This is a genomic window from Neisseria sp. P0008.S002, from assembly GCF_051962805.1.
Classification (GTDB): domain Bacteria; phylum Pseudomonadota; class Gammaproteobacteria; order Burkholderiales; family Neisseriaceae; genus Neisseria; species Neisseria perflava.
The window spans coordinates 1-57,671 of the sequence record NZ_JBQCUY010000008.1; the positions used below are offsets into that span (position 1 = coordinate 1).

At 48.2% G+C, this 57,671-nt stretch carries 44 protein-coding genes and 3 pseudogenes; 18 read left to right on the top strand and 29 right to left on the bottom strand.

Annotated elements, in window-relative coordinates; translation table 11 throughout:
• Nucleotides 1-75: 75 nt before the first annotated feature.
• Nucleotides 76-924, bottom strand: a pseudogene (locus tag ACTHSA_RS09165) (TonB-dependent receptor plug domain-containing protein); the annotation flags it as partial.
• Between the two features lie 395 nt (nucleotides 925-1,319).
• On the opposite strand from ACTHSA_RS09165, the gene ACTHSA_RS09170 reads away from it, so the two are divergent.
• The gene (locus ACTHSA_RS09170) at nucleotides 1,320-1,940 is read left to right on the top strand and encodes a TetR/AcrR family transcriptional regulator (protein WP_004519720.1); all 621 of its coding nucleotides are present in this window, start codon (nucleotides 1,320-1,322) and stop codon (nucleotides 1,938-1,940) included.
• 91 nt (nucleotides 1,941-2,031) lie between these two features.
• Here ACTHSA_RS09170 and ttcA read toward each other — a convergent pair whose 3' ends face one another.
• Together ttcA and ACTHSA_RS09180 are read right to left on the bottom strand one after the other, a co-directional pair.
• Complete coding sequence (ttcA, locus tag ACTHSA_RS09175) at nucleotides 2,032-2,991, bottom strand: tRNA 2-thiocytidine(32) synthetase TtcA (RefSeq protein WP_004519719.1); 960 nt, start codon at nucleotides 2,989-2,991, stop codon at nucleotides 2,032-2,034.
• A 128-nt stretch (nucleotides 2,992-3,119) separates the two neighbouring features.
• Nucleotides 3,120-3,473 (bottom strand): RidA family protein, encoded by a 354-nt coding sequence (locus ACTHSA_RS09180; protein WP_004519717.1) that lies wholly within the window; start codon nucleotides 3,471-3,473, stop codon nucleotides 3,120-3,122.
• A 99-nt stretch (nucleotides 3,474-3,572) separates the two neighbouring features.
• On the opposite strand from ACTHSA_RS09180, the gene ybaK reads away from it, so the two are divergent.
• The 5 genes from ybaK to hemB all read left to right on the top strand — a co-directional run bounded on the left by ybaK (nucleotide 3,573) and on the right by hemB (nucleotide 7,442).
• Nucleotides 3,573-4,058 carry a Cys-tRNA(Pro) deacylase gene (ybaK, locus tag ACTHSA_RS09185; RefSeq protein ID WP_004519716.1) on the top strand — a complete coding sequence of 162 codons (486 nt, stop codon included), beginning with the start codon at nucleotides 3,573-3,575 and terminating at the stop codon, nucleotides 4,056-4,058.
• A 15-nt stretch (nucleotides 4,059-4,073) separates the two neighbouring features.
• The gene (locus ACTHSA_RS09190) at nucleotides 4,074-4,661 is read left to right on the top strand and encodes a DnaJ domain-containing protein (RefSeq protein ID WP_004519715.1); all 588 of its coding nucleotides are present in this window, start codon (nucleotides 4,074-4,076) and stop codon (nucleotides 4,659-4,661) included.
• A gap of 3 nt (nucleotides 4,662-4,664) precedes the next feature.
• Nucleotides 4,665-5,537, top strand: coding sequence for a DMT family transporter (locus ACTHSA_RS09195; protein WP_049344792.1), 873 nt, complete (start codon nucleotides 4,665-4,667; stop codon nucleotides 5,535-5,537).
• Between the two features lie 160 nt (nucleotides 5,538-5,697).
• Nucleotides 5,698-6,408 (top strand): DUF6973 domain-containing protein, encoded by a 711-nt coding sequence (locus ACTHSA_RS09200; protein ID WP_004519713.1) that lies wholly within the window; start codon nucleotides 5,698-5,700, stop codon nucleotides 6,406-6,408.
• 32 nt (nucleotides 6,409-6,440) lie between these two features.
• Nucleotides 6,441-7,442: a porphobilinogen synthase gene (gene hemB, locus ACTHSA_RS09205; protein ID WP_003683488.1), complete on the top strand. Its 1,002-nt coding sequence runs from the start codon at nucleotides 6,441-6,443 to the stop codon at nucleotides 7,440-7,442.
• Between the two features lie 191 nt (nucleotides 7,443-7,633).
• Here the strand turns inward: hemB and lipA are convergent, their stop codons facing one another.
• From lipA to ACTHSA_RS09220, 3 genes are all read right to left on the bottom strand, one after another.
• Nucleotides 7,634-8,617 carry a lipoyl synthase gene (gene lipA / locus ACTHSA_RS09210; protein ID WP_003683323.1) on the bottom strand — a complete coding sequence of 328 codons (984 nt, stop codon included), beginning with the start codon at nucleotides 8,615-8,617 and terminating at the stop codon, nucleotides 7,634-7,636.
• A 129-nt stretch (nucleotides 8,618-8,746) separates the two neighbouring features.
• Nucleotides 8,747-9,349, bottom strand: a complete 603-nt coding sequence (lipB, locus tag ACTHSA_RS09215; protein WP_004519711.1) for a lipoyl(octanoyl) transferase LipB — start codon at nucleotides 9,347-9,349, stop codon at nucleotides 8,747-8,749.
• The gene (locus ACTHSA_RS09220; protein WP_004519710.1) at nucleotides 9,349-9,624 is read right to left on the bottom strand and encodes an HP0495 family protein; all 276 of its coding nucleotides are present in this window, start codon (nucleotides 9,622-9,624) and stop codon (nucleotides 9,349-9,351) included. The genes lipB and ACTHSA_RS09220 overlap by 1 nt, the downstream gene beginning before the upstream one ends.
• Nucleotides 9,625-9,837: 213 nt before the next feature.
• On the opposite strand from ACTHSA_RS09220, the gene lon reads away from it, so the two are divergent.
• From lon to ACTHSA_RS09245, 5 genes are all read left to right on the top strand, one after another.
• The gene (lon, locus tag ACTHSA_RS09225; protein WP_440367463.1) at nucleotides 9,838-12,297 is read left to right on the top strand and encodes an endopeptidase La; all 2,460 of its coding nucleotides are present in this window, start codon (nucleotides 9,838-9,840) and stop codon (nucleotides 12,295-12,297) included.
• A gap of 185 nt (nucleotides 12,298-12,482) precedes the next feature.
• The gene (locus ACTHSA_RS09230) at nucleotides 12,483-12,752 is read left to right on the top strand and encodes an HU family DNA-binding protein (RefSeq protein ID WP_003683413.1); all 270 of its coding nucleotides are present in this window, start codon (nucleotides 12,483-12,485) and stop codon (nucleotides 12,750-12,752) included.
• Between the two features lie 350 nt (nucleotides 12,753-13,102).
• On the top strand, nucleotides 13,103-13,372 hold the full coding sequence (locus ACTHSA_RS09235; RefSeq protein WP_049344802.1) for a FeoA family protein: 270 nt from the start codon (nucleotides 13,103-13,105) through the stop codon (nucleotides 13,370-13,372).
• Between the two features lie 27 nt (nucleotides 13,373-13,399).
• On the top strand, nucleotides 13,400-15,268 hold the full coding sequence (gene feoB / locus ACTHSA_RS09240; protein WP_063069033.1) for a ferrous iron transporter B: 1,869 nt from the start codon (nucleotides 13,400-13,402) through the stop codon (nucleotides 15,266-15,268).
• Nucleotides 15,265-15,393, top strand: a complete 129-nt coding sequence (locus ACTHSA_RS09245; protein WP_003683546.1) for a FeoB-associated Cys-rich membrane protein — start codon at nucleotides 15,265-15,267, stop codon at nucleotides 15,391-15,393. Before feoB ends, ACTHSA_RS09245 begins: the two co-directional genes overlap by 4 nt.
• A gap of 112 nt (nucleotides 15,394-15,505) precedes the next feature.
• On the opposite strand, the gene ACTHSA_RS09250 is transcribed toward ACTHSA_RS09245, so the two are convergent.
• From ACTHSA_RS09250 to yhbY, 8 genes are all read right to left on the bottom strand, one after another.
• Nucleotides 15,506-16,159 carry a DUF1287 domain-containing protein gene (locus ACTHSA_RS09250; RefSeq protein ID WP_049333815.1) on the bottom strand — a complete coding sequence of 218 codons (654 nt, stop codon included), beginning with the start codon at nucleotides 16,157-16,159 and terminating at the stop codon, nucleotides 15,506-15,508.
• 222 nt (nucleotides 16,160-16,381) lie between these two features.
• On the bottom strand, nucleotides 16,382-17,758 hold the full coding sequence (gene mpl / locus ACTHSA_RS09255; protein ID WP_049344804.1) for a UDP-N-acetylmuramate:L-alanyl-gamma-D-glutamyl-meso-diaminopimelate ligase: 1,377 nt from the start codon (nucleotides 17,756-17,758) through the stop codon (nucleotides 16,382-16,384).
• A 404-nt stretch (nucleotides 17,759-18,162) separates the two neighbouring features.
• Nucleotides 18,163-18,501 carry a P-II family nitrogen regulator gene (locus ACTHSA_RS09260; RefSeq protein WP_003683576.1) on the bottom strand — a complete coding sequence of 113 codons (339 nt, stop codon included), beginning with the start codon at nucleotides 18,499-18,501 and terminating at the stop codon, nucleotides 18,163-18,165.
• Nucleotides 18,502-18,590: 89 nt separating this feature from the next.
• Nucleotides 18,591-20,375, bottom strand: coding sequence for a dihydrolipoyl dehydrogenase (lpdA, locus tag ACTHSA_RS09265; RefSeq protein WP_049344805.1), 1,785 nt, complete (start codon nucleotides 20,373-20,375; stop codon nucleotides 18,591-18,593).
• A 77-nt stretch (nucleotides 20,376-20,452) separates the two neighbouring features.
• Nucleotides 20,453-22,051: a dihydrolipoyllysine-residue acetyltransferase gene (gene aceF, locus ACTHSA_RS09270; protein ID WP_070504889.1), complete on the bottom strand. Its 1,599-nt coding sequence runs from the start codon at nucleotides 22,049-22,051 to the stop codon at nucleotides 20,453-20,455.
• 137 nt (nucleotides 22,052-22,188) lie between these two features.
• Nucleotides 22,189-24,852 (bottom strand): pyruvate dehydrogenase (acetyl-transferring), homodimeric type, encoded by a 2,664-nt coding sequence (gene aceE / locus ACTHSA_RS09275; protein WP_070625328.1) that lies wholly within the window; start codon nucleotides 24,850-24,852, stop codon nucleotides 22,189-22,191.
• A 621-nt stretch (nucleotides 24,853-25,473) separates the two neighbouring features.
• Nucleotides 25,474-26,901 (bottom strand): tetratricopeptide repeat protein, encoded by a 1,428-nt coding sequence (locus ACTHSA_RS09280; protein WP_070625326.1) that lies wholly within the window; start codon nucleotides 26,899-26,901, stop codon nucleotides 25,474-25,476.
• A gap of 219 nt (nucleotides 26,902-27,120) precedes the next feature.
• Nucleotides 27,121-27,408, bottom strand: a complete 288-nt coding sequence (gene yhbY / locus ACTHSA_RS09285; RefSeq protein ID WP_049323205.1) for a ribosome assembly RNA-binding protein YhbY — start codon at nucleotides 27,406-27,408, stop codon at nucleotides 27,121-27,123.
• 112 nt (nucleotides 27,409-27,520) lie between these two features.
• Between yhbY and rlmE the strand changes: the two genes are divergently transcribed.
• Entirely contained in the window at nucleotides 27,521-28,141 is a 621-nt protein-coding gene (gene rlmE / locus ACTHSA_RS09290; RefSeq protein WP_070625324.1) for a 23S rRNA (uridine(2552)-2'-O)-methyltransferase RlmE, read from the top strand.
• A 70-nt stretch (nucleotides 28,142-28,211) separates the two neighbouring features.
• Nucleotides 28,212-30,173 carry an ATP-dependent zinc metalloprotease FtsH gene (gene ftsH, locus ACTHSA_RS09295; protein ID WP_070625323.1) on the top strand — a complete coding sequence of 654 codons (1,962 nt, stop codon included), beginning with the start codon at nucleotides 28,212-28,214 and terminating at the stop codon, nucleotides 30,171-30,173.
• Nucleotides 30,174-30,275: 102 nt separating this feature from the next.
• Here the strand turns inward: ftsH and tpx are convergent, their stop codons facing one another.
• The 3 genes from tpx to trpS form a co-directional block, all read right to left on the bottom strand.
• The gene (gene tpx, locus ACTHSA_RS09300; RefSeq protein ID WP_003679194.1) at nucleotides 30,276-30,770 is read right to left on the bottom strand and encodes a thiol peroxidase; all 495 of its coding nucleotides are present in this window, start codon (nucleotides 30,768-30,770) and stop codon (nucleotides 30,276-30,278) included.
• A gap of 42 nt (nucleotides 30,771-30,812) precedes the next feature.
• Entirely contained in the window at nucleotides 30,813-31,352 is a 540-nt protein-coding gene (locus ACTHSA_RS09305) for a hypothetical protein (protein ID WP_070625321.1), read from the bottom strand.
• 84 nt (nucleotides 31,353-31,436) lie between these two features.
• Nucleotides 31,437-32,447, bottom strand: coding sequence for a tryptophan--tRNA ligase (trpS, locus tag ACTHSA_RS09310; RefSeq protein WP_070625314.1), 1,011 nt, complete (start codon nucleotides 32,445-32,447; stop codon nucleotides 31,437-31,439).
• Between the two features lie 259 nt (nucleotides 32,448-32,706).
• On the opposite strand from trpS, the gene clpB reads away from it, so the two are divergent.
• Entirely contained in the window at nucleotides 32,707-35,280 is a 2,574-nt protein-coding gene (clpB, locus tag ACTHSA_RS09315; RefSeq protein WP_070625313.1) for an ATP-dependent chaperone ClpB, read from the top strand.
• Between the two features lie 229 nt (nucleotides 35,281-35,509).
• The gene (locus ACTHSA_RS09320; RefSeq protein WP_049349801.1) at nucleotides 35,510-37,495 is read left to right on the top strand and encodes a site-specific recombinase; all 1,986 of its coding nucleotides are present in this window, start codon (nucleotides 35,510-35,512) and stop codon (nucleotides 37,493-37,495) included.
• 62 nt (nucleotides 37,496-37,557) lie between these two features.
• On the opposite strand, the gene clpP is transcribed toward ACTHSA_RS09320, so the two are convergent.
• From clpP to ACTHSA_RS09375, 11 genes and pseudogenes are all read right to left on the bottom strand, one after another.
• Nucleotides 37,558-38,178, bottom strand: coding sequence for an ATP-dependent Clp endopeptidase proteolytic subunit ClpP (gene clpP, locus ACTHSA_RS09325; protein WP_049349799.1), 621 nt, complete (start codon nucleotides 38,176-38,178; stop codon nucleotides 37,558-37,560).
• Between the two features lie 90 nt (nucleotides 38,179-38,268).
• Nucleotides 38,269-39,579, bottom strand: coding sequence for a trigger factor (gene tig, locus ACTHSA_RS09330; RefSeq protein WP_070625311.1), 1,311 nt, complete (start codon nucleotides 39,577-39,579; stop codon nucleotides 38,269-38,271).
• A 192-nt stretch (nucleotides 39,580-39,771) separates the two neighbouring features.
• Nucleotides 39,772-41,412 (bottom strand): annotated as a pseudogene (locus ACTHSA_RS09335) (DNA translocase FtsK); the annotation flags it as partial.
• 101 nt (nucleotides 41,413-41,513) lie between these two features.
• Nucleotides 41,514-42,216 (bottom strand): annotated as a pseudogene (locus tag ACTHSA_RS09340) (DNA translocase FtsK 4TM domain-containing protein); the annotation flags it as partial.
• A gap of 191 nt (nucleotides 42,217-42,407) precedes the next feature.
• A complete protein-coding gene (locus tag ACTHSA_RS09345; RefSeq protein WP_036490789.1) occupies nucleotides 42,408-42,959 on the bottom strand; it encodes a hypothetical protein in 552 nt (183 codons plus the stop codon).
• Between the two features lie 36 nt (nucleotides 42,960-42,995).
• The gene (locus ACTHSA_RS09350; protein ID WP_070625307.1) at nucleotides 42,996-43,349 is read right to left on the bottom strand and encodes a nucleolar protein; all 354 of its coding nucleotides are present in this window, start codon (nucleotides 43,347-43,349) and stop codon (nucleotides 42,996-42,998) included.
• Nucleotides 43,350-43,396: 47 nt separating this feature from the next.
• Nucleotides 43,397-45,316 (bottom strand): ATP-binding cassette domain-containing protein, encoded by a 1,920-nt coding sequence (locus tag ACTHSA_RS09355; protein WP_070625306.1) that lies wholly within the window; start codon nucleotides 45,314-45,316, stop codon nucleotides 43,397-43,399.
• 171 nt (nucleotides 45,317-45,487) lie between these two features.
• Nucleotides 45,488-46,255: an amino acid ABC transporter ATP-binding protein gene (locus tag ACTHSA_RS09360; RefSeq protein WP_070625305.1), complete on the bottom strand. Its 768-nt coding sequence runs from the start codon at nucleotides 46,253-46,255 to the stop codon at nucleotides 45,488-45,490.
• Nucleotides 46,256-46,264: 9 nt separating this feature from the next.
• Nucleotides 46,265-46,981: an amino acid ABC transporter permease gene (locus tag ACTHSA_RS09365; RefSeq protein ID WP_083307460.1), complete on the bottom strand. Its 717-nt coding sequence runs from the start codon at nucleotides 46,979-46,981 to the stop codon at nucleotides 46,265-46,267.
• The gene (locus ACTHSA_RS09370; RefSeq protein ID WP_440367953.1) at nucleotides 46,971-47,795 is read right to left on the bottom strand and encodes an amino acid ABC transporter substrate-binding protein; all 825 of its coding nucleotides are present in this window, start codon (nucleotides 47,793-47,795) and stop codon (nucleotides 46,971-46,973) included. Before ACTHSA_RS09370 ends, ACTHSA_RS09365 begins: the two co-directional genes overlap by 11 nt.
• Before the next feature lie 154 nt (nucleotides 47,796-47,949).
• Nucleotides 47,950-49,860: an alpha-amylase family protein gene (locus ACTHSA_RS09375; RefSeq protein ID WP_440378874.1), complete on the bottom strand. Its 1,911-nt coding sequence runs from the start codon at nucleotides 49,858-49,860 to the stop codon at nucleotides 47,950-47,952.
• A gap of 667 nt (nucleotides 49,861-50,527) precedes the next feature.
• Between ACTHSA_RS09375 and ACTHSA_RS09380 the strand changes: the two genes are divergently transcribed.
• Genes ACTHSA_RS09380 through ACTHSA_RS09390 form a run of 3 tightly spaced genes read left to right on the top strand, consistent with a single transcriptional unit; the run spans nucleotide 50,528 to nucleotide 53,456 of the window.
• On the top strand, nucleotides 50,528-51,307 hold the full coding sequence (locus tag ACTHSA_RS09380; protein WP_049344813.1) for a (Fe-S)-binding protein: 780 nt from the start codon (nucleotides 50,528-50,530) through the stop codon (nucleotides 51,305-51,307).
• Entirely contained in the window at nucleotides 51,304-52,005 is a 702-nt protein-coding gene (locus ACTHSA_RS09385) for a LutC/YkgG family protein (RefSeq protein WP_049344814.1), read from the top strand. Before ACTHSA_RS09380 ends, ACTHSA_RS09385 begins: the two co-directional genes overlap by 4 nt.
• Complete coding sequence (locus ACTHSA_RS09390; RefSeq protein WP_049344815.1) at nucleotides 52,002-53,456, top strand: LutB/LldF family L-lactate oxidation iron-sulfur protein; 1,455 nt, start codon at nucleotides 52,002-52,004, stop codon at nucleotides 53,454-53,456. The genes ACTHSA_RS09385 and ACTHSA_RS09390 overlap by 4 nt, the downstream gene beginning before the upstream one ends.
• 187 nt (nucleotides 53,457-53,643) lie before the next feature.
• On the opposite strand, the gene ACTHSA_RS09395 is transcribed toward ACTHSA_RS09390, so the two are convergent.
• Entirely contained in the window at nucleotides 53,644-57,477 is a 3,834-nt protein-coding gene (locus ACTHSA_RS09395) for a DUF3683 domain-containing protein (protein ID WP_049336118.1), read from the bottom strand.
• Nucleotides 57,478-57,671: the final 194 nt, after the last annotated feature.

A 57,671-nucleotide genomic window follows, 5' to 3' on the forward strand; every position in this document is an offset into this window, starting at 1 on the left:
CAGATAATCCGATGAGATGCTAGTCTGTCTCACTCTCATGCAAAGGTAAGATCAACCATTTAATCCGCTTACCCCTTTTAAAAAACGGCCGCTGGCGGTGTTGCCCATGATTTCGTTTTGCGGCGCGCGAGAACGGATGTGGTTCAGCGTCAGGCGGCTGTAAAAATCGGGATGGTTTTCGGGCGTGAGTAGGAGTTTGAAGCGCACGTTGGTGTTTTCCACGCGGCGCGGGTTGCCGGTCGGCTCGTAGGACACGAACGGCTCGTAGCTTTCACGCTGCTGCCGTTCCGCGCTCAAGCGGAAGGCAAGGTTGTTTTTCACAATCGGGCCGGACACTACGCCGGCGATGTTGCGCGTTTTCTGGTTGCCCAAACCCAAGCGTAGCGCGCCTTCCCATTCGTCGGTCGGGTCTTTGGAACGCATCACCACCGCGCCCGCCACCGCGTTCTGCCCGCGCACATGGCTTTGCGGCCCGCGCAAGACTTCCACCTGCTGCATGTCCCACAGCGATTGCGTGCCGAAGGCGTATTCGTTGTAAGTGGCGGAGCGGCCGTCTATGGACAGGTTCAGGCGCGGCCGCGTGCCCGCAAAGAACGCTACCGCGCCGACGGCAGGGCCGGAGCCGTCCACGCCTCGCACGGTCGGCAAATCGTTGCCGCTGCCCAAGTCCACCGTGTTCACAGTCTGTTTGATCAGGTCGGTTGCGGAAAGATTGTGGCCGCTGCGGTCGATGTTCGGCGTGGAGAAAACGCGGTTGGACGTGGCGGTTTCAAAGCCGTTGCGGTTGGTGCGTTCGCCGGTGACGACGACTTCTTCCAACTGCACCTGTTCCGCATCTTGCACCGCATCGGTGGCATAAATCCATTCGGAGGCGAAAGCGGCGGCAATCAATAGGGGGAGGCGGCGGAGGGTGTGTTTCTGCATTTCCTTATCCTTTCAGACGGCATACGTCGGGGTGGATTGAACATCAGGTAATCCAATTGCTCCGTCAGTATGCAAATATTTGTATTTACACATTTACATAAAACAAACTATTAATGTAAAGTATAAGAAATAAGAAACAGGAATGCAAGTGTTTATCATTCACTTTACTTCCCTCTTATCTTGTGAATCATCCAAAAAAATCCCTCTCCTATTTTTGGGAGAAGGTTGGAGGAGGCAGATTCTGTAATCTTCATGAATTTGGCCTGCCAAGCATCCGATAGTCCTCATTCGTAGGGCGGAGCGGAAGGATAAGGAAAGAGGCCGTCTGAAAGCCGTTATATTGCCATTGCCGCTGTGGGGAAATATGATGAGTATCCGACTTGCGGATAACTTTAATGAAAAACCTTTATGAACAAAATCAAAATCTTCTTACCGTCATGACTGCCAGCAAACAACAAACCATCGCCGACACCGCCCGCCGCCTATTCCGCGAACATGGCTTTTCCGCCGTATTCGTAGGCAGTATCTGCGCCGAGGCCAGCGTCAGCCGCGTCACTTTTTACAAATATTACAGCGGTAAAAACGCACTCTTGCAGGAAATTGTTACCGAGCAGAAAAACCGCGTCCGTGCCGAATTTGAAAATCTGCTTGAACGGCAATGCAGCCTGCGCGAAGCCGCCGAGGCTGTGTTTGTCTTGCAAAAACAATCGTTTGAAGAACTTTATTCCGCCGCTTTCCTGCGCGACATTGAAGAGAACACCGATTTGGAGCTGGAGCGATTTTTCCACGAATTGAACGAAGAAAAATACGCTTTTATGCGCGGCTTCTTCCATACTCTACAACAACGCCGCCTGATTCAGCCCGATTTGCCGGTGGAGCTCATTGACCTGTTCATCCGTCAGGCAGATATATTGATGCACCATCCGCAACTGACTGCACTTTATACCGCTGCACCACAAAAGCTGCCGCAGGATATATTGGGGTTGCTGCTGCACGGTTTGTCAGGGAAAGAATAGATAAAAAAGAATAGAAAAAATTTCAAATATGAATATTCAGACGGCCTTTCGGTAAATAGCTACCAAAAGGCCGTCTGAAAATTAAATGGAATTATAAACCGCAGGTTTTGGGTTTGTTTGCCAAAATATTGATGACTTTACGTTCAGCTTTTTGCGGCTCGATTTTGATTTCGCTTTCGTCTTCTTCGCTGCCGTCGGAGAAACGTTCCGGCATTTTTTCGCTGTCAAATGCCAAGTCGCCGCCGTGTTTCAGGCTTTGACCGCGTTCCAAGCCGACAAAGTCGAAAAGTTCGGTATCGGCCAAATGTGATGGAACGACGTTTTGTAGCGCGGAGAACATAGACTCAATACGGCCGGGGAAACGTTTGTCCCAATCGCGCAGCATGTCACCGATGACTTGGCGTTGCAGGTTGGGCTGAGAGCCGCAGAGGTTGCATGGAATAATTGGGAATTGCTTCAGCTCGGCGTATTTGATCAAGTCCTTCTCTTTGACATACGCCAGAGGACGGATGACAATGTGTTCGCCGTTGTCGCTGACTAGTTTGGGAGGCATGGCTTTGAGTTTGCCGCCGTAGAACATATTCAGGAACATAGTGGCAAGAATGTCGTCGCGGTGGTGTCCTAAGGCAATTTTGGTGCAGCCCAATTCTTTTGCGGTGCGGTAGAGGATGCCGCGGCGCAGGCGGCTGCACAGCGAACAAGTCGTTTTGCCTTCGTCCAACACGCGTTTGACGGTGGAATAAGTGTCTTCTTCAACGATTTTATAGGGAACGCCGATGCTTTCGAGATAGGTTGGCAATACTTCTTCGGGGAAGCCCGGCTGCTTTTGGTCGAGATTGACGGCGACCAGTTCGAAATCAATCGGCGCGCTGGCTTGAAGCTGGCGCAGAATGTCTAAAAGGGCGTAGCTGTCTTTGCCGCCTGAGAGGCAGACCATGATTTTGTCGCCCGGTTCGATCATGTTGAAATCGTTAATCGCATCGCCGACAGCGTGGCGCAGGCGTTTGCTGAGTTTGTTGTTTTCTAATTCTTGCTTGGTTTTTTTGGACATGGCTGTTTGTGCTTTGAAATAATAGAAAAATTTAAGGGCGGTATTGTACCGCAAAAGAATAAAGGTCGTCTGAAAAACTGCGCCTGCTTGGTTGAAGCGGCGTTTTCAGACGGCCTGATATTTGTGCTTTATTTGATTTGAAGGGCGGTGATTTTGATTTCAACCTTCCAGTCGGGCGAAGCCAGTTTCGCCTCCACGCAGGCGCGGGCCGGAGCGCGTTCGGGCGCTGTCCATGCGTCCCAGGCTTCATTCATAGCGGCGTAGTCGTTCATATCGGGCAGATAGATGGTGGCTTCTAAAATGTGGGCTTTGTTGGATTGGCATTGGGTGAGCCATGAATCGATTTGCGCCAAAACATTTTCAGTTTGCGCTTTGGCATCGGCTTCAGGATTTTCGGGAACCATGCCGGAGAGGAAAACCAAGCCGTTGGCCACGACGGCTTCCGAATAGCGTTTGCTTGTGCCAAGATAGCGGATGTCCATGTTGTCTCCTGATTTCAAAAAGAAGGTATGGTAACATTGCGACTGTTTACGTTCCACATTTAAGAGGGGCTGTCTGAAAAGGATGGCGGAAAACAACCCATGAGTAAAGCAGAATATCCGGTTACGCAGGCAGTACGCTTTTTACGCAGTAAGAAAATCGATTTTGTCCCTTATGTTTACGCATATGAAGAACATGGTGGTACGGCGCGTTTTGCCGAATGTACGGGCAAGCCCGAGCATCAGGTCATCAAAACGATTGTTTTGCAGGATGAGCATAAAAAAGGTTTGGTTGTTTTAATGCACGGTGACAAACATATTTCCACCCGCAATCTGGCGCGCGAACTGGGTTTGAAACACATCGAACCGGCAACGGCAGATCAGGCGGCGAAATGGACAGGATATTTGGTCGGCGGGACGTCGCCGTTCGGTATGAAAACTGCGTTGCCGGTTTATGTGGAAGAAAGTATTTGGGCTTTGGACGAGATTTTTATCAATGGCGGCAAACGTGGGTTTATCGTAGGCATGAAGCCTGAAAACCTGCGGACGCTTAATCCGCAAGATGTTCATGTTGCAGTGGACGCGTAAAGGAGGGGAATACAGATGGAACAAGTGAATTTATACGAAATCTTGGGTGTATCTCAGGATGCGGATATCAACGTTATCCGCGAAGCTTACGGCAAATTGGTGGCCAATCCGGATATTCAGAAAGATGCGGAGCGTTTCAAAGCCATCGGACAGGCGTTTGAAGTATTGTCTCATCCGGAAAAACGTTTGGCTTATGATGCGGCTATGCAGTACGAGCGTCAGGAAGCCAAAGACAACAGCTTCAATAATACGGCGACAAATGTGGTCAACACGCCCAGCTCTGACGTAAAAAACTATGTTTTTATTGCTTATGTTACATATGCTGTGGGCTTATTGATTTTGTTTACCCCCGTTGTCGGTGTGATTATGGCGTATGTTAAACGCGATGAGGCTCAAGGCAGTATTTACGCCAGTCATATCGATTATTTGATTAAGACATTTTGGGTGTCTTTAGTGGGTACGGTTTTGGGAACTTTTACTACACTGATCTTAATTGGTTGGCTGATTTTATTGGTAACTGCCATTTGGTTTATTTACCGTGTAGTCGTCGGACTGATTAAACTGAATGAAGATAAGCCTGTTTCCAATCAAGGATGGTTTTAAAGCATGGCATATTTATTGGCAAGTATCGTTTGCAGCGTGTTGGTGTCTGTCTTGCTGAAAGTGGCGCGCAAGCAAAAAATCAATATCGAGCAGGCGGTGGCGGTGAATTATATCGTTGCCGTCACTTTGACCATGCTGGTGTTAAAACCCGATTTGAGCAATCCGCAGGTATTTTTACCGACGTGGTGGCTTTTTGCGGCCTTGGGCATATTGCTGCCAAGCGTGTTTGTCATTATGGGCAAATCCGTAGATGCGGCAGGTATCGTCAAATCGGACGCGGCACAACGCTTATCGCTGTTTCTGCCGATTGTCGCTTCATTCACGCTTTTCCATGAGCAGTTGACCGAAGGCCGTCTGATCGGTTTGGTATTGGCATTTACGGCACTGTTTTTCTTGCTTTGGAAAAGCGATGGCGGCAAGAAATCCGGCGGCTTCAGCACGCAAGTAATGCTGCTTTTGAGCGTCTGGTGCGGCTACGGCGTCATCGATATTTTGTTCAAACAAGTGGCGAAAAGCGGTACCGCTTTTGCCGGTAATTTGCTGGTGGCGTTTTGTTTGGCCGGTATCTTGATGTTTGGCTACCTGTTTGCCAAAGGAAGCAAATGGACCAAAGAGGGCATAGTGGGCGGTATGATTTTGGGCTGTCTGAACTTTTTGAATATTGTTACCTACATCTCGGCACACCAAATCATGAAGGATAATCCAACCTTGGTCTTTGCCGGTATGAATATTGGCGTGATTGTTTTGGGTACGCTGATCGGTGCGGCAATATTTAAGGAAAAAATCAGCAGCATTAATGCAGCCGGTATCAGTATTGCTATTTGCTCGATAGCCTGCCTGTTTTATTGGCCGCAGATTCGCAGCTTACTGGGTTAAAAATACTCAGGCCGTCTGAAAGTTTTCAGACGGCCTTATTTTTATTATAAAATAGCCATTCATGCGCTGATTTGGCCGTATGGAAATTATTTTGCGCTTACGGGCGTTTCTATGTTAAACAAAGAAGTTGAACTCACACAATAATATCGATAGTTACATCATGAAACATATTAAAAAACACATTCAATGCGCCGTTTTCGGCATGCTGGTATTGTCCGGTTGCCAATCGTATCAGGAAGATCAAAGCCGCCGCAGTAAAATGGCTCAATTCGCGCTTAACCATCCCGTGGCCGCCCAAGTTATCGGGATGGAAGACGAAGGCTTAATCAATATGACCAGTAATGCCACACGCTTTGCCGAGCGTACAGGTTTGGACGACAAAGCAAACGGCGACAGCAGGGGAACACAGGTCAATGCCGTACGCCAAGCATTGTGGCAGGCGGCGATTGCTTCTAAATTCGACAGCATTATTGCAGAAAAAGCAGGTAATGCGCGTCTGACGGATATGGAGTTGCGAGAAGGTAAAGACGACTACTTCAGCCGCTACCTTGCCGACCAGGCAGTCGATCAACGTAATAACCGTATCGGCCGCAGTATCGGCAGTGCCAAACCCGACAGCGATATGAAGACGCTGGCGGCAAGCATTTTGTTCTACTACAACAAAGTAGGCTTATGGACGGCTTCCGAAGTGAACAACCGTTGGCGCATCAAACAGGAAAAACTTTCAGACGGCCAGTATGCCGAGGCATTGAAAAATATCGCCAAATTGGATCAAAACGGTATGACCGAACAGGAACGTAATAGTTATAAAACCGGTACGTTCAGCGAAATCAAACGTTCGGTCAAAGCCATACGTCAAGTCGAAGACTGATTTTAAGACTTCATTATTGAAAGGCAATTGTTATGAATTTCCCTCCGCGTTATGTCTCAAACACCCGTATGCGCCGTATGCGTAAAGATGATTTTTCACGTCGTCTGATGCGCGAGCATACTTTGACGGCAGATGATTTGATCTATCCGGTTTTTGTATTGGAAGGCCAGAATCAGGAAGAGGCAGTCCCATCCATGCCGGGTGTCAAACGCCAAAGTTTGGACAAATTGTTGTTCACTGCTGAAGAAGCACTGAAGCTCGGCATTCCTATGCTGGCTTTGTTTCCCGTGGTAACGCAAAACAAAACCGAGTTTGCGGAGGAAGCTTATAATCCTGAAGGCTTGGTGCCGACAGTAGTACGAACCCTGCGCGAGAAATTCCCAGAGCTGGGTATCATGACCGACGTTGCCTTGGATCCCTACACCATTCACGGTCAAGACGGTTTAACCGATGAAAATGGCTATGTCCTCAACGATGAAACCATTGAAGTTTTGGTAAAACAGGCTTTGTGTCATGCCGATGCAGGCGCACAAGTCATTGCCCCGTCAGACATGATGGACGGACGTATTCTTGCCATCCGTGAAGCCTTAGAAGATGCCGGACATATCCATACGCGCATTATGGCGTATTCGGCAAAATATGCTTCAGCGTTCTATGGCCCGTTCCGCGATGCCGTCGGTAGTTCCGGCAATCTGGGTAAGGCAGACAAGAAAACCTACCAAATGGATCCTGCAAATACTAACGAAGCCTTGCACGAAGTAGCATTGGATATTCAAGAGGGCGCAGACATGGTTATGGTAAAACCGGGTCTGCCGTATCTGGATGTCGTCCGCCGAGTCAAAGACGAATTCGGCGTACCGACGTATGCTTACCAAGTTTCCGGCGAATATGCCATGCTTCAGGCTGCCATTCAAAACGGTTGGCTGGATGGCGAAAAAACCATTTTGGAAAGCTTATTGGCATTCAAACGTGCTGGCGCCGATGGTATTTTGACTTACTACGCGATTGAAGCGGCAAAATTGTTGAAGAAGTAAAATAAAGAAATAAATTAAAAAGCGGCAAACAGTGTTTATCCTGTTTAGCCGCTTTTTTGTATTACTTAAGATTGGCTCAATAGGGCCCGACTAAGGTTTATTTTTTGAAAATCTAAAGAGTTTTGCATAAACAAAGGCCGTCTGAAAAAATAGTCCCCTGATTTTTCAGACGGCCTTATATGATTTAAACCTTAGTGGTGGCTGCAACCGCCGTGGGTTTCACGCAAAGCTTCGGCTGCTTGTTCGTCTGCGTGGTAGCTGGAGCGAACCATTGCGCCGATCGCGGCATTAGTAAAGCCCAATTCGTATGCTTCTTTTTCAAAAACTTTAAATTGGTCAGGCGTTACATAGCGTAGGACGGGCAGGTGGCCGTCTGAAGGTTGCAGATATTGGCCGATGGTAATCATCTCGATATTGTTGGCACGCATATCGCGCATTATTTCGCGTACGTCCTCGTCTGTTTCGCCCAAGCCGACCATGATGCCGGACTTTGTCGGGATATGGGGCATCATTTCTTTGTAACGGCGCAGAAGCTCGAGGGAGTGTTGGTAATTGGCACCCGGACGGGCTTTTTTATACAGGCTTGGATGGGTTTCTAAGTTGTGGTTCATCACGTCGGGCGGTGTTTCTGCCAAGATTTCCAGTGCGATGTCCAAACGGCCGCGGAAATCGGGAACAAGGATTTCGATTTTGGTATTCGGGCTGGTTTCGCGGATGGCTTTGATGCAGTCGGCGAAGTGTTGGGCGCCGCCATCACGCAGGTCGTCACGGTCGACGGAAGTAATCACGACATAGCGCAGGTTCATGGATTTAACGGATTCGGCCAAGTGTTTAGGCTCGTCAGGATCCAGCATATTGGGGCGGCCATGACCAACGTCGCAGAACGGGCAGCGGCGGGTACAAATATCGCCCATGATCATGAATGTGGCCGTACCCTTGGTAAAGCATTCGCTGATATTTGGACAAGATGCTTCTTCGCACACGGTATGCATTTTTTGTTCGCGAAGAATGTTTTTGATTTCAAAGAATTTCTTGCCCGGTAATTTGGCGCGGATCCATTCGGGCTTTTTCAATTTTTGTTCCAATGGAACAACTTTAATCGGAATGCGTGCAGTTTTATCTGCGCCTTTCAGTTTGATGCCGCGTTTTGGGTCGTTTTTTACTTCTTCACTCATGGTGATGTGTTCTTTCTGTCGTTATAAAGGCCGTCTGAAAAGCTTATTGTAGTCTTTATGAACTAAGGGCTTGTGGGTTCAGAGGGGCAGTTAAAAGATGGTGTTGGGGTCGAATATTTTCAGACGGCCTTATGCCAGCTCTTTCTGTAAATGCTTGGTCAGTTTGTCTGAAACTTCTGCCAAGCCGGGTGCCGGAGAGACAAAGTCGGCAATTTGGGTCATTTCCATACCGGCATAACCGCAGGGGTTGATATGGGTAAACGGACTTAAATCCATGTTCACGTTAAGCGCCAAGCCGTGGTAAACGGAGCCGTCTTTGATACGCAGGCCCAGGGAAGCGATTTTACGCTCGCCGACATAAACGCCGGGACGTTTGGGGTCGGCGGCTGCTTCGATGCCGTATTCTGCCAAGGTGGCGATGATGCTGTTTTCAAGTGCGGAAACGATATGGCGCACACTGGTCTTACGGCGTTTGAAATTGATCATCGTATAAACGACCAATTGGCCAGGACCGTGGTAGGTAATTTGACCTCCTCTGTCAATTTGGACAACGGGAATATCGTCGCGGATGAGGAGGTGTTCGGGCTTACCGGCCAAGCCTTGAGTGAATACGGGCGGATGTTCGACCACCCATAATTCGTCTTCGGTATTTTCGTCACGCGAGGCATTAAATGCCTTCATGGCTTCGAAAGTCGGCAGGTAATCGACCAAGCCTTTGTGCACGATTTTCATTACAGCACCACTTTTACCAATTCGTGTGAAGTCAGGTCGCGGTAGATATTGTCGAGCTGCTCTTGATTTTCAACATTTACATGGACAGTCGCGCCGGTATAGTTGCCTTTGCTGCTTGGGCGCGTAGTAATGTGGTGCGGCTCGGTATCGGGAGCGTGTTTGCGCACGGTTTCCAAGATGGCGGATTCAAATTCCGGATGAACCACGCCCATGACTTTTACAGGAAAGGTGCAAGGGAATTCAATTAATGATTTTTTTTCGGTTGAGTCTGTCATGGTTTACTACCTTTTTTGGTTAGCCAGGGCCGTCTGAAAAGTTTTCAGACGGCCCAAAATCCGATATATTTTATCGTAAACGTCCATATCGGGCTATTAAAAATGATGTTTTAGAAAATAGGTGCGGATAAGCTGTTTTCAAGTCTTGAAATGGAGCGCTTCAGCCCAATTTTGAGCTACATTCTGATTTAACAATGATTGAGATTTCTAACTATGCCGACAAAAGACAAATATTTCGAGGAATACAGTGCGCTGGCTACCTTGCCTTTACGCGATGTCGTGGTGTATCCGCATATGGTATTGCCGCTGTTCGTCGGTCGTCCTAAATCGATTGCAGCCCTTGAGGCGGCAATGGCTAATGATGATCCGGTTTTCCTGTTGGCCCAGCTTGACCCTAATACAGAAGACCCTAAAGCTGAAGATTTGCACCAAACTGGTACGGTTGCCCAAGTTTTGCAGGTTTTGAAGCTGCCTGACGGCACCGTTAAAGTGTTGGTAGAAGGTATCCGTCGTGCGCGCGCATTGACGGTTGACGAAACAGGCGGACTGTTTTTATCCCATGTGGAGGCGATTGATGAAAACAGCGACAAGGACAATCCCGAAATTGAAGCCTTGCGCCGTACCTTGCTGACTCAATTTGAGCAATATGCGAAATTGAACAAAAAAATCCCTGCCGAAGTTATCAGTACCATCAGCAGTATCGATGACAACAGCCGTCTTGCCGATACTATTGCCGCGCATTTGCAGCTGAAATTAGAGCAGCGTCAATATGTACTGGAGACTGCCGGCATTGTTGACCGTTTGGAATTTCTGCTGGCGCAGTTGGAAGCCGAACTCGATATCATGCAGGTCGAGAAACGCATCCGTGGCCGTGTGAAACGTCAAATGGAAAAATCCCAACGTGAGTATTACTTGAATGAGCAAGTAAAAGCGATTCAGAAAGAATTGGGCGAAGAAGACGAGCGCGACGAGCTGGATGCGCTGGAAAACAAAATCAAAGAAGCAGGCATGAGCAAAGAGGCTGAAGAAAAATGTCTGTCTGAATTGAAAAAACTGAAAATGATGCCGCCGATGTCTGCGGAATCTACCGTCGTGCGCAACTACATCGATACTTTGCTTGAGTTGCCGTGGAAGAAAAAATCCCGTGTCAGCAAAGATATTGCCAAGGCTGATTTGATTTTGAATGCCGACCACTATGGTTTGGAAAAAGTTAAAGAGCGCATTTTGGAATATTTGGCCGTTCAAAAACGTATGGACAAGCTCAAAGGCCCGATTTTATGTCTGGTTGGCCCTCCGGGGGTGGGTAAAACTTCCTTGGGTGAGTCGATTGCCAAAGCCACAGGCCGTCAATATGTGCGTATGGCGTTGGGCGGCGTGCGTGATGAAAGCGAAATCCGCGGCCACCGCCGTACCTATATCGGCTCTATGCCGGGCAAAATCTTGCAAAATATGGCGAAAGCGGGTGTGAAAAACCCATTGTTCCTGCTTGATGAAATCGACAAGATGGGCAGCGATTTCCGTGGTGATCCTGCCAGTGCTTTGCTTGAGGTGCTGGATCCTGAGCAAAACAACAAGTTCGCTGACCATTATGCCGAAGTCGATTATGATTTGAGCGATGTGATGTTTATTGCCACTTCAAACAGCTTGAATATCCCGACTCCGCTGCTTGACCGTATGGAAATTATCCGTCTGTCCGGTTATACGGAAGATGAAAAAATCAATATCGCCATGCAATACCTTGTGCCGAAACAAATGAAGCGCAATGGTGTGAAAGAGGGTGAGTTGGTGGTTGATGAAAGTGCGGTGCGCGATATTATCCGTTACTACACCCGCGAGGCCGGTGTCCGCTCGTTGGATCGCGAAATTGCCAAAATCTGTCGCAAAGTGGTGATGCAGGTTACTTTGAATGAGGACAAGAAAAAAGCGTCCAAATCCAAAACAGTAAGCAAGGCCAAGCCTAAAGCGATTAAAGTTACTGAGAAAAATCTGCATGACTATCTGGGCGTGCGCCGTTTCGACTATGGTGTGGCCGAAAGCGAAAACCGCATCGGCCAGGTAACCGGTCTGGCTTGGACCGAAGTCGGTGGCGAGTTATTGACCGTAGAGGCGGTTGCCTTGCCGGGTAAAGGTACGATTCAATGCACCGGCCAACTGGGCGACGTGATGAAAGAATCAGTATCGGCCGCATGGTCGGTTGTCCGTTCTCGTGCTGAATCAGTGGGTCTGGCCCCTGATTTTTATGAGAAGAAAGACATTCACGTCCATGTGCCTGAAGGTGCGACGCCAAAAGACGGTCCGAGCGCAGGTATCGCCATGACTTTGGCGATGGTTTCTGCCTTCACCAAAATTCCGGTGCGTGCTGATGTAGCTATGACCGGCGAAATCACTTTGCGTGGCGAAGTCTTGCCGATTGGCGGTTTGAAAGAAAAACTGCTGGCTGCTTTGCGCGGCGGTATCAAGCATGTATTGATTCCAAAAGACAACGTCAAAGATTTGGAAGAAATCCCTGAAAATGTCAAAACCGGTCTGACCATTCATCCGGTCAAATGGATTGATGAAGTGTTGGCTTTGGGCTTGGAAACTCAGCCTGAGCAATGGGCGGCTGAATTGACGGTTGCCGAGACCCCGCAAACTTCTAAGGCGAAGTCAAGGACAAAAGCAACCAAGCATTAAGTTGGCCGTCTGATGTTGCAAAAAATGTGGTTTTGCCCTGAATGCCACAAAAATAGGGCAATTCCACATCTTTTACTTGACATGATAATTTCAGAATTGCTATAAAGTGCGTATGTGCTTTAAAAGTGCTTAAGCCCCGAGTATTCGGGCATTTCATCATTTTTTACGATAGGAAGGGACTAATTGTGAACAAGTCTGAATTGATCGAAGCAATTGCTCAAGAGGCCGGCATTTCCAAATCTGCTGCGCAAAAAGCTTTGGATGCTACTACTAATGCCGTAACCAACGCATTGAAAAACGGCGACACTGTTACTCTGGTCGGTTTCGGTACTTTCTACGTCGGCGAACGCGCCGAACGTCAAGGCCGCAACCCTAAAACTGGCGAGCCTTTGACTATTGCTGCTGCTAAAACTCCTAAATTCCGTGCCGGTAAAGCATTGAAAGACGCTCTGTAATTTAGAGTCTTTCCCTGAATGGGAATAAAAAACCGATTTGATTCGGTTTTTTATTTTGAAGGCCGTCTTAAAGTTTTCAGACGGCCTTTAGTTTGTTGAGTGCATAAAAAGGCTGAAATTCTAATGATAAAAGGATTTCAGCCTTTTTAGTTTATCTTGTTACATTTGATTTTTATATTAAAACGCCTTATAATTAATAGAAACAATAATAGTATTCAAACAAACCGCACTTATCGAAAGAAGGGGCAAATAGCCACTCATAACCAACCTTTCAAATGTGCCACACATTCGTCAGCACTTCTCACATTTCTAATAATCTGATTTTTTAAAACAAATGAAAAGAGAGGCTTATGTCTACCATTCCTTTGTCGCGCCTGAAAAAAGGCGCAGTCGTACATATTGATTCCATCGTTTCCAATCCTGTTTTTGGTGATTTGGATACCTTGGTAACCCGTCGCCTTGCAGATTTGGGTTTTTCCAGCGGAATGCCGTTGCAAGTGATTGCAGTGGGTGGTTTTGGGAGAGGCCCGTTTGCGGTACGTTTGGGTAACCAATCTCAATTTTCCCTGCGTTTGGAAGAGGCCGGGAAGATTATGTGTCGTATCGTTGAGGCCGTTTAAGGCCGTCTGAAAGAATAAGGAAAAATGATGGAACTAAGCTATTTTGCCTTGATTGGCGCGCCAAACTGTGGCAAAACCGTTTTGTTCAACGGTTTGACCGGCTCACATGCCAAGGTTGCCAATTATCCGGGCGTAACTGTCGATAAGCGCGAGGGCGCCTTCCTCGACGACGAGGCCGTCCGCATTATCGACCTGCCGGGCACATACAGCCTACGCACGACCAGCCCCGACGAAGCGGTGGCGAAAGATGTAATGGTAGGCAAGATGGGCATTCCGCCCGATGCCATTATTGCCGTTGCCGACGCGACCAACCTGCGTATGACCCTGCGCATGATTTTGGAACTGAAAACGCTGGGACTGCCTATGGTGGTGTCGCTGAATTTGAGCGACGTGGCCCGCAAAAGGGGCTTGAATATCGACGCGGCCAAACTGAGCGAGTTGTTGGATGCACCTGTTTTGGAAACAGTTGCAGTGAGCGCGTCGGGCGTACAGGCTGTACGCGAAGCCGTGGCGAAGCTGCCGCGCAAACGCTCTTTTCCCGCAAACCCCGCCTCTGCCGAACGCACGCTCGATGCGCTGGATAGCGACAAACTTTATCAAGAAGTCGAATCGATTTTGGCACAAGTGGTACGCACCCAGATGACGCTGCCCGCATGGCACAAAAAACTCGACGACATCGTGCTGCACCCCGTCTGGGGCATGATTATGCTGCTGGTCATCCTGTTTATGGTGTTCCAAGCGGTTTACACATGGGCGGCGCCGATTATGGACGCCATCGAAGGTGGCTTTACCGCGCTGGGCGAATGGATAGGCGCCAACATGGAGCCGGGCATCCTCAGCGACTTGCTCGTCAACGGCGTCATTGCCGGTTTGGGCAGTGTGTTGGTGTTCCTGCCGCAGATTACGATTTTGTTTGCCTTTATCCTGCTATTGGAAGACTCAGGCTATCTGCCGCGTGCAGCCTTCCTGCTGGATAACATCATGGCAAAAAGCGGTTTGTCCGGCCGTTCGTTTATTCCCCTTTTGTCCAGCTTTGCCTGTGCCGTTCCTGCCGTGATGTCGGCGCGTACCATTAACGACCCGCGCGAACGCCTTGTTACCATCGCGGTTGCGCCGTTGCTGACTTGTTCCGCACGTTTGCCAGTGTATGCGCTGATTATCGCCGCTGTTATTCCTGACCGTACAGTGGGTGGGATTTTCAACCTGCAAGGCCTGACATTGTTTATTCTTTATATCGTAGGCATTCTGTCGGCTGCATTGGCGGCGTATATCATGAAACGCTTGGCGCGGATGAAAGGCAATGTGCAACAATTCCCACTTTTGATGGAATTGCCGACTTTCCGTACGCCTAACTTCAAACACATCATGACCAGCTTGTGGGATAGGGTAAAAGCCTTCCTGAAACGCGCGGGTACCATTATTTTTGCATTGGCCGTGGTTCTGTGGGGCTTGGTAAGCTGGCCGCAACCGCCTGAAGGCGCAACCGGTGCCGCCATCGATTACAGCTTGGCAGGTACGCTTGGTCATGCTATTCAGCCGTTTTTTGCACCTTTAGGCTTTACTTGGGAAATGTGTATCGCCATGATTCCGGGTATTGCCGCGCGCGAAGTGGTCGTTGCCGCATTGGGTACCGTTTATGCCGTCAGCGCATCGTCTGAAGATGCCGTACAAAACGCACTGATTCCCATCATACACAACAACTGGGGCTTGCCGACCGCCTTTGCCTTCTTGGCTTGGTATGTGTATGCTCCGATGTGTGCCGCGACTTTGACCGTGATTAGACGCGAAACCAAATCCACGAAAAATATGCTTATGATTACAGGCTATTTGTTCCTGATGGCTTATTTTGCCGCATTCGTGGTTTACCAACTTTCTTCAAGGATACTATCGTCATGACTCAATATATTATCGTCGGCTTGATTATGCTCGCCTGCGTATTCTTCCTCTTGCGAAAATTCGTGTTCAAACCGAAAAAACGCGACTGCAGCAGTGGCTGCGGCAAATGTGGTGGTTGCGGTTAAATAAAGAGGGTTAGGTAAGTAAAAGGCCATCTGAAACTGTTTCAGACGGCCTTTTTTATTGCTCTATGGCTTTTCAGATGCAAAACTAGTATTTAGAGCTTAGCACCAGGATTTATTGAACGGGAAGTCTGAAATGTCCGGTAATGGTGTAGCGGTAGAGGACATCGTCTTCACGGGTTCCTGAACCGATATTATGGATAATCAGGGGCCTGTCTCCGATTTTTCGATCGGAGACGATACCGATATGGGGACGGTTGCCTTTCAGTTCCCAAGTTACAATATCGCCAGCTTGATAGTTTGTATCTTGAACTGCCCAGCCTTGACGCGTGAAATAAGTCATTAGGTTAGGTACGCGGCGGTGGTCAATATTGGTATCAGGTTGTTTCAAACCCCAGCGTTTCGGATAGACGGAAAAGTTGCGGCTCATGTCTTGATGAACAAGATCTTGCAAATCTATATTTTGGTCGCGCAAGGCACGGATAATGACGTCTGTGCAAACGCCTTTTGATATCGGCACATCTCCCATCGGATAAGTGAGCTTCGTGTAAGCTGGGTCGTAACGAAGGGTTTTGCCGATTTGGTTGCGCGCAGATTGTACGATTTTCGGTGATGGTCCTTTGGGTTCGGTAATTTTTTGTTGTAGGAAATCGGTATTAATACTTAGGATAGAATTGTGATGACGAGCAAAAAATACAACTGTTGTAATCAGAAGGATAGAAAGCGCAATACTGAGAACTATGGGCTTAAAGGCTATTTTGTGTTTCATGATATATGCACGGCTTAGATGTTGTCTGCATTATTATCAGATTTTTGAGTGGGTTGGCAATGCATAATGGAAAAATGGTCTTGAGCAAGTATGTACGGGCAAATAATAGATGAGTGTTATTTGGGTATTACCAAAACATTTTTTGTAAATATAGATTTTAAATTGGCATATGATAAAAGGCCGTCTGAAAACTTTTCAGACGGCCTTAGTTATTGGAGAAGGCTATTTCAATGCTTCTAACAGCTTCCCGTGTATTCCACCGAAACCGCCGTTGCTCATGACCAAAATATGATCGCCTGCTTCGGCATTTTTCACAATTTCGGCAACAAAGGCATCGAAGTCTTTGCCTACGTGCAGTTTGTCACCTAAAGGCGCGAGGGCTTCGGCGACGTCCCAGTCCACGCCACCGGCGTAGCAGAACACTTGGTCGGCATTGTTTAAGCTTGCGGGCAGGGCGGCTTTCATGGTACCGAGTTTCATAGTGTTAGAACGTGGCTCGAGGACGGCGAGGATGCGTGCGTTACCGACGTGCTGGCGCAGACCTTCGATAGTGGTTTCGATGGCGGTCGGGTGGTGGGCAAAGTCATCGTAAACAGTGATGCCGTTTACCGTGCCTTTGATTTCCATACGGCGTTTGACGTTTTTAAATGCACTTAAAGCTTCGCAGGCCGTCTGAATATCGACGCCGGCATGACGTGCAGCGGAGATAACGGCGAGGGCGTTCATACGGTTGTGTTCGCCCATCAGTTCCCACGCGACGTGTCCGACTGTTTCGCCGTGATGACGTACGTCGAACGAGCCGTCGGCATGGACGGTACCAACCTGCCAGCCTTGTTCGGTACCAAATTTTTCTACGGGCGTCCAGCAGCCTTTATCCAGAGTATCTTGCAGGCTTTGCTGTTGGCCGTTGCAGACGATGAGGCCTTCAGACGGCACGGTGCGTACCAAATGATGGAATTGGGTTTGAATGGCGCCCAAATCGGCAAAAATGTCGGCGTGGTCGAATTCAAGATTGTTCAAAATGGCGGTACGCGGACGGTAGTGTACGAATTTGGAGCGTTTGTCAAAAAAGGCAGTATCGTATTCGTCGGCTTCGATAACGAAGAATGGGGATTTTGAGTTAGGGTCTTGGCGCGGGGGTTGTGGCAGACGGGCGGAAACGCTGAAGTTTTCCGGTACGCCACCAATCAGGAAGCCCGGAGCGAGACCGGCATATTCCAAGACCCAGGCGAGCATGGAGGCGGTAGTCGTTTTGCCGTGTGTGCCGGCTACACCGAGTACCCAATGATGGTGTAATACGTTTTCAGCAAGCCATTGCGGGCCGGAAATGTAAGGCAGGCCTTTATTCAAAATGGCTTCAATCACATCCATGCCGCGTTTGGCAACATTACCGATAACGTAAATATCGGCTTTAAATTCGTCCAATTGAGCGGCATCAAAACCTTCATGTACGTCTATGCCCAAGGCTTCAAGCTGGGTGCTCATCGGCGGATACATCTTTGCGTCGCAACCGCTGACTTTAAAACCTGCTTCTTTGGCAATAGCCGCTACGCCGCCCATAAATGTGCCGCCGATACCGATAATGTGGATGTGTTTCATGATAAGACTGTCTTTGGATAAATTAATTTTAAAGCCGTCATTATAACGGAGTTTGGATAAAGAAAGGGGTCGTCTGAAAAGTTAGGCAACAACAAGAATAGGAAAAAATGCGAAGAATTGATTTTAAAAGGAGGGCGTTGAGGTTTTGCAAGTATGGGATTGGGGTTAGCCCTGCTTTGGAAAGAGTTATTTGATACGGTAAAGTCGTTCACGAAGGTCAGGTGAAGCATTGCCTCGAACTCCTCCATGCTTGATAGCGTGAAGTTTTCGATAATAGGTTTACTTGGATAGACTTTAGAGAATGGGGGGTATTCAATTAATGCCGTCTGAAAAATAAGTCCTGAGCAAACCACGCTACGACTTATTTTCAGACGGCATTTGTATTCTGTGTTTTGCGATTTCTATTAAAGCGCTGCTTCCGAGCGTTCACCGGTACGGATACGGATAGCTTCTTCAACCGGATAAATGAAGATTTTACCGTCACCGATTTTGCCGGAATGTGCGGTTTCTAAAATGGCATCAACAGCCTGATCGACTTTGTCGTCAGCCAATACCAATTCGATTTTCACTTTAGGCAGGAAATCAACTGCGTATTCTGCGCCGCGATAAATTTCCGTATGGCCTTTTTGGCGGCCGAAACCTTTGACTTCGCTGACGGTCATGCCGGTAATGCCGATTTCAGTCAGGATTTCGCGTACATCGTCGAGTTTGAAAGGTTTGATAATAGCTTCGATTTTTTTCATATTAAGTCTCCTTGTTTGCAAAAAGGCCGTCTGAAACATTCAGACGGCCTTTGTTCCATCAAGTTCGTTCAAATTTTATTTGAGTGAACTTATTTCTTTTTCTGAGCCGGTAGGTCGGTACATACGCCCAATGCCACTTCCGCAGCCATACCGATGGATTCTCCCAGGGTTGGGTGTGGGTGGATGGTTTTACCGATATCGGCGGCATCACAGCCCATTTCAATCGCCAAGCAGACTTCACCGATCATATCGCCGCCGTTAGGACCAACGATACCGCCACCGATGATGCGGCCGGTTTCAGCATCAAAAATCAGCTTGGTGAAACCATTGTCGCAACCGTTGGCAATTGCACGGCCGGAAGCAGCCCATGGGAAGTTGGCTTTGGTAATTTTGCGGCCGGAAGCTTTGGCAGACAACTCGGTTTCGCCAACCCATGCCACTTCAGGAGAAGTGTAAGCAACACCCGGAATAACGCGCGCGTCAAAGTAGGCTTTATGGCCGGCACAGTTTTCCGCAGCAACGTGGCCTTCGTGAACGGCTTTGTGTGCCAACATCGGTTGACCGACGATGTCGCCGATAGCGTAGATGTGCGGCACGTTGGTGCGCATTTGTTTGTCCACTTCGATGAAGCCGCGGTCAGTTACAGCAACGCCTGCTTTTTCGGCGCTGATGAGTTTGCCGTTAGGCGCACGACCGGCAGCCACCAATACGGCATCGTAACGTTGTGGCTCTTTAGGCGCATTTGCACCTTCAAAAGTAACGTAAACGCCGTCTTCTTTAGGCTCAACAGCAACAGTTTTGGTGTTGATCATGATGTTGTCAAAACGGTATTCGTTTTGTTTTTGCCATACTTTAACCAAGTCGCGGTCTGCGCCTTGCATCAGGCCGTCCATCATTTCAACAACATCCAGGCGAGACCCCAAAGTGCTGTAAACCGTACCCATTTCGAGACCGATAATACCACCGCCGATGATCAACAGTTTGCCTGGTACTTCTTTCAGAGCCAGTGCACCGCTGGAATCGATGATGCGTGGATCTTCAGGAATGAAAGGCAGTTTGGTTACGCGGCTACCTGCTGCAATGATACAGTTTTTGAAGGCAACGATTTTTTTCTCGCCGGTAGGAGTCGCTTGCTCGTACACGTCGCCGGTAGTCAGCGACACTTCCAAGTGGTGCGGATCTAAGAATTGGCCGTCGCCTTGGATAACGTCTACTTTACGGCCTTTGGCCATGCCTGCCAAACCGGTAGTCAAACGGGAAACCACGCCGTCTTTGTAAGCACGCAGCATGTCGATATCGAGTTCAGGCTCTGGGTATTTGATACCGTTGGCAGCCAAGTGACGCACTTCATCGATAACGGCAGCATTGTGCAACAGGGCTTTGGAAGGGATACAGCCAACGTTCAAGCAAACGCCGCCCAAAGTTTTGTAACGCTCGACGATGGCAACTTTCAAGCCTTCGTCAGCAGCGGCAAATGCAGCAGAATAACCGCCAGGGCCGCCACCCAATACAACTACGTCGTATTCGGCATCGGCAGAACCGCCGAATTGAGCAGCTTGAGGAGCAGGAGCGGCTGCTTTAGGTGCTTCTTGCGCAGGAGCAGCTGGTGCTTCGGCTTTAGGAGCGGCAGCCGCACCTTCGGCTTCAACGACTGCAATCAAGCCGCCTTCGGAGATTTTATCGCCGACTTTAACTTTAACTTCTTTAACGACACCTGCAACTTCGGCAGGTACGTCCATAGTGGCTTTATCGGTTTCCAAAGTAATCAGGGTATCGTCCACAGCAATGGTGTCGCCTACATTTACTTCAACCGCAATAATATCTACGTTTTCGTGACCGCCAATGTCGGGCACTTTTAATTCAACTAAGCTCATGTCTAATCTTTCTGAATGATGTTCGGACTTCTTTTTTCAGACGGCCTGAGTAAAAAGGCCGTCTGAAAATGCTCGGATTACAGAGTAATGCGGCGGAAGTCTTTCAACAGGTTAGCCAGGAATACGGTAAAGCGCATACCGGCGGCACCGTCGATGACGCGGTGGTCGAAGGACAGGCTCAATGGGCACATCAGGCGAGGAGCGAATTCTTTGCCGTTCCAAACCGGTTTAATTTGGGATTTGCACACGCCCAAGATGGCAACTTCAGGAGCATTCACGATTGGCGTGAAGCCTGTACCGCCGATACCGCCCAAGCTGGAAATGGTAAAGCATGCGCCTTGCATTTCTTGTGGTTTGAGCTTGCCTTCGCGGGCTTTTTTAGACAATTCGGTCAGCTCTTGGCTGATTTGTTTCAAGCCTTTTTGATCCACGTCTTTGATTACTGGAACAACCAAGCCGTTTGGCGTGTCTGCTGCGAAACCGATGTTGAAGTAGTTTTTCAGCACCAAGTTGTCGCCATCCAAAGAGGCGTTGAATTCAGGGAAGGCTTTCAGTGCAGCAACAGAGGCTTTAATGATGAAGGCCAATGGAGACAGTTTCACGCCTTCGCGTTCCCATTCTTTGTTCAGCTGTTTGCGGAATTCTTCCAATTCGGTCATATCCGCTTCCTCGTGTACGGTAACGTGAGGAATCACAACCCAGTTGCGAGACAGGTTTTGACCAGAGATTTTCTTAATGCGAGACAGTTCTTTAACTTCGACGCTGCCGAATTTAGAGAAGTCAACTTTAGGCCATGGCAACAAGTCCAGACCACCGCCCAAAGAGGCAGCGGCAGGTTTGCCTGCACCGCTTTGCATAACGGATTTAACGAAGGCTTTAACGTCTTCGCCCATGATACGGCCTTTCAGACCGGTACCTTTAACTTGACCCAAATCTACACCCAATTCGCGCGCCAGTTTACGTGCGGAAGGACCTGCATGGGCTTTGGCAAAAGCAGCTTCGTCAATTTTGGCAGCTGCAGGTGCAGCTGGAGCAGGCGTAGCGGCTGGTGCGGGAGCAGCAGGAGCCGGAGCAGCGGCTGGTGCAGGTGCGGCAGCTTGAGCGGCAGGAGCAGGAGCAGCTGCGGCGGAACCGGCGGTTTCTACTTCGATAATGGCAGAACCTTCAGATACTTTGTCGCCAACTTTTACAAATACGGCTTTAACAACACCGGCTTCTGTACATGGTACGTCCATAGTGGCTTTGTCGGTTTCCAGAGTAATCAGAGTGTCGTCAACGGCAACAGTGTCGCCAACTTTAATTTCAACGGCAATAATGTCTACATCTGTATGACCGCCAATATCCGGGACAACAACTTTTACAGTTGCCCCGCCTGCAGGGGCTGCGGCAGGAGCGGCAGCGGGAGCTGCAGGAGCCGGGGCTGCATCGGCAGCGGCGGCATCGGTTTCAACGGTCAGAATAACGCCGCCTTCAGAGATTTTATCGCCAACTTTAACTTTAACTTCTTTCACGACACCGGCTGCATCGGCAGGTACGTCCATAGTGGCTTTGTCGGTTTCTAAAGTAATCAGGGTGTCGTCAACGGCTATGGTGTCGCCTGCTTTAACTTCTACAGCGATGATGTCGACGTTTTCATGACCGCCGATATCAGGGACTTTGATTTCTACGATACTCATTTGAGTTCCTTTAATATTTTCAGTTTGATGCCGTCTGAAAACTGTTTCACACGGCATCGGTACAGTTTGTCTGTTCAAACCATTCAAACATTTGGTTTTCAGACGGCCTAATGTTAACAGGCCGTCTGAAACATCAATTAGCGTTTCCAGCTAGGAGCTGCATCGGCTTTAATACCATATTTTTCAATGGCTTGTTGAACGGTTTCTTTGCTGACTTTGCCCTGTTCGGCCAGAGCGCTCAATGCAGCAACGGCAACGTTGTAGCGGTCAACTTCGAAGAAGCTGCGCAGGTTGGCACGGCTGTCGGAACGACCGAAGCCATCGGTACCCAAGACGTGGTAGTCGTTAGGGATGTAGGCACGGATACGGTCAGCATAGCTGCGGATGTAGTCGGTAGCGGCAATAACCGGACCGTCATGACCTTGCAGTTGAGAAGTAACAAACGGTACTTTTGCAGTTTCCAATGGGTTCAGACGATTGAAGCGTTCCACTTCGATGGCATCGCGGTGCAGCTGGTTGAATGATGGGCAAGACCAGATGTCTGCTTCTACGCCGAAGTCGGCTTTCAACAATTCGGCACCGGCAATGACTTCTTGCAGGATGGTACCGGAACCCATCAATTGGACTTTTTTATCGCCTTTGCCGCCGGCTTTCAGCAAGTACATACCTTTCAGGATGTCTTGTTCTACGCCTTCAGGCATGTCCGGATGGGTATAGTTTTCATTCATCAGGGTGATGTAGTAGAACACGTCTTCGTGGTTAACATACATACGGCGCAAGCCATCGTGTACGATAACGGCTACTTCATATTGGAATGTCGGATCGTAAGTTACACAGTTTGGAATCAAATCTGCTTGAATGTGGCTGTGGCCGTCTTCATGTTGCAAACCTTCGCCATTCAGTGTTGTACGGCCGGCTGTACCACCCAGCAGGAAACCGCGTGCATGCATATCGCCTGCTGCCCATGCCAAGTCGCCGACGCGTTGGAAACCGAACATAGAGTAGTAGATGTAGAAAGGAATCATGGCAAAGTCGTTGTTTGCGTAGCTGGTCGCAGCAGCAATCCAGTCAGCCATAGCACCTGGTTCGTTAATACCTTCTTGCAAGATTTGACCGTCAACAGATTCTTTATAGAACATCAGTTGGTCTTTATCTTGAGGAGTGTATTGTTGGCCTTTAGGGTTCCAAATACCGTATTGACGGAACATACCTTCCATACCGAACGTACGGCTTTCATCTGGAACGATAGGCACCACGCGTTTGCCGATTTTTTTGTCTTTCAACAAAGTAGACAGGATGCGGACGAAAGCCATGGTGGTTGAGAATTCACGGTCACCGCTGGATTTCAGTTGAGTCTCAAATGCTGACAGTTCAGGCACTTCCAGAACTTCTTGGGTAGGTTTGCGTTGAGGCAGGTAGCCACCCAAAGCTTCACGGCGTGCATGCAGGTATTTGTATTCTTCGCTGTCGGGAGCAAAAGTCAGGTAAGGCAGGTTGCCACTGTCGATTTGCTCGTCGGTAACAGGAATGTCAAAGCGATCACGGAATTGTTTCAGAGAAGCTTTGTCCATTTTCTTGGCTTGGTGAGCAACGTTTTGACCTTCGCCGGATGCACCCATGCCGTAACCTTTAATGGTTTTAGCCAAAATGACAGTAGGTTTGCCGTCGGCGTGGTTCACTGCGCGGTCGTAAGCGTTGTACACTTTTTGAGGGTCGTGACCACCGCGGTTCAATGCCCAAATTTGTTCATCAGTCATATCGGCGACCAATGCTTTCAGTTCAGGCGTATTGAAGAAGTGTTCGCGAACGTATGCACCGTCTTTGGATTTGTAAGTTTGGTAGTCACCGTCCAGGCACTCTTCCATACGTTTGCGCAGGATGCCATCTTTGTCTTTTGCCAAGAGGCGGTCCCAACGACGACCCCAGATGACTTTCACAACATTCCAGCCGGCGCCGGCAAAGTTGCCTTCCAGCTCTTGAATGATTTTGCCGTTACCGCGTACTGGACCGTCCAAACGTTGCAGGTTACAGTTGATGACGAATACCAGGTTATCCAAGCCTTCGCGTGAAGCCAGAGCAATAGCACCTTGGCTTTCAGGTTCATCCATTTCGCCGTCGCCACAGAATACCCATACTTTACGGCCTTTGGTTTTAGCTAGGCCGCGAGATTCCAAGTATTTCAGGAAACGGGCTTGGTAAATCGCCATCAATGGGCCAAGACCCATAGATACGGTTGGGAATTGCCAGAAGTCAGGCAACAGGTGAGGGTGAGGATAGGAAGGCAGACCATGACCGGCAACTTCTTGACGGAAGTTGTTCAATTGGTCTTCAGTCAGACGGCCTTCAACGAAAGCGCGTGCGTAGATACCAGGGGCAACGTGGCCTTGGAAGAATACCAAATCGCCTTCTTCGCCTTCACCTTTAGCTTTCCAGAAGTGGTTGAAGCCGACTTCGTACATAGTGGCGGCTGATTGGAAAGATGCAATGTGTCCACCCAATTCCAAATCTTTTTTACCTGCGCGCAAAACGATAGCGGCAGCGTTCCAACGAACGAATGCACGGATACGGTGTTCGATGTTTTGGTCGCCGGGAATGCCTTTTTCGTTTTCAACGGAAACAGTATTCAAATATGGAGTAGTGGTGCCGTGAGGCATGCGGATGCCTTTGTCACGGCTGTATTTGACCAAACTTTCCAGCAGGTATTGGGCGCGTTCGCTGCCTTCATATTCTAAAACAGAGCTTAACGCGTCTAACCATTCTTTGGTTTCAATTGGGTCAACATCGTGTAATTGGGTGGACATAATATCTATCCTTGTGTTGAGTGTTTTTCAATGACGGAGTAGTACCCCGATATTTTCGTTTGTGAACAAATACGGCTTATAAACGAAAATTCCAAGAGTCAAATTCGAAAAAATTTTAATTATTTAAATATTTTCAATACGTTATATGTAGAAATGAAAATTCTGAAAAATTAAAATTTTTTGCAAACTGGCTAACCTGCAAATGCTATCAGTAATTGGGCAAACTGGCAAATCGCGCTGTTGATATTAATAAGAAGGGTAGAGGTTGAATTGATGATTTTTTGAGAGTGCCCTTATGATGGTTTTTAAATCGGAATATTAAACAGACACGGTAAAAGTCTCTGTTGTTTTGATGAATAAATTCGGATACGAAAATTAATTTTCAAAATTTGTCTAAAATCGAAAATTAAATTTAGACTTTGAGTTTAAAAAAGAAAATTCAGACCGTGTTATTTTTTACAAGCGAATGGGCCGTCTGAAGATTTTGAAAGAGGTTAAGAAAGAGTGAAATTCTAAGAAGACGATGATTGAGGATGCGAAAATTAAAAAAATGACATGCACAGGCTGGTTGAATAGCTGGGCATGTCATTTATCTAGTAGTCTGAGAATTTCAGACGGCCTTTAAACTGTAGAGGATTTTTGAGCAAATTGCTTCCATTGAGCTAAAAGCTCTTTGAGAACATCTTGCTGCTCATGTCCATGTTGGATGGCTTCTTGCAGCCAAAAACATGCGTTATTGATGTCTTTCTCTACACCCAGGCCGTGGTAATACAGACAGGCAAGATTATATTGAGCCATTGTATCCCTTTGTTTGGCTGCCGCTTCAAACCATTTCGCCGCTTGGGCATAATCGACAGGTACGCCTTGTCCGCTGTAATACATCATGCCAAGATTGGTTTGTGATTTGCTGTGTCCTCGTTCTGCAGACTGAAGGTATAGCTCCAGTGCTTCGGCATAATTTTGTTGGCGTTTTAAACCATAGTGGGCCGCGAATGCCAGTTTGTATAGGCGCTCGGCCTCTTGGCGCTGGAGGGCGATTTCTTTGGTCAGCTCGTAGTTTTGCTGGTTATTCAACGCGCTGTCAGAAAGAAGTTTTTGGTAAGCGACAAGATTGCCTAAGTCGGCTGCGCGTTGATAATACTGACGGGCGGTGTCTGCATCAACTGCTCGTCCCAATCCGTAGCGATGGATATCTCCCAAAAGGCGCAAGCCTTCCGGGTCATTTTGATCCGCAGCAGACTTAGCATGTTGATAGGCCTTTTGAGGGTCTCGTTCGGTGTTTTTTCCCAAAAGATAGATTTCGGCAAGCGCTACATGCGCATTGCTGTCTCCTTGTTCTGCCGCTTTTTCAAACCATTCTAATGCCTCGGCAGGGTTTGAGGCCGATAAGAGTTCTGCAAGAGAAGTTTGAGCCGGAACAATGTCGTAATTGGCGGCAATTCGTAAATGTTCGATTGCTTTTTCAGGATTTTGTGCGACACCTTGCCCCAATTTATATTGAAGACCAAGTTGCCAGTGTGCTGCAATAAATCCCTGTGCGGCAGATTGCTGGTAGAGTTTATGGGAATATTCTAAATCGGGGGTGCTTGAGTATTGGTAGTGTTGGGCTAAGAAATATTGCGCCTGAGGGTTGTGTTGCTCGGCAGCTTTCAATGCCCATTTGACTGCTTGCTGTTCATTGCCGCTATCCGCATATAAACGCATCAGGCGTAGCTGAGCCGGAACCAAGCCTTCTTCGGCAAGTTCTTGATAGGCTGAAATAAGCGTTTCTACTTCTGCGCCGTTATTTTCTTGTAATTGGAGAAGATTGTAACGGGCATAGGGATGACCGGCTCTTGCCGCTTGTTTTAAATATTCAACTGCAATTGCCAAATCTTGTTCGTTTTCGTGGTTTTCGAACAGGCATCCTGCCAGTTGAAATGCAGCCTCGATATGTCCCGCCTCTGCTGCCTCGCAGAGCAATGGAATAGCTTGCACAAAGTCAGGCGGGTCTTGAGTAATTAATTTTTTTGCCAGAAGAAAAGATTCTTCATATTGTTGAGCATTCATCGTTTTTTATATTTATGAAGGATTCAAGGATAAAATAATCGGCCGACAGGATGCGGCCGTTATGATTTTGTAATTTTGGGGTTATTTACAAAAACAGGCAACCGTATTTGTATTTTTATACTTAGAATAATGGAATAAATTGTTTTATGCTGCATAAATACAACAGAAGATGGAATAAAGTGGGTTGAGAAAATACTTCTGCTGTTTGTTCAGTTCGAATTACTCTTCGTCCGGTTTTTTACGCCATAAAACAAGTAATTTACCAATGTGTTGAACCAGTTGGGCACCCAGTGTTTCACACAGGGCATTGCAAATTTCAATACGTTCTGCACGGTCATCGCCAAAAACACGGACTTTAATCAATTCGTGTGCTGTCAATGCGGCGTCGGTTTCTTTAATGACGGAGTCGGTCAAACCTTGTTGGCCAACCATAACAACGGGATGGAGGTGGTGTGCTTGGGCTTTCAAGGCCAAAATTTCTTTGGTGCTTAGTTTGTTGTCGCTCATTTTGATAAGTATCCAATTAAAAAGAATAATGGCTATATTGTACGCGATTTAGAACATTTACGGGGGAAATAACGTACAATACTGGTTTTTAACTTAAGCATTTCAAACCAAGATGGCTGTACGCTCAAAATCTTCAAAAGCATGGCTGCATGAGCATGTCAACGATCATTATGTTCATATGGCACAAAAGGATGGATATCGTGCCCGAGCGGCTTATAAATTATTGGAAATCAATCAGAAAGATAAATTGATCAAGCCGGGTACGGTCTTAGCGGATTTGGGTAGTGCGCCGGGTAGTTGGTCGCAGGTGGCGGCCAAGCTGGTCGGTAAAACAGGGGCAGTGTTTGCTTTGGATATTTTACCGATGGATGCGATTGAAGGCGTGTCGTTTATTCAGGGAGACTTTAGGGAAGATACTGTTTTGGAACAGTTTGAAGCCTTATTGGATAATCGCCCGTTAGACCTTGTAATCTGTGATATGGCACCCAATATGTCAGGCAATGCCGTAACAGACCAGGCACGCAGTTTTTACCTGTGTGAACTGGCTTTGGATTTTGCCTCGCAGCATTTGAAACCCGGAGGCAGTTTTTTGGTGAAGGTGTTTCAAGGCGCGGGCTATCAGGAATATACGGCGGCAATGCGCGAAATTTTTGCCAGTGTGCAAACTCGAAAGCCGGATGCTTCCCGCAATCGTTCCAGTGAGATTTACCTATTAGGCAAAAATAAACGCTGACAATGTAGGGTGGGTGCTTTAAAATTCTTTCCTTTGATTTTATTTATTTTGTAACCATGGAGCCTGTTCAGTGGGGAATACCATTAAAAACATATTAGTCTGGGTAGTGGGTGGTGCTATGCTTTTAGCAGCATTCAATGCACTCAGCGATAAGCAGGAAGATAAACAGCAAATCGAATATTCTCAATTTATTCAGCAAGTTAATAGTGGCGAAGTATCCAATGTCAATATCGAAGGATCTGTTGTCAGCGGCTATCTGATTAAAGGTGAGCGCACCGATAAAACTGCCTTCTATACCAATGCGCCTTTGGATGACAACTTGGTTAAAACACTGTTGGACAACAAAGTACGCGTCAAAGTAACTCCAGAAGAAAAACCAAGCATGCTGGCCAGTCTGTTTTACAGCCTGCTACCTGTTTTGTTGTTGATTGGTGCATGGTTCTACTTCATGCGCATGCAAAGCGGCGGTGGCGGTAAAGGCGGTGCCTTCTCTTTTGGTAAAAGCCGTGCGCGTTTGTTGGATAAAGATTCCAATAAAGTGACTTTTGCCGATGTTGCTGGTTGTGATGAGGCAAAAGAAGAAGTACAAGAAATCGTAGATTATTTAAAAGCCCCCAATCGTTATCAAAGCTTAGGTGGTCGTGTGCCGCGCGGTATTTTGTTGGCAGGCAGCCCCGGTACGGGTAAAACATTGCTGGCCAAAGCGATTGCCGGTGAGGCAGGTGTGCCGTTCTTCAGTATCTCAGGTTCTGACTTTGTGGAAATGTTTGTTGGTGTCGGTGCGAGCCGTGTCCGCGATATGTTCGAGCAGGCCAAGAAAAACGCACCATGCATCATCTTTATTGATGAAATTGATGCGGTCGGCCGTCAGCGCGGTGCCGGTTTGGGCGGTGGTAATGATGAGCGTGAGCAAACATTAAACCAATTATTGGTTGAAATGGATGGTTTTGAAAGTAATCAAACCGTTATTGTGATTGCAGCAACCAACCGTCCTGATGTACTTGACCCTGCGTTGCAACGTCCGGGCCGTTTTGACCGTCAAGTCGTTGTTCCATTGCCTGATATTCGTGGCCGTGAGCAAATCTTGAAAGTCCACGCTAAAAAAGTGCCTTTGGATGCATCTGTAGATTTGACTTCTTTAGCTCGTGGTACACCTGGTTTTTCAGGTGCGGATTTGGCAAACTTGGTCAATGAAGCTGCTTTGTTTGCCGGTCGTCGCAATAAAGTTAAAGTCGATCAAAGCGACTTTGAAGATGCGAAAGACAAAATCTATATGGGTCCTGAACGCCGCAGCATGGTGATGCATGAAGATGAAAAACGTGCGACAGCCTATCATGAGGCAGGCCATGCAATCGTAGCGGAAAGCCTGCCGTTTACCGATCCGGTTCACAAGGTAACCATTATGCCGCGCGGCCGTGCCTTAGGTTTGACTTGGCAACTGCCTGAGCGTGACCGCATCAGCATGTACAAAGACCAAATGTTGAGCCAGATCTCCATTTTGTTCGGCGGCCGTATTGCTGAAGATATTTTTGTCGGCCGTATCTCTACCGGTGCCTCTAACGACTTTGAGCGTGCAACTCAAATGGCACGCGAGATGGTAACGCGTTATGGTATGAGCGACAAAATGGGTGTGATGGTTTATGCTGAGAACGAAGGTGAAGTGTTCTTGGGTCGCAGCGTGACCCGTTCTCAAAATATTTCCGAGAAAACCCAACAAGATATCGATGCGGAAATCCGCCGTATTTTGGATGAGCAATATCAAGTGGCTTACAAAATCTTGGATGAAAATCGCGATAAGATGGAAACCATGTGCAAAGCACTGATGGATTGGGAAACCATCGATCGAGATCAAGTTTTGGAAATTATGGCCGGTAAACAACCTAGCCCGCCTAAAGATTACAGCCACAATGTCCGTGATGACAAAGTAGAAGAGCCTGAAGCACCTGTTGCTGAAGCTGCTGAACATGTTGAGCAAAATGAGGTTCAGAATACTGAGTCAGTAGAAGCAGAAAAAACGGATAAATCTGTATAAGGTTTGTAACAGAAAACGGTAGCTTTTAAGCTGCCGTTTTTATTTCAGGATAAGCTAAAGGCCGTCTGAAAATTTTCAGACGGCCTGATTTTATTTGATCAATTACAAAACAGCCAAAGCTGCTTCGTAGTCAGGCTCGTTCGCAATTTCAGAAACCAGCTCAGCGTGGAGAACTTGGTTTTGCTCGTTCAAAACCACAACTGCGCGGGCAGTCAGGCCGCGCAATGGGCTTTCTGTCAGTGTAACACCGTAATCGTTAGAAAAGCTGCTGCGGAATGTAGAAAGTGTCACCACGTTTTCCAAACCTTCTGCACCGCAGAAGCGGGCTTGTGCAAACGGTAAATCGGCAGAAATGCACAAGACGACGGTATTGTCCAAAGACGAGGCACGTTTGTTGAAAGTGCGGACGGACTGGGCACATACGCCGGTGTCAATGCTAGGGAAAATATTCAGCACTTTGCGTTTGCCTGCAAAGTCAGCCAATGATTTCTCAGATAGGTCTGCTGCTACCAATGTGAAATCAGGTGCAACTTGGCCGATAGCGGGCAAATTGCCGTTTGTAGAAATAGGTGAGCCTTGGAAAGTAACTTGAGCCATGTTTCAGTCCTTATATCAGGGGGAAAATAGGATGGGCAGGATTTAGTAATGACGGCGACGGAAATAGAACATACCTTCGCTGTCAATTTCTAAAATATAGCGGCCGTTTTGGACGGCGGCATAACCGCTTTTGCCTTCGGTATAAGGCTGTAAAGCAGCGTGTGAAATCAGATAGTCGGTCAGTTTGCCGCCGTCTTGGGCAATATTGTCCACCATTTTTGCAAAGGCAGTGTGGCAGACGCCGTTGGCTGACCAGCCGGCTGAAACGCCTTTTTCATTTTTTTCCATGCATTGGCCGCTGATGACTTCTAAGTCGTTAGGGTGCTTGCCAATCAGATTGATGACGCCGCCCTCTATGCCGTTAATCGGATAGGTGCGTTGTTTTTTACCTTCTTTGGTTTCGCCTTCTTGTGCTGTACCCAAATCCAAACCGGCTATGGCTTGTTCATCGATGTATTTGACTTTAAAGGTAGGTTTGGGGGCATTGCCTGAAGCAGCATCATTGGCGGCAGTATCTTCAGACTTGCCGCCGCAGGCAGCCAATGAAAGGCTGAGCAAGATAAGAGGAAAGGTTTTTTTCATATCAGAAACCCTAGAAAAATGATTATATTTCAAATAATAAACGATATTATGGCCGTCTGAAATTTTCAGACGGCCTTACTATTATTATTTCAACGGACGAATACCTACTGCATCGCGGACTTTATCCAACAATTCGCGTGCTTCTTTACGCGCTTTTTGTGCGCCGGCCTGCAAAATATCTTCAATTTGAGAGGGTTTGGCTGTCAACTCATTGTAACGCTCGCGCGGTTCTGCGAGCTCGGTATTGATTTTTGCGCCCAAGAGTTTCTTGGCTTCGCCCCAAGCAAGGCCTTTGGCCAGCATTTGTGTGAACTCGGCAGTTTCAGACGGCGTAGAGAAGGCTTTGTAGATTTCAAACAGAGGACTTTCATCAGGCTGTTTCGGCTCGCCGGGCTCTTTCATGTTGGTGATGATTTTGTTAACCGATTTTTGGGTTTTCTTGTCGTTTTCCCAAAGCGGAATGGTATTGCCGTAGGACTTGGACATTTTGCGTCCGTCCAAGCCGACCAAGAGTTCGACGTTTTCGTCGATTTTTACTTCAGGCAGGGTGAAGAGTTCTTGGAAGCGGTGGTTGAAGCGGCCGGCAATATCGCGCGCCATTTCGACGTGTTGGATTTGGTCGCGACCGACTGGTACTTCATGGGCATTGAACATAAGGATGTCGGCAGTCATGAGGATAGGGTAGCTGTACAGGCCCATTTCCACGCCATGATCCAGATCTTCCTGACCGTTTTCGGTATTTGCCTGCACTGCGGCTTTATAAGCGTGAGCGCGGTTCATCAGGCCTTTTGCAGTGATACAGGTCAGAATCCAGTTCAACTCCATCACTTCGGGAATATCGCTTTGACGATAGAAAGTAGTCTGTTCCGGATTGAGTCCGCAGGCGAGCCATGTGGCGGCAACAGCTTGAGTAGATTGATGAATCATTTCCGGCTCATGACATTTGATGATGCCATGATAGTCAGCCAAAAAGAGGAATGATTCAGTATTGGAATCTTGCGCTGCGCGGATAGCCGGGCGGATGGCACCGACATAGTTGCCCAAGTGTGGAATACCTGTTGTGGTAACGCCTGTTAAAACTCGTTTTTTGCTCATGAAAGTATCCTTCGGCGCAAAGGCCGTCTGAAAATTAATATGTTGCCGATTATACCTGATTCTTCTTGATTTTTCAGACGGCCTTTTACGTATGGGGTAAATGGAAAAGAAAAGTTATACACATAAAATAATAAAAATTAATCATTATAAAACAACGATATAAATTAAATTTACTATTTAATGAAAAAATAACTCTTGAGTTATCCACATTTGCGCCTATATAGGTTTCAACGGAAATATATTTGTAGAGGAACGTTAAATGAGATTTGATAAATTGACTGCTAAATTTCAGCAAGCTCTGCAAGAAGGTCAAAGCCTGGCTTTGGCTGCGGACAGCAGCTATCTCGAGGCCGGCTTTATCTTAAAAGCATTGCTTGATGATCAAAACAGTGGAGCTGCTGCGTTACTGGCCCATGCGGGCGTGAATGTGCCTCAAGTCAAACAACGTTTGCAGCAGCATTTAAACAGCCTGCCGAAAGTATCCGGCCAGGGTGGCGATATTATGCCCAGCCGTGAGCTGCAAGCTGTATTGAACTTGATGGACAAGGCTGCAACCAAACGCGGCGATGCCTATATTGCCAGCGAACTTTTCCTGCTTGCCTTGGTGCAGCAGAATGATGCTACCGGCAAAATTTTGAAAGAAGCCGGTGCAACCGAACAAAACATCAATGCCGCAATTGACGCGGTACGAGGAGGACAAAACGTGAACGATGCTAATGCTGAAGACCAACGCGATGCTCTGAAAAAATATACGCTCGACCTGACTCAACGCGCCCGTGACGGTAAGCTCGACCCTGTTATCGGTCGCGACGATGAAATCCGCCGTGCGATTCAGGTATTGCAACGCCGCACCAAAAACAACCCTGTGCTGATTGGTGAGCCTGGTGTGGGTAAAACCGCTATTGTTGAAGGCTTGGCGCAACGTATTGTTAATGGCGAAGTGCCCGAATCCCTGCGCAACAAACGCCTGCTGGTTTTGGATTTGGCGGCATTGATTGCCGGCGCAAAATACCGTGGCGAATTTGAAGAACGCTTGAAAGGCGTGTTGAACGATTTGGCGAAAGACGACGGCAACACCCTGATTTTCATCGACGAAATCCATACTTTGGTCGGTGCGGGCAAAACCGACGGCGCAATGGATGCGGGCAATATGTTGAAACCGGCTTTGGCGCGCGGCGAACTGCACTGCATCGGCGCGACTACTTTGGACGAATACCGTCAGTACATCGAGAAAGATGCGGCACTCGAACGCCGCTTCCAAAAAGTATTGGTCGGCGAGCCCAGCGTGGAAGATACCATCGCTATTTTGCGCGGTTTGCAAGAGCGTTATGAAATCCACCACGGTATCGATATTACCGACCCTGCTATCGTTGCCGCAGCGGAGTTGAGCGATCGTTACATTACCGACCGCTTCTTGCCTGATAAAGCGATTGATTTGATCGACGAAGCAGCCAGCCGTATCAAAATGGAGTTGGACAGCAAACCCGAGCAGATGGATAAACTCGACCGCCGCATTATCCAGCTCAAAATGGAAAAAATGCACGTTGCCAAAGAAAGCGATGATGCCAGCAAGAAACGTCTGGAATTGATAGACGAAGAAATCGACGGCTTGCAAAAAGAATACGCCGATTTGGACGAAATCTGGAAAGCAGAAAAAGCCGCCTCTTCCAGCACCGCCGACATCAAAAAACAGATGGACGACATCAAAGTCAAAATCGAGCAGGCCAAACGTCAAGGCGATTTTGCCCGTGCGTCCGAACTCGAATACGGTGAGTTGCCGAAATTGGGCGCACAGTTGCAAGCTGCGGAAAGTAACCCCGACGGCAAAAAACAAAACAAACTCTTCCGTACTGAAGTTGGTGCGGACGAAGTGGCCGAAATCGTATCGCGCATGACCGGCATCCCCGTGTCCAAAATGATGGAAGGTGAACGCGACAAGCTGTTGAAAATGGAAGAAGTATTGCACCGCCGCGTGGTTGGTCAAGACGAAGCCGTGCGTGCTGTATCCGACGCCATCCGCCGCAGCCGTTCCGGCCTTGCCGATCCAAACAAACCTTACGGCAGCTTCCTGTTCCTAGGCCCGACCGGTGTGGGTAAAACCGAGTTGTGCAAAGCTTTGGCAGGTTTCCTGTTTGACAGCGAAGATCATCTGATTCGTATCGATATGTCCGAATACATGGAAAAACATGCTGTTGCCCGCTTAATCGGTGCGCCTCCCGGCTATGTTGGCTACGAAGAAGGCGGCTACTTGACTGAGCAAGTCCGCCGCAAACCATACAGTGTGATTCTTTTGGATGAAGTGGAAAAAGCCCATCCGGACGTATTCAACATCTTGCTGCAGGTATTGGATGACGGTCGCTTGACCGACGGACAAGGCCGTACCGTAGACTTCAAAAATACCGTTATCGTGATGACTTCCAATATTGGTAGCCAACATATCCAACAAATGGGTACTCAAGACTACGAAGCGGTAAAAGAAGTTGTGATGGAGGATGTGAAAGAACATTTCCGTCCTGAAATGATCAACCGTATTGACGAAGTAGTCGTGTTCCATGGTTTGGATCAGGCCAATATCCGCAGCATTGCGAAAATCCAGCTTAAAGGTTTGGAAAAACGTTTGGAAGCACAACATCTGCATCTGAAAGTCGATGATGCTGCCTTGGATCTGATTGCTAAAGCCGGTTTCGACCCTGTGTATGGTGCCCGTCCGCTCAAACGCGCCATCCAGTCAGAAATCGAAAATACGCTGGCAAAAGCATTGCTTGAAGGTAAATATGCACCTGATAGCACAATCCATGTTAAAGAAGAGGGTGGTAAGCTCTTGTTTGCATAAGTTTAAAACAATGTAGTATGTTGTTGTAAAAGGCCGTCTGAAAGAATTCAGACGGCCTTTCTTACTTATTGATTCACATCATATATTTGTTATGTAATTTGATTATTCATTGAATTTTAGAGAATATTAATTGAAAATCTTGTGACATGGGTTGATAAAGAATGCGATATAATCCGACCTGTTTGCCAAGGTTCTTGCTAAATATCTCATTTTGTGTAATAATACTACAATGCAAAAACTGACTAATCAAAATCTTCACATTATTTTGTCGGAGCGCTTAAATGATACCGACTTTGTTCTTATTCTTAATGCATTAATCAAATTTTTGCGCCGAGGAGGCAAAAAGAAGGCTTCCGAACGTTTTGATTTGATTTTATCTACGTTAAAACAAGACGATGCTTTATGCCGTCAATTCAGCCTGCGCTTTTATACTTGGCTGTCTAAAGTTCACATTTATCCTGCGCTGATTAAGCTGGGTATTTTCTCGCGCCATAGTTTTACCCGGGAAATGGGCATACGGATTTATGAGCGGTTCAGCCCGTCTTATAAAGATTTTTCCAACTTGCGCGAAGTATTTTTATATCTTTTTCATTCTGAAAACGATGATAAATGGTTGCAAACACTGAGTTTGCGACAATGGCTGGGTATGTATGAATTGTTGTTGGCCAAGGCGGATCCTGCTTTGCTTCAGACGGCCAGCCGACAATTGACAGATGCACGTTTGCGTGCGGTAGAAATGTTGTCTATCTGGATTGCTTCCGAAGCGATTGAGCCGGATTTAATACGAATTGCCCCCCGTTTGTTGGAAGCGGATTCTGCATTTGTCGCTTTACAGCGCGAAGTGGCGAAGATGGTGGAACATTATCGCCATAGTGAAGAAACTTATGATACGGCACACTTGGAGGTTATGTTTGACCAGTGTGAAAATCAAATTGACTATCTGCGCCGTCGCGGTACGGGAGCAGGGTCTGGTTCGTCAGTGAAAGTGGCCCACTTGCTCGAACGCCTGCAACAAACCATAGACCGCCTGAAATTGTTGACCAATATTCAAATCGAAACCAGCCGCACCCGCTTAACTGTCAATCTGATGAATGCGATGATTTATGCGGCGGTGGAGCAATACAGCACCAGCCACTTGCGTAAAAGCAGTATCCGAATGCTGGCACGCAGTATTACGGAAAACAAAAGTCATCATGGTGAGCATTACATTACGCGCAACCGTAGCGAATATTTCAAAATGTTTTATTCCGCAGCAGGCGGCGGCGTAATTATTGCTTTGATGGCATTGAATAAAATCCATATTGCGTCTTTGGGGTTCGGCGAATTTACTACTGCATTCTTGGCCGGGCTCAATTATGGTTTGGGCTTTATGCTGATTCATATGCTGCATTGCACTGTTGCAACCAAACAGCCTGCCATGACGGCGGCGAGCTTTGCCGAACAGGTGGACTCGAATGAAGGCAGCAAAGCGGTGGACAATAAATTGGCTAAACTGCTGATTGATGTGTGTCGTTCGCAAAGTGTCGCCGTGTTTGGCAATGTATCGATTGCGGTATTGTTGGCGGCAGGGATTGCTTTTGGCTATGCCCATACGCATGGTCAGCCCTTGCTGAATGAGGCAGTTACGGCCTATCAGTTCAAATCCATTGAGATTTTTACCCAACCGACCTTATGGTATGCCGCTATTGCCGGCGTATGGTTGTTTTGTTCGGGTATTATTGCCGGCTTTTTTGACAACCGTTCCGATTATCTGAACCTGCGTCAGCGCCTGCCGTTTAATCCGTTTTTACGAAAAATCATGCCTCCGGAGCCGCGCCGTCGGTTGGCCGCTTATATTCATAAGCATTATGGTTCTCTTATGGGTAATTTTATTTTCGGTATGCTTTTAGGCATGACAGGCTATTTTGGCCATCTTTTCGGCTTGCCGCTGGATATTCGACATGTGGCGTTTTCTTCGGCAAACTTAGGTTATGCCGCGATCAGCGGCCATGCAGATGTATTCACGTTTATACTCGGCTTGGCAAGCGTATTGGCAATCGGTATGGTAAATTTAGTGGTCAGCTTTTCTTTGGCTTTGGCTGTTGCGCTCCGTTCCCGCGGTACGCGTTTGGGCAGTATACGCAATCTGCTAAAAAGCTTTTGGAACCAAGTAAAAGCCAATCCTTTGATTTTGCTGTATCCGGTTCAAGTGAATAATAAAGACAATACGAAGTAGGATTGAAGAAAGGCCGTCTGAATATATACATTCAGACGGCCTTTGATTTAAACCAATAAAGATTAGGCTTGTAGAGATTCGCGGTTTTCCAAAACTTGGTCAATCAAACCGTATTCTTTGGCTTCATCGGCAGACATATAATTGTCGCGGTCGGTATCGCGTTCCAAGTCGGCCAAATCGCGATCACAATGTTTGGCAAGCAAGCGGTTCAGTTTCTCTTTGATTTTCAGCAGCTCTTTAGCGTGAATTTCAATATCGGAAGCCTGACCGGCCAAGCCGCCGCTGATGAGCGGTTGGTGAATCATGATGCGGCTGTTGGGCAGGGCAAAGCGTTTACCTTTTTCGCCTGCAGACAACAAGAATGCACCCATGCTTGCCGCTTGGCCTAAGCATAAGGTAGAAACATGAGGCTTGATGAAGTTCATGGTGTCGTAAATTGACATCCCGGCAGTAACCGATCCGCCTGGAGAGTTGATATAGAAGAAGATATCTTTATCTGGGTTTTCGCTTTCCAAAAACAGCAGTTGCGCGACAACCAGATTGGCAGATTCGTCTGTTACCGGGCCGACCAAGAAAACGATGCGCTCTTTCAAAAGGCGTGAGTAGATGTCGAATGCGCGCTCGCCGCGACCGCTTTGTTCGATAACGGTAGGGACAAGGTAGTTATTGAAATCGAAGGACATTTTTGTCTCCTGTTAATGATGGAAAAGCACCAAAGCCATTTAAAGCGCTTCGGTGCTTTTGATTGTCTGTTTCAGACGGCCTTAGAGCAATTAAGCTTGTGCGCCCATTACTTCGTCAAAAGAAAGCGCTTTTTCAGTTACTTTGGCTTTGCTCAGAACGAAATCAACAACGTTGCTTTCTACGGCCAAAGAAGTCGGGCCTTGCAGGCGGGAAGGCTCTGCGTAGTACCAGTCGATAACTTCTTGAGGATCTTCGTAGCTTTCAGCGAAGTTGGCAACAACGGCTTTGATTTGGTCTTCAGTTGGCTCAAGTTTGTTTTCTTCAACCAATTTAGCCAAAATCAGACCCAAAGCAACGCGGCGTTCTGCTTGTTCTTTGAACATATCCAAAGGCAGATCCAAGTTGGCAGCGTCAGCCATACCTTGGTTAACGAAGTTTTGTTTCATTTCGTTTGCCAAGCGGGCCGCTTCTTCGTTGACCAAAGCAACAGGAACTTGCAAGTCAGTCGCTTTGAGCAGGGCGTTCATGACAGATTCTTTGGTTTGTTCACCAATGCGGCGTTCAACTTCGCGGCCGACGTTTTTCTTCACTTCTTCACGCATTTTGGCAACGTCGCCGTCTTCAATGCCCAGAGTTTTGGCAAAGTCAGCGTTAACTTCAGGCAAAGTAGCTTCTGAAACGTTGTTCAGAGTGATGGTGAACACGGCAGATTTACCGGCAACATCTTTACCGTGGTAGTCTTCAGGGAAGTTTACGGTAACGTCTTTGCTTTCACCGGCTTTCATGCCGACAACACCGGCTTCGAATTCAGGCAACATTTGACCTGCGCCCAATACGAAAGCGTAGTTTTTAGACGCGCCGCCGGCGAAAGGTTCGCCGTCGATTTTGCCTTCGAAGTCGATGATGACGCGGTCGCCGTTTTGGGCTTCGCGGTCAACATGGTTGAAACGGGTACGTTGTTTGCGCAGGATTTCTACGGTTTGGTCAACTTCGGCATCGCCAACGGTTGCAGTTACTTTTTCTACTTCTTGGGCAGACAGGTCGCCGATGGTTACTTCGGGGAAGACTTCAAAAATAGCGGCAACTTTGAAAGACTCTTGATCGTCTTGTTCTTCAACGGCTTCAAAGCGTGGGTAACCGGCAACTTTCAATTCTTGAGCAACGGCAACATCGTAGAATTCGCGTTGTACCAATTCGTTGATAACGTCGTTTTGTGCGCTTGCGCCGTACATTTGGGCAATCATTTTGAACGGTGCTTTACCCGGACGGAAGCCGTCAATTTTTGCGCGGCGTTGGGTTTGTTTCAGTTTTTTCTCAGTTTCTGCGTTGATTTTGGACCAAGGCAGAGACAATACTACTTTGCGTTCCAGATTTTCTAAAGTTTCAACAGTTACGCTCATCGTAAGCCCTTAAATTTGTTGTGTTTAAACGGTTATCCTTCTGCTCAGAATTCCGAAGAACTTCGGAAGCGTGCATAAGGTCAAAATTTAGCTGCTTAGTATAACACAATGTTTCACGAATAACATAAAAAGGCCGTCTGAAAAGTGGGAAATTCTTTTCAGACGGCCTTTGAGTTTCGATATTGTTGTTTTTTACAGCTGGTCTTTTTGTGCCAGAATCCGTCGGCTACCGTTGATGTCTGCCGGAGAGAGAACACCGGCATTTTCAAGCGCATCTACTAAATTGGCGGCGCGGTTGTAGCCGATGCGTAATTGGCGTTGCAGTGCGGAAATGGAAGTTTTCCGGCTTTCCAATACGAAGGCAACGGCTTGATCGAATAACTCATCGCTGTTTGCATTCGGATTAACAATATTGGTGGTTTCGATGGCGGCTTCGCCACTGAGCAGGCCTTCCACATAATTGGTCGGAGCCTGTTCTTTGACGAAATTGACGACCTGATGCACTTCATCATCGGAAACAAACGCACCTTGCAGGCGTGTCGGTTCTGCGCTGCCCGGTTGCAGGAATAATGAGTCGCCGTATTTGAGCAATTCGTCTGCACCCATTTGGTCAAGAATGGTGCGGCTGTCGATTTTGCTTTGTACGGTAAAGGCCATGCGTGTCGGAATGTTGGCTTTAATCAGGCCGGTAACCACATCGACACTCGGACGCTGGGTGGCGACAATCATGTGAATACCTGCCGCACGCGCTTTTTGGGCAAGGCGTGCGATTTGCTGCTCAACGGATTTGCGTTCTGTCATCATCAAGTCAGCCAACTCGTCGATAACGACCACAATCAACGGAAGTTTTTCCAGAGGCTCAGGATCGTCAGGATTTAAGCTGAACGGATTGAGTAATGGCTTGCCTGCTGCTTTGGCTTGTTCGACTTTTTGGTTGAAACCGTCCAGATTGCGCACGCCGGCATGGGAAAGCAGACGATAGCGTTTTTCCATTTCGGCAACACACCAGTTCAATGCTTGTCCGGCCTCTCGCATATCGGTTACAACCGGGCAGAGCAGGTGCGGAATGCCGTCGTAAATGCTCAATTCAAGCATTTTCGGGTCAATCATAATGAAGCGGACTTCGTCTGGCGTGGCTTTGAAGAGCATGGACATAATCATGCCGTTCACGCCGACAGACTTACCCGATCCGGTCATGCCTGCGACCAAAAGATGCGGCATTTTCGCCAAGTCGCCGACCACGGGCGTGCCTGCAATATCTTTACCCAACGCGACGGTCAGCTTGGATTTGGCTTCGGTAAACACAGGCGAAGAGAGGATTTCGCTCAACATCACGTCTTGGCGTTTCTCATTGGGTAATTCAATGCCCATGGTGTTTTTACCGGCAATAGTTTCTACGATGCGTACCGCTTGCAGAGACATTGAGCGTGCCAAATCTTTAGACAGGGCGACAATTTGACTGCCTTTGACACCTTGTGCCGGTTCGATTTCGTAGCGGGTAATCACGGGACCGGAAGTGGCGGAAACAACCTGTACGCCGATGCCGAATTCAGCCAGCTTGGCTTCGATTAATTCTGCGGTTTGTTGCAATTCATCCGGATTGACGGCAACCGGTTCTTCAGACGGCATACGCAACAGGTTCATATTGGGTTTGTGGTATTCGCCGTTGTTTTTAGGTTCAGTATCGTCAAACAGGGAAGTTTGGATTTTAGGAGGCGGCGCAACGGACACGGCAACGGTTTTACGGTTACTGCTGCTGCCTGCCAACGGAGCAACCGGAGTAGCGGTAATGGTTTTGGCTTCTTTAACCATGCGGCGCGTATTTTGGGTTTCCAAAGCTTCGGAACGGACATCTTCTTTTTTATTTTGGAATTGAGACAGTTTTTTCATCAGGCTGCTAAACAGGCCGCCCATATGGCTGCCGGATTTGGCCATGACTTCCAACCATGACACCTGAGCCAGCAGGGAAATGGACAAAAGCAACATCACCAGCATAATCAACAGGCTGCCCGATTTACCCAACAGCCAAGCCAAGCCTGAACCCGCCAGCAAGCCGACCAAGCCGCCTGCACCGACGGGAAGGGATTCGCTCAATGCATTGTCAAACAGGAAATGTTCGATAATCGGGCTGCACACCAGCAGGAGGAATAATGCCAAAGCGGCTACGCCGTGATTGTAAGGTTTATGGTTTTCCTGCTTTTTCATGGGGCGGAAATTTTTGTAGAGGAAAACGCAAGAGGCGGCTATCCACCACCAAAACGATAAGCCAAACAGATAATATCCGACATCGGAAAGATAGGAGCCAAAGAGGCCGCCGAGATTGGCGACATCGTTGCTTTTGGGAACGCTGCGCGACCATGCAGGGTCGTCCATGCTGAAGCTGGCCAGGGAAATAGCCAGATAAATGGTGATAACCAAGCCAAACAGCCATAAAGCATCATTAATCAAGTTGACGACATGCTCGGGGCGCGCTTTTTTTTCTTCGTTTCTTTGCAGCTCTTTGGCGGCCTTGAGGCGTTGGGAGACTTTATTGTCGGCTTGAGTTTGTGCTTTGGTGGATTTGCGTGTGGTCGGTTTGGCTGCCGGTTTGGTTGAGACGCGTTTTTTTGTTTGGGTTTTAGAAGATTTTGCAGTCATGAGATAAAGGCCGTCTGAAAAGACCGGAGGTAATGTGCGTAGTAAAGGGCAAATTATACCGTATTTACTAGGTACAAGAAATTGAAACGGGCGTAATCATTATAGGATTCAGGCCGTCTGTTTGGCGTAACGAAAATTTTGGATTTCGTTTCCACCTGTTCAGACGGCCTGATGTTTTGATTGATTTGGACTTACATTCTGCCCAGTTCGCGCTGGAGGGCTTGAATATTTTTCTCCCTATCCAAAACCGCGCCTTGCAATGTGCTGATGGCCTGTTGATTGACACTGCCGCCTTTGGCTGTCCGGGCTTGGCTCAGTTGCTTTTTGGCATCGGCCAAAGCCGCGCGTTCATTGGATAACTCGGTTTCCAAAATAGAGCGGCGGCTGTTGACGCCGGAAGATTTGGGAACCGGAGGAGGAGCTGTTTCAGAAGCGGTACGGACAGGAGCAGGTTTGGGTGTTGCCTTATGGTTGGATTTTGCCGCCGTGTTTTTGCTTTTTGCCGGAGCCGTTTGTGATGTCGGCGCGTTGAGTGTAGGCGCATCACTGACCGGGGCGTCGTATCGGCTGCTGCTGTATTTGCCGACAATCGGCAAATCGTTGACGGCTTGGCAGTTGCCGCTTGGGCGCGAGGTATAGACAATCGAGCCGTTGACTTCACAGGTGTAAATTTTTGCGGCGTGGGCTTGGCTGTTGAAAACAGCAAGCGGCAGCAGGGATAGGGTAAGCAGATATTTTTTCATGATTCAGGTAGGGCTGATTCGTTGCAGTTGAGCATTTTATTCTTGTTCAGACGGCATGGGCTGCTGTTTTTTAGCTTTTTTACCGTTCTTATTTTTGCTCGGTTTGTCGGCTTTTTTCTCTTGTTTATCGGATTTTTCCGCGCGTGCCTTTTTCTTAGGCTTTGCACTTGCGCGTTCATCAGAGGCATTGAGGCTACGGATGTTGAGGTGGTAACCGCTGCCTTGATGGCCGCTGATTTTAGGCAATTCGGCCTGTGCGCAGGAGGATTTGGGTTCGGAAGTATAGCTGCCGTTGCCGCAGGAATAAACTGCGGCGGCTGCGTGAAGAGAAATGCCCAAGACGAAAGAGAATACGAGGAAGTATCCGGCTTGTTTGATGGTTGAAGTCATGTTTTTCCGTATTGTGTTTTATTTCAGACGGCCTGATGGCTCTATTTTTATTGGGAAAACTCGGCTTCGACATCCACTTGGATTTGCTCAAGCTCTTCCTGCCATTGCAGCCAGTTTTCTTCCAGTTGCGTTAATTTTACTTTAGTTTCTGTTAATTGTGCGAGTGTCTCTTGCAATTTGGGTTTATTTTCTTCTGAATAAGCAGATTCTTGTGCCAAAAATGCTTCACAGGCCGTCTGAATATCAGTCAATCGTGCGATTTCTTTTTCGGCTTTGTCAATTTTCTGCTGAATCGGTTTGCTGCGTTTGGCTTTTTCCTGACGGATTTGTGCCTCGATACGCTTGGTATCCTTACGGCTTTGGCTTTGTGCAGAAGCGGCGGGGGCTGCTGCGGCGTTTTCTTGTGCCAATCGCCATTGACGGTAGTCGTTCAAATCGCCGTCGAAGTTGTTCAGACGGCCTTTGTCGATAAGGAGGAAGCTGTCGGTAGTCGCTTCAAGCAGGCTGCGGTCATGCGAAACGACAATCAATGCGCCTTGGAAACTTTGCAGGGCAAGTGTCAGGGCGTGGCGCATATCCAAGTCTAGGTGGTTGGTCGGTTCGTCAAGCAGCAGCAGATTAGGTTTTTGCCAGATAATCATGGCAAGGGCGAGCCGCGCTTTTTCCCCACCGGAAAAGGGCTCGGTCTTTTGAACCGCCATATCGCCGACAAAGTTGAAACCGCCTAAAAAGTTGCGGATTTCCTGTTCGCGGACTTCAGGTGAAAGCTGCTGGATATGCCAAACCGGACTTTGGTCGGCGCGTAAAGTATCCAGTTGATGTTGGGCAAAATAGCCGATATTGAGCTTTTCGGAGCGGACGATATTGCCGGAAAGTAAATCGATTTTTCCTGCCAATGCTTTGATAAATGTAGATTTACCGCTGCCGTTAACACCCAACAGGCCGTAACGTGCGCCGCTTTCCAGAGACAGGGTGATATCGTGCAAAACGGTATTATCGCCATAACCCAAGTCGGCATGGTCGAGTTTCAACAATGGATTGGGCAGGTGGGTCGGATTGGCAAACTCAAAGGAAAACTCACTATCCAAATGCGCAGGGGCGATGCGCTCGAGTTTGGCTAATGCCTTCATGCGGCTTTGAGCTTGTACGGCTTTTGTGGCTTTAGCTTTGAAACGGTCGATAAAGGATTGCAGATGTTTGATTTGCGCCTGCTGTTTCACGTAGGCGGCTTGTTGTTGCGCCAGACGTTGGGCGCGTTCCGCTTGGTAGAAATCGTAATTGCCGCCGTATTGGGTCAGTTTTTGTTGCGACAGTTCGATGGTGTGCGTTGTGGTGGCATTCAAGAAGTCGCGGTCATGGGAGATGATGATTTGCGTACAGGGCAGGGAAGCGAGATGGTTTTCCAGCCACAACACGGTTTCTAAATCCAAGTGGTTGGTTGGTTCGTCCAAAAGCAGCAAATCGGCACGGCAAATCAGCGCTTGGGCAAGGTTGAGGCGCATACGCCAGCCGCCGGAGAAGGATTTGACGGGGTGGGTATGTTCTTCTTGTGCGAAACCTAAGCCGTTAAGCAGTTTGGCGGCGCGAGCCGGAGCGGTATAGGCATCGATTTCTTCAAGTTTGGCGTGATATTCGGCTTGCTTCATGCCGTCGTTTTGCGCTTCTGCTTGGGCCAAGGCCGTCTGAAAAGCCTGCAATTCGGCATCGCCTTGCAAAACGTAGTCTAAAGCGGAAATATCTAAATCAGGCGTTTCTTGAGAGACGGAAGCCAGGCGCCATGTTTTGGGAATCAGGATTTCGCCGCCATCTTGAGTGATTTCACCTTTTATCAGCGCAAACAGGCTGGATTTTCCTGTACCGTTTTTACCGATTAAACCAACGCGTTGGCCGGGGGTGATTACGGCATCGGCTTTATCGAGCAGGACTTTCAAACCGCGTTGCAGGGTGAGTTTTTTGATTTCTATCATGATGGCAGGCAAGGGGATGAGTAAAACGAAAGGCGTTATTTTACCTGAAAAGATATATAAAAGGCCGTCTGAACAAGTATGAAAACGAAATCAACGATTTCTATTTCACTTATTCAGACGGCCTTTATGAAATGACAGTCGGAAATGCTTTCAAATTGTCTGTTGTTTCAATTAAATTTGAAGCTCGGTATTGTCCGCACGGATTTGGCGCAGGAATTTTTGTGTTCGTTCATGTTTGGGATGATTGAACAAATCTTGCGGGCTGCCTTGTTCGACAATAACGCCGCCGTCCATCACGACGACCGTGGTTGCCACTTCTAAGGCGAATTTGATTTCATGCGTAACGACAACCATGGTCCAGCCTTCTTGTGCCAATTCCTTCATGGTATCCAAAACATCTTGCACCAATTCAGGGTCAAGCGCGGAAGTCGGTTCGTCAAACAGCATCAATTCAGGCTGAATCGCCAATGCTCGGGCAATGCCGACACGCTGCTGTTGACCGCCGGAAAGCTGGTAGGGGTAGAGGTCAATCTTATCGCCCAAACCGACTTTTTTAAGCAATTTGACAGCCTCTTCTCGCGCTTTGGCGACAGGCTTGCCTTGTACGGCAACCGGCCCTTCCATGACGTTTTCCAACGCAGTTTTGTGCGGAAAGAGGTTGTATTGTTGGAATACCATGCCGGACTTGCGGCGCAGTGCCAAAATATCGTGTTTGCTTGGTTTTTTGGAAAAATCGATGCTTAACGGCTGCGCATTGTCAAACTCGATTTGACCTTGTTCTGGCATTTCCAAAGCGTTTAAACAGCGTAAAAACGTGGTTTTGCCTGAGCCGGAAGGGCCTAGGATAACGACCACTTGTCCTTTGCCAACATCCAAATCGATGCCGCGCAAAATGGTATTTTCGCCAAAGGTCTTATGGATATTGCGGATTTTAATCATGACAACTCCTTATTTGGCGACATAACGGTCAAAACGTTTTTCCAAACGCGCCTGAATCAAAAACAGCACTTTGCAGAAACACCAATAAATCAATGCGGCTTCGATATAAACGGGTAAAAAGTCATAAGTACGGTTTGCTGTCTCTTGGGCAACACGGAAAAGCTCCGTTACCGTTACCACTGCGGCAAGCGAGGTGTTTTTGAACAAGCCGATAAACTCGTTGCTCAAAGGCGGTACGGCAACGCGGAATGCTTGTGGTGCGACAATGCGGCGGAAAGTCTGCATATAGGTCATGCCGATGGAGAAACCGGCTTCCCATTGGCCTTTAGGTACGGACAAAATTGCCGCGCGTATGGTTTCGGAAGCGTATGCGCCGACATTGAGCGAAAAGCCGATGATGGCGGCAGGAATCGGATCGATATAGATGCCGACGGAAGGCAAACCATAGAATACGATGACCAACTGCACCAAAAGCGGTGTACCGCGAATGACGGAAATATAAAATTCCACCAGCTTCAGCAAGCATTTTTGGAAAATACCGCCGGAGGGCATGATTCTTACCAAAGCAACGGCTACGGCAATAATCATGCCGATAACGAAAGAAGCGATCGCTAAAGGCAAAGACACTGCGAAGCCGGCTTTAACCATAGGCCAAAACGCGCTAATGAGCATATCAGCGCGTGTTTCCGTCATAAACGGCAGAGAGGCAAGGAAATTATTTAACACTGATGTCTTTTCCGAAGAATTGTTCGCCCAGTTTTTTCAGCGTGCCGTCTGCTTTCAGCTCAGTTATGGCTGTGCTGAATTTGGCCAATGCCTCATCATTGCCTTTATTGACAATCAAGCCGGAGCCGACTTTTTCGTCAGCCGGGGCAGACCAAACGATTTGTACGCCGGCATTCGGATTTTTCTTCAGATAGTCCAATACCGCCAATTCGTCGTTCAGGGTTGCATCGGCACGTTTTTGTTCAATCAGGGTCAGGGATTGCGCCAAGCCGTCTACCGGTACGAGTTCAGCTCCTGCCGCTTTGGCTTTTTCGCCATAGTTGCTGGTCAGGGATTGTGCGGTTTTGACGCCTTTGATGTCGTCGATGGATTTGATGTTGCTGTCTTTGCGCGCAACTAATACAGCACCGCTCCAGCTGTAAGGCTCGGATTTGTCAAAAGTTGCTTGACGTTCAGGGCTGGTCAGGCCGACTTGGTTGGCAACCACGTCGAAACGGCCGGCTTTCAAACCTGCCATCATAGAGTCCCATTGTGTTTCTTTAAATTCGACTTTTACACCCAGTTTGTCGGCAACGGCGCGGGTAACTTCAACATCGTAGCCGGTCAATTTGCCGTCTTTATCGTGGTAGGTGAATGGTGCGTAAGTACCTTCCGTACCGACAGTGATGGTGCCTTTGTTGTTGATACGCTCAATCAGTGAGCCTGAGGCCGCACCGGATTGTGCCGGAGCAGAAGAAGCTGAGTTGCTGCCTTCGCCGCCGCAAGCAGCCAAAACTACTGCAGCGATGGTACCGAGTACGAATTTTTTCAACATGGATTTTTACTCCTGACTTTAAGTGTGCCATTTAGTATTAAAGCGTGCATTCTAAGCGAAACTGCCCAAAATACAAAATACATCTTATGCCTTAAAAGGCCGTCTGAACGCTGATTTGTTCAGACGGCCTTGAATGATGTATAAAAAATTCAGCTTATGCAATTTCAAGCCACATGACTTGATAGGGTTGCAGTACCAAATCCTGATTCAGGGAAACGGTTTGACCGCTGATCAAATCGTGTGCTTTAAACGGCATGGCCTGCAGCGTATGCGCACTGATGGTTTGCGGATGTTCGCTGAAGTTGCCGAATGCCAATAGTGCGTTGTTGCGCATATAGCCGATGATGTGTTTATTGTTGGTATTGAAGGTAACCAACTTGCCGCCGTCAAAGCGCGGATTGCTTTGGCGGATGGCAATCATATGGCGCAAACCTTGGAAGATTTGACCGGCAGTGGTAGAGCTGTCATGGCGTTGGTTGTACAACTCCTCATTATAACGAGGACGGTGTGCCCAGCGGCTGTCGTCGCTCTTATTGCTGTCTTGCGACCAGTCGTCATCATTGAGTGTACCCACTTCGTCACCCAAGTAAATCAGCGGCAGACCGCCGGTACTCAGGGCGATGCTGTACAAAAGTTTGATGCGGTCAACGGCATATGGGTCATTTTGAGCCAAACCGACCAATGCTGCGGCTGTACCGCTGACACGGCAGTCACCTGTGTTTGGGTTGTATTGGAAGGGGACGCCGCGCGCGAAGCTGCCGTCAAAATGGTTGACGAAGAAACGGTTGAGGAATTGTCGGTGGTCGTAGCCGTGAATACCGAACTGCCATGCGTCTTCATCGGCAAATGTCCAGCCGATGTCGTCATGGCTGCGGACGTAGTTGACCCATGCAGTGTGGTCGGGCAGGTTGTGGCGGTAGGTCAGTGCTTGATGGAGCAGGTTGACTTCGCGTGTGGCGAGGGTGTTCCACAACAATGCCATTTGCAGAGGGTTGTAGCCGATTTGGCATTCGTCTTGGCTGATGTATTGGACAACTTGGTCAGGATGGACAATGGCTTCGGATTTGAAGAACACAGCTGGTGCTGCGATACGCATTACAGAGTTAAACGCGCGAATCAGAGCGTGTGCCTGAGGCAGGTTTTCGCAGCTTGTGCCCATTTGCTTCCAAATAAAGGCAACGGCGTCCATGCGCAGAATATCAACGCCCAAGTTGGCAAGGAACATCATTTCGCCTGCCATGGCACGGAATACCCATGGGTTGCTGTAATTCAAGTCCCATTGGAAGGAGTTGAACGTTGTCCATACCCAGCGTCCGTCTTCCAGTTGGGAGAAGCCGCCCGGATGTTGGTCGGGGAAGATTTCACGCAGGGTGCGGTCGTATTGGTCGGGCATCCAGCGGTCGGGGAAGATGTAGTAGAAGTTGTCGTAGAGTGGATCACCGGCGGCGCAGCCTTTTGCCCATTCGTGTTCATTGGAAGTGTGGTTAAAGATGAAATCGACAACGGCGGAAATACCTGCTTCGTGCAGTGCGGCAATGACATCGCGCAAGTCGTCTATTGTGCCCAAAGCCGGATTGACATCGCGGTAGCTGCTGACTGCATAGCCGCCGTCGCTTTTGCCTTCAGGACATTTAAACAGGGGCATCAGGTGCAGATAGGTCAGGCCCAATTCTTGGAAATAAGGAATTTTGGCTTTCAAGCCTTGCAGATCGCCTGCGAACAAATCGACGTAGCACCCGCCGCCAACCTGTTTGTTGGACAAAATCCAGTCAGGATCGTTTTCGCGCGCGATATCGATATCTTTTAAGGATGAGTTGCGTTGGGAATAGCTTTGCCATGCTTGGGCAATCAGTTGCTCCAGCATGGGGAGGACGGCTTCGTTGTTGTTGTAAACATTGTCCAGCTCGTGCATCAGTTTTGGGAAGTGTTCCTCAAGTCGTCTGTCAAACTGTTTCCAGTCTTCAGATGTCTCGATACTTGCACGCTGTTCGGGGGTATAAATCGATAGGGTGCGTTCTTTAAGGTGATGCAAGGTCAAATCAACCTGTTGAGTCTGGGTCAACATAATGCCTACTCCGAAGTTAAGGTGAAATTGTTTTGAAGCTTGGTTTCACTTCTTTTGCAAATCCATGCCGATCGTGGGCGGCCAAGACTGTAATTTTGCGTCAAGAAACTGCCTCAATGATACTGGAAGTGCTTGAGTGTGCATAGAGTTTTCAAGGTTAAGAAGGATGATTTTTCAAGTGTTTGATTTTGATTAAAAGTAAGGTTGAGCATATGGAAAGCGGCCTTTTGACGAACTTATCTTTCAGACGGCCTGAGTCTTGTGAGAAAAACTTTTATTTTTATTATCTTAGACATCTTTTTATTCAGATATGGCCGTCTGAAACATATGTACAGCATAATGGGTCGCTTATTTTGTTTAAAAATGAGTCATAGAGATTAAGTTCATGACTTCTGATGTAAATCAAGATTCTATAAAGAGGCAGTTATTGTGTTTTAAATAAAGAGAGAATGTACGAGCTTCATTCATTAAAAAATGAATCCATCAGTTTTCTTATTGATAGTGGTTATTATGTAGATTATCAAGTTAATAAGGAAAAGGTGTTTGTCTGGTTTGTCATGCTTTTTTAATATTATTTTTTAAAATTAGACTTGACCCATTACAAGCAATTACTTAAAGTATCCATCTGATTTTTACACAAGAAAACGGGTTGTCCCGTTCCAAAAAAATGAGCGCAATCAAACCACCACAAATCACTGTATTCGACAGCAAGCCAACCGATGCTTATTTCTTCGGTACTTGCGTTCTCGACCTTTTTATGCCTGAAGCCGGTATGGATGCCATCACTTTAATCGAACAACAGGGTATCCGTGTCCATTATCCAATGGAGCAAAGCTGCTGCGGTCAACCGGCCTATTCGTCAGGTCATCCTAAAGAAGCCTTTGATGTTGCCAAAGCGCAACTGGATTTATTCCCTGAAAATTGGCCGATTGTCGTGCCTTCCGGTTCTTGCGGCGGCATGATGAAACACCACTGGCCGACTTTGTTCAAAGGTACCGAGTACGAGCAAAAAGCCATTGATTGCGCCAATCGTATCATTGAATTTACCCACTTCCTGCTGGCGATTGGTTACAAACCTGAAGATAAAGGCGAGCCGGTTAAAGTGGCTGTTCATACTTCCTGCGCGGCGCGTCGCGAGATGAATGTACATTTGTCAGGCTGGCAGTTGATCGACGGCATGGAAAATGTTGAACGTATCGTTCACGACCATGAAAGCGAGTGCTGCGGTTTTGGCGGTACATTCTCTGTGAAACAAGCCGATATTTCCGGAGCGATGGTAACCGACAAAGTTGCCGCGCTGAAAGAAACCGGCGCAACTGAAATCATCAGCGCGGACTGCGGTTGCATGATGAATATTGGCGGCAAAATCGCTAAAGACGAACCCAATATGCCACGTCCGAAACATATTGCATCTTTCCTGTTGGAACGCACCGGAGGTAAAGCATGAGCGCGCGCGAAAATATTTTAGCGAAATTGAAAAAAGCCGATGCCTTGCCGATGGAAGAACCGCCGGTTTTCGATTATTACCGTGAAATGGGTGTTTCTTGGGCAAACGATGTCGAACGCTTGAAACATTGGGCGGCTGCCATGCGTGCCGTCAAAACTGAAATCTATTGGGTTACCAAATCCAACTGGCCGCAAGTATTCCGTCAAGCCGCCGAAGGCAAGGGCTTGAAAAACATTCTGCTTCCATTGGAAACAGAACATGGTCAGCTGGCCCGTGCAGCTTTGGCCGATACCGATATTGAACCGCGTGGTTTTGAGCGAAAAATCGACGACTGGAAAAACGAATTCTTTACCGATATTGAGGCTGGTTTTAGCGGCTCTAAATGCGGTATTGCCCGTACCGGTACGATTATGCTGGAGTCCAGTCCTGTCGAGCCACGCAGCCTGAGTTTGGTTCCGCCTGTGCATTTCTGCTTGTTTGACACCAGCAAAATGTACAACGAATTACATAATGCTGTTGAAGGCGAAAAACTGGTAGAAAAAGGCATGCCTACCAACGTTATTTTGATTTCCGGCCCGTCTAAGACTGCTGATATTCAATTGACTTTGGCCTATGGTGCACACGGCCCGCGCGATTTGGTGGTTTTGGCCGTTCTGCCTGATCACATTTCCCCTGCCGATTTGGAGGAAAAAGCATGAGTTCCCAAACCATTAAATTCCATATGAAGCCGGAAACGTTCAAGCAAAACGCCGCGATTTCTTTGCAAGACAAACCTTTGCGTAAAAGCTTGCGCACAGCGATGGACATGCTGATGACCAAGCGCAAAGCCGTTTTGACAGATGAAGAAGAGCTGCAAAGCCTGCGTGACTTGTGTGAGCATGTCCGTCAACGTTCGTTGTCCAAATTGCCTGCATTATTGGAACAGCTGGAAGAAAACCTGACCAAGTTGGGCGTTAAAGTCCACTGGGCAGAAACACCTGCCGAAGCCTGCCAAATCATTCACAACATCATTACCGATAAAAACGGTAAGCTGATGGTGAAAGGCAAATCTATGGTCAGCGAAGAGATTGAGCTGAACCATTATCTGCAAGATCAAGGCATCAAAGCGATTGAGAGCGACTTGGGCGAGTTTATCGTTCAAATGGCCGGCGAGAAACCAACCCATATCGTGATGCCTGCCATTCATAAAACCAAAGAGCAGGTTAGCGAGCTTTTCCATCAAAACCTCGGCACTCCATTAACAGATGATGTAGACCAGTTGACTGGATTTGCGCGTAAAGCATTGCGCGATATTTACAGCACTGCCGATGTCGGTTTGAGCGGTGTGAACTTTGCCGTTGCTGAAACGGGCACTTTGTGTCTGGTCGAAAATGAAGGCAACGGCCGCTTGAGTACCACTGTACCGCCTGTGCACATCGCCATTACCGGTATTGAAAAAGTGGTTGCGAAGCTGTCGGATGTTCCGCCTTTGTACAGCCTGCTGCCACGCTCCGCCATCGGTCAGAACATTACCACTTATTTTAATATGATTACCGGTCCTCGCCGTAGCGAAGAGCTGGACGGCCCTCAAGAAATGCACTTGGTACTGCTTGATAACGGCCGTAGTCAAGCGTATGCAGAAGATCAAATGCGCCGTACCTTGCAATGTATCCGTTGCGGTGCGTGTATGAACCACTGTCCGGTTTATACCCGTATCGGTGGCGCGGCCTACGGTACGACTTATCCCGGCCCGATTGGCGAGATTATCTCTCCGCATTTGTTAGGCTTGGATGCGACACGCGATCTGCCGACTGCATGTACCATGTGTGGCGCCTGTGTTGAGGTTTGTCCGGTACGCATTCCGATTACCGAACAAATGCAACGTCTGCGTGTTGAAGCGCAACGTTCGCCAACAGAAACCGTTCCTCATCCTATCCGTGGTCAAGGCGCATCGCATACCTTCGGCGAGCAAATGGCGTGGCGTACGTTTAACGGCATTTTCAGCGGCAGTAAGGCTTATCGAGCATTCGGCTGGGCTGCTACCAAATTCCGTGCATTGACGCCAAGCAAGCAGTTAAGCTGGACCAATAACCATGTTCCGATGAAACCTGCCAAGCAAACATTGCATGAGATGATGGCAGAAAGAAAACGTCAGCAAGAAAAAGCATAAGACTTGAAAATAAAACCTGGGGGATAAAAGCCTCAAGTTTTATTTTTTATTGAATACTGCTGGTGTAGCATCGCTATTTGTAAAGGCATTTGATTTGATTATTGTATTTTGATTCTTTTGAATAAAAAGGCCGTCTGAAAGATTTTCAGACGGCCTTTATTACATCCAAAAGTTTTTGTCTAAGTCCTTAGAGCAATACTTTTTCTACACCGCCGTTATTGGCTTTTTTTACAAACTCATCCAGCCAGTTTTCGCCGAGGATGTGTTTCGCCATTTCGATGACAATGTAGTCGGCAGGCATATTGTTGTCGTCGGCGTAGCGGCTCAGGCCTTGCAGGCAGGCTGGGCAGGAGGTAAGCATTTTGACGGGTTCGCCCTGAGGCAGCTCTTTGAGGTTTTTCTCAATTTCCTCTTGTTTGCGGAACTTGACCTGAGTGGCAATGTCGGGTCGTTTGACGGCAAACATACCGGACTCGCCGCAGCAGCGGTCGCTTAAGACGACTTTCTGTCCCATCAGGCTGCTGGCCATTTGGGTGGCATTCATGGTTTTGATCGGGGTATGGCAAGGGTCGTGGTAGAGGTATTGCTGACCTTGTACGCCGTTTAGCTGCACACCTTTTTCAAGCAGATATTCATGGATGTCGATGATACGGCAGCCTGGGAAGATTTCTTCAAAACGGTATTTTTCCAGTTGGTCGTAGCAGGTACCGCAACTGACGACGACGGTTTTAATGTCGAGGTAGTTGAGGGTGTTCGCCATACGGTGGAAAGCCACGCGGTTGTTGGTGCTCATTTCTTCGGCTTTAGCCTTATTTCCGCCTGCGTCTTGCGGATAGCCGCAACACATATAGCCCGGCGGCAGGACGGTTTGTACGCCGACATGCCAGAGCATGGCTTGAACGGCTAGTCCGATTTGGCTGAACAGGCGCTCAGAGCCGCAGCCGGGGAAGTAGAACACGGCTTCGGCATCTTCCGGAGAAGCCGGATTGCGGATGATAGGAATACTCTTGTCGTCTTCTATACCCAGCATGGAGCGTGGAGTTTTAGCAGGCACGCTTTTCGGCAAAGGACGGTTGATGAAGTGGATAACCTGTTCTTTGATTGAGGCGGTACCGACGGTGGCTTTCGGTTCGGCTTTTTGCTTTTTAGTGCCAATCGGAAGAAGCTTGCCGATTTTGTAGGCAAAGTTTTGCGCTGGGAAGCCGGTCTGTATCATGGCGGCGCGAAGGGCTTTAATGGTTTTCGGGCCTGTGGCGTTCAAAAATGCCATACCCATTGAAGCTGCAGGCGCAAAGCGTTTGTGGCCGGAATCGGCAAGGTAGTTGCGGACGGCTACGGTAACGTCGCCAAAGTCGATGTTGACAGGGCAGGGCTTAACGCAGCGGTGGCACACGGTGCAGTGGTCGCCGATGTCCATCAGTTCTTCAAAATGCTTGACGGAAACGCCGCGACGGGTTTGTTCTTCGTATAAGAAGGCTTCGGTCAGTAAGCCCACACCGAGGATTTTGTTGCGGGGGCTATACAGTAGGTTGGCACGCGGAACATGAGTAGAGCAAACAGGTTTGCATTTGCCGCAGCGCAGGCAGTCTTTGACGGAATCGGCGATGGTGCCGAGGTCTGATTTTTCCATAATCAGCGATTCCGCACCCAAAAGCTCGAAAGACGGCGTATAGGCGTTGCGCAGGTCCGAGCCTTTCATCAGTTTGTGACGGTTGAAGGTGTGTTTGGGATCGACTTGGTTTTTGTAATTCCAAAACGGTTGCAAATCTTCATCTGTCAGGAATTCGAGCTTGGTAATGCCGATGCCGTGTTCGCCGGAAATTACGCCGCCGAGCGAACGGGCGATTTTCATGATGCGTTCCACAGAACGGTAGGCCGTCTGAAGCATTTCGGCATCGTCTGAGTTAACCGGAATATTGGTGTGAACGTTACCGTCGCCGGCGTGCATATGCAGGGCGACGAAGACGCGGCTGCGTACGGTTTTGGCGTGGATTTTGCCCAAGCCTTGGATAATTTTGGTATCTGTTTTGCCGCTGAAGATTTCAGAAAGCGGCTTCATTACGTCCGCTTTGACAGACACGCGCAGGCGGAAATCGCGGAAGGCAATAAAGCAGCTTTCATTGTTTTTGGCTTCGGGCGCAGCGTGGACGGCTGCGCCATAGCGTGCTTTATAGTCGGCAAGCGGCGCGTCTAAGTTAGCAAGCAGCCATTCCCAACGCGCTTTGACAGCGGAAACGTGGGCTAGGGCGTGTTTGCCGCGTTCGCCCAATAGTTCGGCGGTTGGCAGGTCTGTTCCCATTTTGTCGATGGGGAGTTTGCCGGACAGATATTGCTCTAAGGCGGCACAGAGTTTGAGTTTGTTTTGAATGGAAAGCTCAATGTTGATGCGCTCGATGCCGTCTGAATACTCACCGAGCCGCTCCAGCGGAATCACTACGTCTTCGTTGATTTTAAAGGCGTTGGTATGTTTGGCGATGGCGGCGGTGCGGCTGCGGTCAAGCCAGAAGGTTTTGCGCGCTTCTGGAGATATGGCGATAAAGCCTTCGCCGTCGCGGGCGCGGGCAAGTTTGCAGATGTGTTCGGCGGCTGCCTGTACGGCGGCTTCGTCATCGGAAACCACGTCTGCCAGCAAGACCATTTTAGGTCGGCCTTTACCTGCCGCTTTGGTGGCATAACCGACGGCGCGGACGTAACGCCAGTCTAAATGCTCCAAACCCGCCAGCCGAACGCTTTCATGGGTAAGCAGGAAATCGCGGATTTCGACGATGGAAGGCGTTGCGGTGGCGACTGTACCGAAAAATTCCATACATACAGTACGCGTGTATTTCGGCATTTTGTGCAATACGAAGGCGACGCTGGTGATGATGCCGTCTGTGCCTTCTTTCTGCACGCCGGGCAGACCGCTCAAGAATTTGTCGGTAACGTCTTTGCCCAAACCGACTTTGCGGAATTTGTGGCCGGGGATTTCCAAGCGTTTGGTATTGACGATATTGCGGCCGTCTGAATCCAACGTATGTACATCAAACAAGGCGATTTCTTCATCGTGGATTTTGCCAAAATTGTGGCGAACGCGTTCGATACGCAACCATTCGCCTTGAGGGTTGATCATGTTCCAGTAGGCGAGGTTGTCCAAGGCAGTACCCCACAGCACAGCTTTTTTGCCACCTGCATTCATCGCCACATTACCGCCCACGCAAGACGCATCGGCGGAAGTCGGATCAACGGCAAACACCAAACCCGCCTGATGCGCGGTTTCTTCCACCCGGCGGGTTACTACGCCTGCGCCACAATGGATAATCGGATGTCTGCCGTCCAAGCCTGCCAGCTCAACATATTCGACGCCGCGATGCTTGTCGAGTTTTTCGGTATTGATGACTGCGCTGTTTGCGTCTAAAGGTACTGCGCCACCAGTGTAGCCGGTACCGCCACCGCGTGGGATAATGACCAAGTCCAACTCAATTAAAGCGCGCACCAAAGGCGCGATCTCTGCCTCGGTATCAGGATTAACGACAACAAACGGATACTCCACGCGCCAGTCAGTCGCATCGGTAACGTGCGTTACTCGAGCCAATCCGTCAAACATAATATTGTGCGGCTTGGTAATTTTGCTTAAGCGATCCAAAATTTGATGGCGTTTTTGGCTGGTTTCATCAAAACTGCTATCAAAACGCTCGACTGCTTTTTCTGCTGCTGCAACCAAGACATCCACTTGCCGATTATCGTCGCGGCGTTTGCGGATTTCATTTAAGCGGTGGCGCATTTCCCGCACCAGCGCGGCGCGGCGTTTCGGATGCTCCAGCAAATCATCGACCAGATACGGATTACGCACGACCACCCAAATATCGCCCAATACTTCAAACAGCATTCGTGCCGAACGTCCTGTTTTGCGTTGACCGCGCAGGTCTTGCAGGATTTGCCACGCTTCGTTGCCCAACAGTCGGATGACGATTTCGCGGTCGGTATAAGAAGTATAGTTATAGGGAATTTCTCGAATACGCTGAGGGGCAGTAGTCGTGGTCATGGTCGTGTTCCGTTGATGGATGTAATGTTTTTATATTAAAGGCCGTCTGAAAAATGCAATTTCTTCTTGATGGCGTAAAGTGTTAATGTAGTGTAATTTTCGATATTTTTCAACGGAAAAGACAATAAACATTTCAATGGGAATGATTTTCAACTAGGTAATATTGTTTACAATCTTGTCATGTAAATGATTTT

What these genes read in the sequence shown, in the direction of transcription:
- yhbY (WP_049323205.1), bottom strand. Translation starts at nt 27,408, where the DNA reads ATGAGCGACAACAAACTAAGCACCAAAGAAATTTTGGCCTTGAAAGCC.
- tig (WP_070625311.1), bottom strand. Translation starts at nt 39,579, where the DNA reads ATGAGCGTAACTGTTGAAACTTTAGAAAATCTGGAACGCAAAGTAGTA.
- ACTHSA_RS09235 (WP_049344802.1), top strand. Translation starts at nt 13,103, where the DNA reads ATGTCTACCATTCCTTTGTCGCGCCTGAAAAAAGGCGCAGTCGTACAT.
- aceF (WP_070504889.1), bottom strand. Translation starts at nt 22,051, where the DNA reads ATGAGTATCGTAGAAATCAAAGTCCCTGATATCGGCGGTCATGAAAAC.
- ACTHSA_RS09370 (WP_440367953.1), bottom strand. Translation starts at nt 47,795, where the DNA reads ATGTTGAAAAAATTCGTACTCGGTACCATCGCTGCAGTAGTTTTGGCT.
- ACTHSA_RS09180 (WP_004519717.1), bottom strand. Translation starts at nt 3,473, where the DNA reads ATGGACATCCGCTATCTTGGCACAAGCAAACGCTATTCGGAAGCCGTC.
- ACTHSA_RS09280 (WP_070625326.1), bottom strand. Translation starts at nt 26,901, where the DNA reads ATGAATGCTCAACAATATGAAGAATCTTTTCTTCTGGCAAAAAAATTA.
- ACTHSA_RS09355 (WP_070625306.1), bottom strand. Translation starts at nt 45,316, where the DNA reads ATGATAGAAATCAAAAAACTCACCCTGCAACGCGGTTTGAAAGTCCTG.
- ACTHSA_RS09220 (WP_004519710.1), bottom strand. Translation starts at nt 9,624, where the DNA reads ATGACAGACTCAACCGAAAAAAAATCATTAATTGAATTCCCTTGCACC.
- hemB (WP_003683488.1), top strand. Translation starts at nt 6,441, where the DNA reads ATGAATTTCCCTCCGCGTTATGTCTCAAACACCCGTATGCGCCGTATG.
- lon (WP_440367463.1), top strand. Translation starts at nt 9,838, where the DNA reads ATGCCGACAAAAGACAAATATTTCGAGGAATACAGTGCGCTGGCTACC.
- ACTHSA_RS09190 (WP_004519715.1), top strand. Translation starts at nt 4,074, where the DNA reads ATGGAACAAGTGAATTTATACGAAATCTTGGGTGTATCTCAGGATGCG.
- ACTHSA_RS09305 (WP_070625321.1), bottom strand. Translation starts at nt 31,352, where the DNA reads ATGAAAAAAACCTTTCCTCTTATCTTGCTCAGCCTTTCATTGGCTGCC.
- ACTHSA_RS09170 (WP_004519720.1), top strand. Translation starts at nt 1,320, where the DNA reads ATGAAAAACCTTTATGAACAAAATCAAAATCTTCTTACCGTCATGACT.
- clpB (WP_070625313.1), top strand. Translation starts at nt 32,707, where the DNA reads ATGAGATTTGATAAATTGACTGCTAAATTTCAGCAAGCTCTGCAAGAA.
- ACTHSA_RS09375 (WP_440378874.1), bottom strand. Translation starts at nt 49,860, where the DNA reads ATGTTGACCCAGACTCAACAGGTTGATTTGACCTTGCATCACCTTAAA.
- aceE (WP_070625328.1), bottom strand. Translation starts at nt 24,852, where the DNA reads ATGTCCACCCAATTACACGATGTTGACCCAATTGAAACCAAAGAATGG.
- ACTHSA_RS09260 (WP_003683576.1), bottom strand. Translation starts at nt 18,501, where the DNA reads ATGAAAAAAATCGAAGCTATTATCAAACCTTTCAAACTCGACGATGTA.
- ACTHSA_RS09245 (WP_003683546.1), top strand. Translation starts at nt 15,265, where the DNA reads ATGACTCAATATATTATCGTCGGCTTGATTATGCTCGCCTGCGTATTC.
- trpS (WP_070625314.1), bottom strand. Translation starts at nt 32,447, where the DNA reads ATGAGCAAAAAACGAGTTTTAACAGGCGTTACCACAACAGGTATTCCA.
- ACTHSA_RS09395 (WP_049336118.1), bottom strand. Translation starts at nt 57,477, where the DNA reads ATGACCACGACTACTGCCCCTCAGCGTATTCGAGAAATTCCCTATAAC.
- lpdA (WP_049344805.1), bottom strand. Translation starts at nt 20,375, where the DNA reads ATGAGCTTAGTTGAATTAAAAGTGCCCGACATTGGCGGTCACGAAAAC.
- rlmE (WP_070625324.1), top strand. Translation starts at nt 27,521, where the DNA reads ATGGCTGTACGCTCAAAATCTTCAAAAGCATGGCTGCATGAGCATGTC.
- ACTHSA_RS09320 (WP_049349801.1), top strand. Translation starts at nt 35,510, where the DNA reads ATGCAAAAACTGACTAATCAAAATCTTCACATTATTTTGTCGGAGCGC.
- clpP (WP_049349799.1), bottom strand. Translation starts at nt 38,178, where the DNA reads ATGTCCTTCGATTTCAATAACTACCTTGTCCCTACCGTTATCGAACAA.
- feoB (WP_063069033.1), top strand. Translation starts at nt 13,400, where the DNA reads ATGGAACTAAGCTATTTTGCCTTGATTGGCGCGCCAAACTGTGGCAAA.
- ybaK (WP_004519716.1), top strand. Translation starts at nt 3,573, where the DNA reads ATGAGTAAAGCAGAATATCCGGTTACGCAGGCAGTACGCTTTTTACGC.
- lipB (WP_004519711.1), bottom strand. Translation starts at nt 9,349, where the DNA reads ATGAAAATCGTGCACAAAGGCTTGGTCGATTACCTGCCGACTTTCGAA.
- ACTHSA_RS09380 (WP_049344813.1), top strand. Translation starts at nt 50,528, where the DNA reads ATGAGCGCAATCAAACCACCACAAATCACTGTATTCGACAGCAAGCCA.
- ACTHSA_RS09345 (WP_036490789.1), bottom strand. Translation starts at nt 42,959, where the DNA reads ATGAAAAAATATCTGCTTACCCTATCCCTGCTGCCGCTTGCTGTTTTC.
- tpx (WP_003679194.1), bottom strand. Translation starts at nt 30,770, where the DNA reads ATGGCTCAAGTTACTTTCCAAGGCTCACCTATTTCTACAAACGGCAAT.
- ACTHSA_RS09360 (WP_070625305.1), bottom strand. Translation starts at nt 46,255, where the DNA reads ATGATTAAAATCCGCAATATCCATAAGACCTTTGGCGAAAATACCATT.
- mpl (WP_049344804.1), bottom strand. Translation starts at nt 17,758, where the DNA reads ATGAAACACATCCACATTATCGGTATCGGCGGCACATTTATGGGCGGC.
- ACTHSA_RS09350 (WP_070625307.1), bottom strand. Translation starts at nt 43,349, where the DNA reads ATGACTTCAACCATCAAACAAGCCGGATACTTCCTCGTATTCTCTTTC.
- lipA (WP_003683323.1), bottom strand. Translation starts at nt 8,617, where the DNA reads ATGAGTGAAGAAGTAAAAAACGACCCAAAACGCGGCATCAAACTGAAA.
- ACTHSA_RS09195 (WP_049344792.1), top strand. Translation starts at nt 4,665, where the DNA reads ATGGCATATTTATTGGCAAGTATCGTTTGCAGCGTGTTGGTGTCTGTC.
- ACTHSA_RS09385 (WP_049344814.1), top strand. Translation starts at nt 51,304, where the DNA reads ATGAGCGCGCGCGAAAATATTTTAGCGAAATTGAAAAAAGCCGATGCC.
- ttcA (WP_004519719.1), bottom strand. Translation starts at nt 2,991, where the DNA reads ATGTCCAAAAAAACCAAGCAAGAATTAGAAAACAACAAACTCAGCAAA.
- ACTHSA_RS09390 (WP_049344815.1), top strand. Translation starts at nt 52,002, where the DNA reads ATGAGTTCCCAAACCATTAAATTCCATATGAAGCCGGAAACGTTCAAG.
- ACTHSA_RS09200 (WP_004519713.1), top strand. Translation starts at nt 5,698, where the DNA reads ATGAAACATATTAAAAAACACATTCAATGCGCCGTTTTCGGCATGCTG.
- ACTHSA_RS09250 (WP_049333815.1), bottom strand. Translation starts at nt 16,159, where the DNA reads ATGAAACACAAAATAGCCTTTAAGCCCATAGTTCTCAGTATTGCGCTT.